The organism is Vibrio sp. 10N.239.311.G01, assembly GCF_041465805.1.
Taxonomy (GTDB): domain Bacteria; phylum Pseudomonadota; class Gammaproteobacteria; order Enterobacterales; family Vibrionaceae; genus Vibrio; species Vibrio crassostreae_C.
The window spans coordinates 1-50,442 of sequence record NZ_JBFSRM010000032.1; the positions used below are offsets into that span (position 1 = coordinate 1).

Here is a 50,442-nt window from a genome sequence, read left to right on the forward strand (position 1 = left end):
GACAGCTCTGAAGGATCCTTCAACCGATCGCTTTGGCTTTAACTGATCGGCATTAATGCCAAGTGCATACCTTTTTTGTTGTCTACCGTTTACGAAAATTGGCTGCTTTCATGTATGAAAAAAGCCAGAGACTGTTGTCTCTGGCTTTGAGTTGTTTCAATATTCTAGCTTAAACAAGCGGCTAATCATGATGTTCGTAAGTTTGCTTTTGTTTCTGCTTTTTCTTCATTTTTAACGTTGAATAAACCGAGAATACAGCTAACACGATAAACGCGAGAGCAATAGGACGCTCATAAAGGAAAGACCAACTGCCATCGTACATCAGCAGTGATTTTCTAAGGTTTGTTTCTGCCATTGGCCCTAAGATGATCGCAAGCAGAATCGGTGAAGAAGGGATATCCAGTTTAGTTAAGATAAAGCCAAGTAGACCGAAACCGATTGCAATACCCACATCAAACATCGAGTTGTTAATTGCGTAAGCGCCGACAATTGAAAGGAAGACAATGATTGGAATCATGATGATCTTCGGTACTTCAATGATTCGACAGAAGAAGCGAATACCCAGTAAACCAATCACTAACATCACAAGGTTAGCGACCAACATTGAGCTGAACACGCCATAAACCACTTCGGGGTTTTGGGCGAATAGCAGTGGGCCTGGTGTGAGTCCTTGTACTATAAGTGCACCAAGAAGAACCGCTGCCACGGCATCTCCAGGAACACCTAGTGTTAATAACGGAACTAGCGAGCCACCCGTTACGCCGTTGTTTCCAGATTCAGCGGCTGCAAGGCCACGAACCGAGCCTTTACCAAACTCTTCTGGGTTCTTAGACGAACGTTTTGCTTCGTTGTAACAAACAAATGCAGATATATCAGCACCAGCACCCGGTACCGAGCCGATAGTTGTTCCCATCAAACCACTTTTTATGGCCGTTGGTAGCATTTCTTTGAGATCACTTTTACTTAATAGTTTGTGGTCAAATTTCGGTGCAACGACTTTCTTTTCAGAGAACAGCTTCTCTAGTTGGTTTAATGCCTCAGATAGAGCGAATAAACCAATTAAGACAGGGATGACATTGATTCCGCTGTAAAGATCCATGATGTCAAAAGTAAATCTTGGCACACTGCTGATTGGGTCGAGTCCAACAGTTGAAACCAATAATCCAATGGTTCCCGCAAGTAACCCTTTAAAAATGTTGTTCGAAGAAACACTCGCAATAATCGTTAAACCAAACAGAGCGAGTGCAAAATATTCTGGCGCATTAAAACGCAGTGCAAAGGTCGCTAATTTAGGCGCAATCGCGATGAGGACGATAGTACTTAACAGCCCGCCAATAAATGATGCAACAGCAGAAATACTTAATGCTCTTGCTGCTTGTCCTCTAACAGCCATAGTGTGACCGTCGAGTACACTTGCTGCAGAAGCCGGTGTTCCTGGGGTTTTAAGTAAAATTGCGGCAATTGAGCCACCGTAAATCCCACCAATGTATACACCAATTAACATCACAAGGGCTGAAGTCGGTTCCATGCCAAAGGTAAATGGAAGGAGAATTGCCACGCCCATTGTCGCTGTAAGTCCGGGTAGTGCGCCTAAAATAACGCCGCCCAGTACGCCAAAAACAAGGACAGGAAGCACTGCAAAGCTAACTGCAGTTGCGAGACCATCGATTAGATATTCAAACATATGACCTCCTAAGACCACGTTGTTTCAGGAAGCGCGATGTAGAACACCTCGCCAAATAGATAGTAAACCGCGAACACAAAGACAACGGCGACAACGTAATAGATTGGCTTCTTCACTTTGAAGTAAACGAGGTAGAACATAAATGCAATCAAACTAGCATAAAGGTAGCCAACTACACTGATGAGTAATGCGTAGCCAATAAGAAAAGCAACGCCGAAAATCGACATCTTGCTTATCATCGCTTCTTGTTGTTCAGAGGCACCTTTTAATTTGTGTTGAACGATGAGAACAATACAGATAGCAATTTGGGCAATCACAATCATCATCGGGAAGAATTTTGCATCGACACTTGCATCTTGGTACATCGGACGATCAAATTGAGTGATCAGCGCGAACGCGATTGCGCTAAGGATAATGATGATAGAAGGGAAAACGACGTTTCGGTTTAAGTAAGAGTGAGAGTTAGACATGGAGTTTACCCCTAAAAAGTAAAGCAAGGGAAAGGTATAAACTAGTAACAGAGGCACAACTGATAAAAGCTGTGCCTCTGAACAAAGGTTATTGAATTAATTGAGTCAATGATTTTGTATCTTCTGCAACAAACTCAGTGAAGGCTTTGTCATCAAGATTGTGAATCGTCATTGCACCTTTCGCCATGAAAGTTTTGAACTCTTCACTTGCCATTGCTTCATCAAATGCAGCCCCCAACTTCTCGATTACTGCATCAGGTGTATCTTTTGGAGCACCAATACCGCGCCATGTACCTGTTACTACATCAATGCCTTGCTCTTTCAAAGTAGGAACATCTGGAATGTACTGAATACGTTCTTCAGACATGACACCTAATGCTTTTAGTTGGCCTGAACGAAGTTGAGCGATAGCTTCACCAGGAGTAACCATAGTGACGTCTGTGTGATGGCCTAGTACAGCAGGAATTGCTTCTGATGCACCGTTGTAAGGGATAGCGTTTAATTTAATGCCTTGATCTTTTTCAAGAGACATTAGGTAGAAGTTTGGCGCAGCGGTTGAAGCGAATTTTACGCTGCCTGGTTTTTCTTTGGCTTCCTTAATCAGGTCGTTAATCGTGTTGTATGGGCTATCTGCTGCAACCAATACGACCGCAGGATCTAAGTTAACTAAACGAATGAGTTTAAAGTCGTCAGCGGTATGACGCATCAAACCCATTTGAGGAAGTGAAGCGATTTCACGTGTTACTACTGTTAATGTGTAACCATCCGCACGCTGCTGAGCACCAAAGCTCATCCCAACTGCGCCTGCGCCACCAGTACGGTTCATGATTGAAATATTTTGCCCAAGAATGTCTTTCGCGCTATTTGCAAGAGTACGACCAACGGCATCGGTGCCGCCGCCCGCGCCAAATGGCACAACTAAGCGAATGTTTTTGCTTGGATAGTCAGCTGCAATTGACGTTGCAGAAACAAGTATACCGGCTGCTAGCATAATGGATTTTAATAGTTTACTCATAATAAGTACCTTCTGTTTCTAATTATTAGCGATATGTTTTTGTAGGGTTTTCTGCTTTTTCTGTTTGGTATTCGTGCATTGCTAACTGTTCAATAGCTACCGCTATCCAGCCACTGATCAGCATGTCATACCATTGTTGTACACCACTGCAGGCAACAACCACGTTTCCGTAAACAAACGAACCATAAAACAGTAAGTCTTCGTCACGTAGTGAAGATGGGTGTTGGGAGTGCAGTGTTAGATTGCTTGTCGATTCTCGCCACGCTTGTTGTGCTTTCTTACGGGCAAGGTGATCAAACTTGATTGTCCAGTTGTCAGGAGCTCCTAACGACTCTTCATATAGAATGGCGTCTTCAAAAGAGGCTTCCCAAGGCTTGAGGTGTGGATTCATAACGACAATATGCAGTTCTTTTCTATTCGTTCTTTCAAACAGCTTGTCGATAGAGGGTTTAACGATATCGATAGCGTCTTGAGTGATATCTTTCATTGATCGCATTCCACATGTCCTTACGTTTGGTAGATGAATATAGAATATTGTATGACAATAATTCTTCAATTAACGATGACTTGGAAGCGGGGAGCGATCACAAGTGAAAGTCTTCTAACTAGACTTCGATCTTGTTTTAACCATATTGTTTCGGAAATAGTGTGATTCTGGTCTTTTTTTGAGCTGGGTGTAAATGGACACAGATCCAGTTTTATTTTGGCTGATTTCCTAGATATAAACTCACCACCATATGCTCGCCGTTCTGTTAATTCATATGGGAGAAAATTTTGGCTTGATAATCGAGCGTCCTATAACACAACGAGTTATATGCGAACATGTCAGCGGCTCACCTGCAAGACGCTAACCACCGTTAAGCTAAACGCGTGTTTCAACTATTATGTGAACCACTTAAACGTCCCGATGAACCATTTATAGGTTCATCAAAACCAGTCAAAAAGGTATACCAAGTGAATGCTTTTTTGTTTTTAGAAAGCGTGTTGCACCATGTGTAGCACGGTTTTGGTTCACTCCCGATTAACTCTTTCTTAAGGCAATTTTTCTTGTATACGCCTAGCGGTCGTTCTCTTTACCATCATAATAAAAATAATATTACGCTCGATATTCGTTTTTAGACACTCTCGACCCCCAAATAATTATGCGTCATCCATGATTTTTCATTTTTGTATATTTTGAATCTACCATCGTTTGAACTGGATATGCCTCTTCTATATTGATTAATTTAAGTAGAATTCTAATGAAATTATCCACTCTCAATAGATAAAAAACGCTGGTTTATTGTGTGATAAATGAGGGTGATTTAGCTCTGATTTGGCTTTTATTATTTTTGAGGATTTTATATTTATATGTGTTTGGTTGTATTTGTTAATAAGTGTGTAAAGTCTCACTTTCTCATAAGTCTTTGATTTTAATGGGTGTGATGTTCTTTGGCCTTGTTTTTTGAGTTTTTACCTCAAACACCAGTAATTGCCTTGATGGATTGGCCATATTCCATCCTATGTCATATATATAATTAACTTAATCAATCAAAATAAGATCGCCATCACTTATTTGGATTATTGTACTACAAATAAAGTTTGAGATTTCCTATAGTCATCGTAACAAAATACAACGGACAAAGGATACACGATGGAACTCAACACGATTATTGTCGGCATTTATTTCCTATTCTTGATTGCGATAGGTTGGATGTTTAGAACATTTACAAGTACCACCAGTGACTACTTCCGCGGGGGCGGTAACATGTTGTGGTGGATGGTTGGTGCAACCGCCTTTATGACCCAGTTTAGTGCATGGACATTCACCGGTGCGGCAGGTAAAGCGTATAACGATGGTTTTGCAGTAGCGGTCATCTTCGTAGCCAACGCATTTGGTTACTTCATGAACTTCGCATATTTTGCTCCAAAGTTCCGTCAACTACGTGTAGTAACGGTAATCGAAGCAATTCGTATGCGTTTCGGTGCGACTAACGAACAAGTGTTCACTTGGTCTTCAATGCCAAACAGTGTTGTTTCTGCCGGTGTATGGTTAAACGCACTAGCAATCATCGCTTCTGGTATCTTCGGTTTCGACATGACAGCAACTATCTGGATTACCGGTTTGGTTGTATTGGCAATGTCTGTAACGGGTGGTTCATGGGCGGTAATTGCATCTGACTTTATGCAGATGGTTATCATCATGGCAGTAACCGTGACATGTGCTGTTGTTGCTGTTGTTCAAGGTGGCGGTGTTGGTGAAATCGTGAATAACTTCCCTGTAGCGGAAGGCGGTTCTTTCCTTTCTGGTAACAACATTAACTACTTAAGCATCTTCAGCATTTGGGCATTCTTCATCTTCGTGAAGCAGTTCTCTATTACTAACAACATGCTTAACTCTTACCGTTACCTAGCGGCTAAAGACTCAAAGAACGCGAAGAAAGCAGCGCTACTAGCGTGTGTGCTAATGCTTTGTGGTGTATTTATCTGGTTCATGCCTTCTTGGTACATTGCAGGTCAAGGTGTCGACCTAGCAGCAGCTTACCCAGAAGCAGGTAAGAAAGCGGGTGACTTTGCCTACCTATACTTCGTACAAGAGTACATGCCAGCAGGTATGGTTGGCCTTCTAGTTGCGGCGATGTTTGCAGCGACAATGTCTTCAATGGATTCTGGTCTAAACCGTAACTCGGGTATCTTTGTTAAGAACTTCTATGAACCAATCGTTCGTAAAGGTACGGCTAGCGAAAAAGAACTAGTAACGGTTTCTAAGATTACTTCTGCCGTGTTTGGTATTGCTATCATCCTTATTGCACAGTTCATCAACTCGCTTAAAGGTTTGAGCCTGTTCGATACCATGATGTATGTAGGCGCACTGATCGGCTTCCCAATGACAATTCCTGCATTCCTTGGCTTCTTTATTAAGAAGACTCCGGACTGGGCTGGTTGGGGTACGCTAGTGGTTGGTGGTTTTGTTTCTTACTACGTGGGTTTCGTTGTTAACGCTGAAATGGTGTCTTCAATCTTCGGTCTAGAAGAGCTAACAAGCCGTGAATGGTCTGATGTTAAGGTTGCTATCGGTCTGATTGCTCACATTACGCTGACAGGTGGTTTCTTCATCCTATCAACTCTGTTCTACAAGCCATTAACTGAGAAGCGTCAAGCAGACGTTGATAAGTTCTTCGGTAACCTGTCTACTCCATTAGTTGCGGAGTCAGCAGAACAGAAAGTACTGGATAACAAACAGCGTGAAATGCTTGGTAAACTGATTGCGGTAGCGGGTGTCGGTATCATGCTAATGGCTCTACTCACTAACCCAATGTGGGGACGTCTAGTCTTCATACTTTGTGGTGTGATTGTTGGTGGTGTTGGTGTGCTATTGGTTAAAGCGGTCGATGACGGCGGCAAGCAAGCGAAAGCAGTAACTGAAAGCTAATACATAGAAAACGATTATAATAGAATGCGACGACTCGAAAGGGCGTCGCATTTTTTTTGCTCTGCGAAACGGAAAAACGGTCAGGTGGAAGATATCTGACCTAAATCACGAAAACTGTACAAAATGGTTCAATCGAACCGAAATAGATTTAATTGTCCTACAATAAGACGTATATTATTGCTAATTCCTTTCAATCAACTTGAAAAATAAGTGAGTTAGAATGAGCGACCAAAAATCTCTTGATGCAATCAGGAAGATGAAGCTGGAGAATGATACTTCAGCAGGTAATCTTGTAGACCTACTCCCTATCGAAGTACAGAAACGTGACTTCGACCTATCATTCCTAGACAACTTGAGCGAAGCACGTCCACGTCTTCTTGTTCAAGCAGATCAGTTAGAAGAATTCAAAGCGAAAGTGAAAGCTGATGAAGCTCACTGCATGTTTGATGATTTCTACAATAACTCGACAGTTAAGTTCCTTGAGACTGCTCCTTTCGAAGAGCCTCAAGCGTACCCAGCTGACACGGTAGGCAAAGCTTCTCTATGGCGTCCTTACTGGCGTCAAATGTACGTTGATTGCCAAATGGCACTAAACGCGACACGTAACCTAGCAATTGCTGGTGTTGTGAAAGAAGACGAAGCGCTAATTGCTAAAGCAAAAGCTTGGACTCTAAAACTGTCTACGTACGATCCAGAAGGCGTGACTTCTCGTGGCTATAACGATGAAGCAGCTTTCCGTGTTATCGCGGCTATGGCTTGGGGTTACGACTGGCTACACGGTTACTTTACAGATGAAGAACGTCAGCAAGTTCAAGATGCTTTGATTGAGCGTCTAGACGAAATCATGCACCACCTGAAAGTGACGGTTGATCTATTGAACAACCCACTGAACAGCCACGGTGTTCGTTCTATCTCTTCTGCTATCATCCCAACGTGTATCGCGCTTTACCACGATCACCCGAAAGCAGGCGAGTACATTGCATACGCTCTAGAATACTACGCAGTACACTACCCACCATGGGGCGGTGTAGACGGCGGTTGGGCTGAAGGTCCGGACTACTGGAACACGCAAACTGCATTCCTAGGCGAAGCATTCGACCTATTGAAAGCATACTGTGGCGTAGACATGTTCAACAAAACATTCTACGAAAACACAGGTGATTTCCCGCTTTACTGCATGCCTGTTCACTCTAAGCGCGCGAGCTTCTGTGACCAGTCTTCAATCGGTGATTTCCCAGGTCTAAAACTGGCTTACAACATCAAGCATTACGCAGGTGTTAACCAGAAGCCTGAGTATGTTTGGTACTACAACCAACTGAAAGGCCGTGATACTGAAGCACACACCAAATTCTACAACTTCGGTTGGTGGGACTTCGGTTACGATGATCTTCGCTTTAACTTCCTTTGGGATGCACCTGAAGAGAAAGCACCATCGAATGACCCACTGTTGAAAGTATTCCCAATCACGGGTTGGGCTGCATTCCACAACAAGATGACTGAGCGTGATAACCATATTCACATGGTATTCAAATGTTCTCCGTTTGGCTCAATCAGCCACTCTCACGGTGACCAAAACGCATTCACGTTGCATGCATTCGGTGAAACGCTAGCGTCAATCACTGGCTATTACGGTGGTTTCGGTGTTGATATGCACACTAAATGGCGTCGTCAAACGTTCTCTAAGAACCTTCCACTATTTGGCGGTAAAGGTCAGTACGGCGAGAACAAGAACACGGGCTACGAAAACCACCAAGATCGCTTCTGTATCGAAGCGGGCGGCAACATCTCTGATTTCGACACTGAATCTGATGTGAAGATGGTTGAGGGTGATGCAACGGCATCTTACAAGTACTTCGTTCCTGAAATTGAATCTTACAAGCGTAAGGTCTGGTTTGTTCAAGGTAAAGTATTCGTAATGCAAGACAAGGCAACGCTTTCTGAAGAGAAAGACATGACTTGGCTAATGCACACAACTTTCGCAAACGACGTGGCAGACAAGTCTTTCACTATCCGTGGCGAAGTTGCGCACCTAGACGTAAACTTCATCAACGAGTCTGCTGATAACATCACGTCAGTTAAGAACGTTGAAGGTTTTGGCGAAGTTGACCCATACGAGTTCAAAGATCTTGAAATCCACCGTCACGTTGAAGTGGAATTCAAGCCATCAAAAGAGCACAACATCCTTACGCTTCTTGTTCCTAATAAGAACGAAGGCGAGCAAGTTGAAGTGTCTCACAAGCTTGAAGGCAACACGCTAATGCTAAATGTTGACGGTGAAACGGTTTCAATCGAACTGTAACTCGCTGAAGCAACAGAAGCTAGATACTAAAAACTCCGAGTGAAAGCTCGGAGTTTTTTTGTTTGGCTAGTTAGTAAGTTGGATAAGTCAGTTAAGTTGTATTAGTTGGCAACCCCATCAGTTTGAAAGAAAACTAAATGGCCAAGAGATCAATCGCTTCTCGATGCAAAGCCAATAGCTCGATGGCTGAACCTGGAAGCTGATACATACAAACGTCAGGCGTGTACTTAGCCACGATGCTCAATGAAAGGTGCAGGAGTCGTATGCGAGACCCGCATTTATCGCTCTGTTAAAAGAATAGGGCGCCAACCCCTTTTTCGTAAAAACTGATATGACTTACTTCTGAGTGAACGGTCTAATCACTGGCTGAGTAGGGGAGTCGTGAACTATACATAGGTAATGGCGTAGCTTGTGCTTACTAATCGTATGACATTTAACGTATGTTATTTCATCAATAGACGGTTTTTAAACTGGCAAATAGTTCCTGTAAGTACAAAGCGTGACCCATATTTTCTCGTAAAGTGAACCCCCGTCACAACTTACGTCTAACCATTAAATCAATGCCCTAAAACTATTGCGTAACGAGAAAGACGTAGTTATTATAATGAGCATATAATCATACAATACTATATTTGGAGTTTGAACATGACTAAACCTGTAATCGGTTTCATTGGCCTAGGTCTTATGGGCGGCAACATGGTTGAAAACCTGCAAAAGCGCGGCTACCACGTAAACGTAATGGATCTAAGCGCTGAAGCTGTTGCTCGCGTTACAGATCGCGGCAACGCAACTGCATTCACTTCTGCTAAAGAACTAGCTGCTGCAAGTGACATCGTTCAGTTTTGTCTTACAACTTCTGCTGTTGTTGAAAAAATCGTTTACGGCGAAGACGGCGTTCTAGCGGGCATCAAAGAAGGCGCAGTATTAGTAGACTTCGGTACTTCTATCCCTGCTTCTACTAAGCAAATCGGCGCAGCTCTTGCTGAAAAAGGCGCGGGCATGATCGACGCACCTCTAGGTCGTACTCCTGCACACGCTAAAGATGGTCTTCTGAACATCATGGCTGCTGGCGACATGGAAACTTTCAACAAAGTTAAACCTGTTCTTGAAGAGCAAGGCGAAAACGTATTCCACCTAGGCGCTCTAGGTTCTGGTCACGTGACTAAGCTTGTAAACAACTTCATGGGTATGACGACTGTTGCGACTATGTCTCAAGCTTTCGCTGTTGCTCAACGCGCTGGTGTTGATGGCCAACAACTGTTTGACATCATGTCTGCAGGTCCATCTAACTCACCATTCATGCAATTCTGTAAGTTCTACGCAGTAGACGGCGAAGAGAAGCTAGGTTTCTCTGTTGCTAACGCTAACAAAGATCTTGGTTACTTCCTTGCTCTTTGTGAAGAGCTAGGTACTGAGTCTCTAATTGCTCAAGGTACTGCAACTAGCCTACAAGCTGCTGTTGACGCAGGAATGGGTAACAACGACGTACCAGTAATCTTCGACTACTTCGCTAAACTAGAGAAGTAATCGACGTACGACCTCGCTAGGGTATTGCCTGTCTTTTTAGGCGGCGATACCTCAGCGAGGTTCGTTTTTATCTGCCATACCCAACCCTTTGTTCCCTCGTTAAACTCTTCTACTTCTACTTCTACTTCTACTTCCTCAGCTACACCTACTCAAAACTCTGTTCAACTTTGTTACTGCCTCAATTCCTATTTTTGTTTCTATATCTATATCTATATCTATTTGTAAATTCAAAGCCTTCTAGCACCAACTCACTCACTTTTCCTCGCAAGCTTAAACCAGTGCACTTAACTGATTGTTGGCGATGGCTTAACACCGCTCGTATATCGGGTCTGAAAAGAAAGTAAAAAAAACCCACACAGCTGGTGACTGTATGGGCATGTTCGGACGAGCCGTCTGGAAAAACAAATGATCAATAGAAAGTGAAAAAACGAATAACGAGATCCCCCGACAGTTTCTACGTTAAACGAGTTCAATGACCTTAAAGCGGCTGCTTCAATTATCACTTTGAACTGAACAAAAGCATCCAGAAAGAACTTAAGTTATGATTCAAATACACCATAACTTAAGGCTTATTGTATTACAAATAAATTTTAAGATTGAATGCCTTTAGTGAATGGTTAGTTGGTAGAAGTGTGAGTTAAGACTCATTTTTGCATACTATTAGGTAGCGTGGGACAGTAAAATCTGGTGATGATAATTATCGACAGAAATATGACTTTTCACTATGAAATTGGACGTTTTACAAATTTATAGTGATTTTATTCAATGAGATGAAAGTCAAAACGCATAAATGATAACTATGTCACAGGGCTATTTTAGCCAGTTTTAATATGTCAAGATTGCTCACAGAAAGTGCAGTAAATTAAACATACAATATTAATTAAATTGATGGTTGTGACGATGGAACGGCATGAACAAGTTTTGCTTCCCGTATCTTCGAATATCTAAAAAATGACCATTTCATTCGGATAAAAATAATAGACATAGGTTGATATGGATTATGAGTTTTATGAATTCAAAATTGTCTCTAGGGTTTAAAGGAAAATTGATTTTAATGGTGGCGATCGTCAGTTCCAGTGCCTTGGCATTTACGAACTGGTTCACGCTTAACTTGGCGACTGATCAAGTAAACCAAACGATTTATAACGAGATTGATCACTCGTTAACGATAGAAATTAATCAAATAGAAAATACCGTTCAGCGCACCATCGATACCGTTAACTCTGTTGCACAAGAGTTCATGAAATCCCCATACCAAGTACCGAATGAAGCGCTGATGCATTTTGCCGCTAAGCTCGGTGGTATTGACAAGATTGTAGTGGGTTTTGATGATGGTCGTTCTTACACTTCTCGTCCTTCAGAGTCTTTCCCAAACGGTGTTGGAATCAAAGAAAAATACAACCCAACGACTCGTCCTTGGTATCAACAAGCGAAATTGAAATCAGGTTTATCTTTTAGTGATCTGTTTTTCACCAAGAGTACTCAAGTACCTATGATTGGTGTGACTTACACCTATCAAGATCGCGTCATCATGGCAGACATTCGATTTGATGATTTGGAAACTCAGCTTAAACAGCTGGAAAGTATCTACGAAGCCAAAGGCATTATTATCGACGAGAAAGGGATGGTGGTCGCTTCAACAGTCGAAAACGTACTTCCGCAAAGCAATATATCTTCTGCAGATACTCAGATGAGACTCAATAGTGCCATTGAACAGCCTGACCAATTCATTGAGGGTGTGATTGATGGCAACCAGAGAATTTTGATGGCCAAGAAAGTGGATATTGGCAGCCAGAAAGAATGGTACATGATATCTAGTATCGATCCTGAACTCGCGCTCAATCAGTTGAATGGCGTGATGTCGAGTGCGCGTATCCTTATCGTGGCATGTGTGCTTGGCTCGGTGATATTGATGATTTTACTGCTGAATCGCTTCTACCGCCCAATCGTGTCACTGAGAAAAATCGTCCACGATCTATCTCAAGGTAACGGAGACCTGACTCAAAGGCTTGTTGAGAAGGGGAATGATGACTTAGGGCATATCGCCAAAGACATCAACTTGTTCATCATTGGTCTGCAAGAGATGGTTAAGGACGTCAAATTTAAGAACTCGGATCTCGATACTAAGGTACTGAGTATTCGTGAAGGTTGTAAAGAAACCAGCGATGTACTGAAAGTTCACACTGATGAAACGGTTCAAGTGGTCTCTGCAATTAACGGCTTATCTGAAGCATCAAACGAAGTCGAGAAGAGTTCTCAGTCGGCGGCAGAAGCAGCAAGAGAGGCCGCTGTGTTCAGTGATGAGACGAAACAAATTAACACCGTGACGGAAACCTATATCAGTGATCTTGAGAAGCAAGTCTGCACCACCTCTGATGATATTCGCTCAATGGCGAATGAAACGCAGAGCATCCAGTCTATCGTGTCTGTGATTGGAGGAATTGCGGAACAAACTAATTTGCTGGCATTGAATGCGTCAATTGAAGCGGCGAGAGCGGGTGAGCATGGCCGAGGTTTCGCGGTGGTTGCTGATGAAGTCCGTGCGTTAGCCAACCGAACTCAAATCAGTACTTCTGAAATTGATGAAGCGCTGTCTGGCTTGCAGTCTAAATCAGATGGTTTGGTTAAATCGATTGAGTTGACCAAAAGTAACTGTGAAATGACGCGTGCCCAAGTGGTTCAAGCGGTAAATATGTTGGCCAAGCTAACGGAACAGATGGAAACGGTAAGTCGTTTTAATAACGATATTTCGGGTTCGTCTGTTGAGCAGAACGCCCTTATTCAGAGCATTGCTAAGAACATGCATAAGATTGAAAGCTTTGTTGAGGAGCTTAATAAGCTAAGCCAAGATCAGTTGATTGAATCAGCAGAAATCAAAACACTTAACGGCAGCGTTAGTGACTTGATGAGCAGCTTTAAGGTTTAACTTTTCTAATATTTATATTTAAAAATCAACATACTAAGTTTAGTTGTTGATCTGAGAGCCACTCAATAGCTTGCGAGTTTAGAGTGGCCTTTCTGCGTTTTTCTTGAGTCTAACTCTACGCAATACTCATTCATCCCACTTCATTTGCCGCATCTCACATTCTGATAAATATATAATTGACATAAAATAGTACAAATATACATTGTCACTCTATTCTTATGGATAAGTGAGATAAATGTGAATAAGCCAATCTTCGTCGTAGTACTCGCTTCGCTTACGTATGGCTGCGGTGGAAGCAGCTCCAGTGACAGCAGTGATCCTTCCGATACCAATAACCCAGGAATGCCCGCTGGTGTTGTTGCTCCCTATGATATTACCAAGTATCAAAACATCCTTTCCAGCTCAGATCTTCAGGTCTCTGATCCTAATGGAGAGGAGGGCAATAAAACCTCTGAAGTCAAAGATGGTAACTTCGATGGTTATGTCAGTGATTATTTTTATGCTGATGAAGAGACGGAAAATCTTATCTTCAAAATGACGAACTACAAGATGCGCTCTGAAGTTCGTGAGGGAGAAAACTTCGATATCAACGAAGCGGGCGTAAGGCGAAGCCTGTATGCCGAGATCAGCTTGCCTGATATTGAGCATGCCATGGCGAGTTCTCCCGCTGATCATGATGAAGTGACGTTGCTGCAGATACACAATAAGGGGACTGATGAGAGTGGTACGGGTTATATCCCTCATCCGCTATTGCGTGTGGTTTGGGAGCAAGAACGAGATGGCCTCACAGGTCACTACTGGGCAGTCATGAAAAACAATGCCATTGATTGTAGCAGCGCTGCTGACTCTTCGGATTGTTATGCCACGTCATACAATCGCTACGATTTAGGTGAGGCGGAATTGGACAGTTTTACCAAATTTGATCTTTCTGTTTATGAGAACACACTGTCGCTCAAAGTGAATGATGAAGTAAAAGTGAATCAAGACATCGCTTACTGGCAGCATTTATTGAGCTACTTCAAAGCGGGTATCTATAACCAATTTGAGAATGGTGAAGCGATTGCTTACTATCAGGCGTTGAGATACACCACGACTCAAATCGATGGATCAAACGATTGGGACATTAATGATTGGAAGCTGACTATTCCACCGAGTAAGAATGATTGGTATGGAAGCGGTGGTGACAGTGCTGCTGAGTTAGAACCAGAACGTTGTGAATCGAGTAAAGATCTTCTTTCAAATGACAGCGATGTGTACGACAGTGATATTGATCTTTCTTACTTCAATACTGATGAAGGAAGAATGCACTTTAGAGCGGATATGGGATACGGCACCTCTACCCAAAACTCTAGCTATATTCGCTCTGAGCTCAGGGAGTTGTATCAAAGCAGTGTTCAACCGGATTGTAGCACCAGCGATGAAGATACAAGTTGGTATTTGGACGACACTAGAACGAACGCTACCAGTCACGAGTTAACCGCAAGCTTGCGAATTGAAGATTACCCGAACATCAACAATCAAGATCCAAAAGTGGTACTTGGACAAATCCATGGTTGGAAGATCAATCAAGCACTGGTGAAACTGTTATGGGAAGGCGAGAGTAAGCCAGTAAGAGTGATACTGAACTCTGATTTTGAGCGCAACAACCAAGACTGTAATCATTGTGACCCGTTCAGTGTCGAGTTAGGGACTTATTCGGCAAGTGAAGAGTGGCGATATACGATTCGTGCCAATCAAGACGGTATCTACTTGGCGACTCATGATTTAGATGGAACCAACACCGTTTCTCATTTAATCCCTTGGGGACAAGATTACACAGATAAAGATGGGGACACGGTTTCTTTAACTCAAGATTGGGCCTCTAACGACATCGCTTTCTACTTCAAAGCGGGTATCTACCCACAATTTAAGCCAGACAGCGAGTACGCCGGTGAGATATTTGATGTGAGTTTTAGCTCTGTGAGAGCGGCCCATTATTAAGCTCGCGCTGCTTTAACACTCGCGCTGGTTTAACAAATAAAAACCGTAATTAAAAGACCACATCAGTTGTTAACAATGTGGTCTTTTTTTGTGCTCAAATGTAATGGGCTAGGTGACTTTAATTTAAATAACGAGATCAACTTCCCGGTGAATAGCCACCAAAAATTATCGTCGCTTAGACGAGATGCTGATCCAAAATTTATCTACTCTCTATTTTATCAATAAGAAATGTGATCCAGTTAATATATGGATAAAGCAGAAAGTGTCCCCAGTCTCATTTATTCAATGAAACGTTTTATTTGTATTATAAGATTACGTAAGATTTTTATGTTCTCGCAAACATCCAAATATAAATCACTTAATAACAGGAGTTCGCGGACTTTGATTTCACTTACAAGCGCTGCCTTTGTAATATAATAATGGGTTTAATATGAAACAAACGATTCTAAAAAGCTTACTTGCCTCTTCTGTCCTACTAGCGGTGGGTTGTACAAGCACAACACCAACGGTTGAGTTTCCGAACAACAAAGAAACGGGTGAAGCTCTACTGATGCCAGTTGCAGCTACTGCAAGCAGCCACGATGGTAACGGCCCAGATTTTCTTCTTGACCAAGATCTTACAACGCGTTGGTCTTCAGCGGGTGACGGCGAGTGGGCAATGCTAGACTACGGCTCTGTACAAGAGTTTGACGCAGTTCAGGCCGCTTTCAGTAAAGGTAATGAGCGTCAGTCTAAATTTGATATTCAAGTAAGTGTCGATGGTGAAACCTGGACAACCGTACTTGAAAACCAACTGAGCTCAGGTAAAGCGATCGGCCTAGAGCGTTTCCAATTCGAGCCAGCAGTACAAGCGCGCTACGTGAGATACGTGGGTCACGGTAACACTAAAAACGGTTGGAACAGCTTGACTGAGTTGGCGGCGGTTAACTGTAATGTTAACGCTTGTCCAACAAGCCATATCATCACGCCAGCAGTGGTTGCCGCTGAGCAAACAATGATCGCTGAAATGAAAGCAGCAGAAAAAGCCGCTAAAGAAGCGCGCAAAGATTTGCGTACCGGTAACTTTGGTGCACCAGCGGTTTACCCTTGTGATACAACCGTAGAGTGCCAAACACGTACTGCGATGCCAGCACCGACTAACCTACCTGAAACACCGCTTGCAGGTAATGCACCAAGCGAAAACTTTGACTTGACTCACTGGTACCTATCTCAACCATTCGATCATGACAAAAATGGCAAGCCAGATGACGTTTCTGAGTGGAACCTTGCAAACGGTTACCAGCACCCAGAGATCTTCTACACTGCTGATGATGGCGGCATGGTATTCAAATCTTACGTAAAAGGTGTGCGTACGTCTGCAAACACTAAGTATGCTCGTACTGAGCTACGTGAAATGATGCGTCGTGGTGACCAGTCGATCAAAACCCAAGGTGTTAACAAGAACAACTGGGTATTCTCAACGGCACCAGAAGCTGACCTAAAAGCGGCGGCTGGCATTGATGGCGTAATGGAAGCAACATTGAAGATTGACCATGCAACCACAACGGGTAACGCGAATGAAGTAGGTCGCTTTATCATTGGTCAAATTCACGACAAAGACGATGAGCCAATTCGTTTGTACTACCGTAAATTGCCAAACCAAGCGACTGGTGCGGTTTACTTTGCACACGAAGGTCAAAACGGTACTAAAGAGAACTTCTACCCACTTGTTGGTGGCATGACAGCAGAAGTGGGTGAGGATGGTATCGCACTTGGTGAGGTATTCAGCTACCGCATCGAAGTGAAAGGCCACGATCTGATCGTAACGCTAATGCGTGAAGGTCATGACGACGTACAACAAGTGGTTGATATGAGTAACAGCGGTTACGATGTTGGCGGCAAGTACATGTACTTCAAAGCAGGTGTTTACAACCAAAACATCAGCGGCGACCTAGACGATTACTCACAAGCGACTTTCTACCAGCTAGATGTATCGCACGATCAATACCAAAAGTAATCTAACCGAATAACACTTAATATTAAAGCTATCGCAATAGCCTCCAGCCTTAGGGTTTGGAGGCTTTTTTGTGCCTGCTGTTGGTTGGGCTTAAGCGTATGATTTAATTGAGTAGGAGAGGGGTAGTTATCAGTTGCACAGAGTTTAAGACATTATCATTAAGCTCATTCAGTATTAACTTTAGTCATTATCAGTCACTATTACCCCCCAAGCGCCGATCACAATTAACCTAGCTCATGATTAATCTCAGTTACCAATAGGCTAGCCTGTCGCGGATTCAAACCCAAATAATGTCGTGATGTTTATCGGAATCACCATAGCTCGAAAACTTTGACCTTGTTCTCAAGGCTTTGCCAATGCACGAACGTATTATGTGCGTGGTTTACTAATAAGCGTTAGCTCGGCTGACTACCCATACTGTTCTTGAAACCGTCACTCTTGGGTTGTTTAGTGAGGCTCCTAGCAACAGCCATAAATAGTGCTCTAACTCTTTCATAATTAGAAGGGTAGGGTTAGCCATTCTATTGGTTCCAATGCTTTATGAAATACTAGGCGGGCTCAAGTCGATGATCAAACGACTCTAACAGCTCAAGGTTATGCGCTTTAGCGTTAGTTACTTGCAGGCCGTAAATGCCCTGATTGTAGTTGTACGGTGACGCTGAATAATAATTTGTAGGATTAGTATAGAACTGAGAGACTTTGTCTATCTATGATCGATACAGGCTTTGAGAGGGCTAGATCAGTAGAAAGACAGAATGACAATTAGCACTAGAGTTATTTTGGTTTTTAATTAGAGTTAATAAAATAGATATTTGGTTTGTTAAATTTAATCGTGTCATAAGCTCTGTGTTTTAAAAATAAAAAAAGCCATAGCAGTTGCTATGGCTTTGAATAAGTCAGGTTCTAAGGTAAGCAAACAGCAAGTCAACTTGTCTGTTTTGATATTCTTAGTCTTAGTTCAAGATATTTTCTTTACCTGCCGCAGTGTTCACTGCAGATGGTTGTGCGTAGATGGCTGTATTTCTTATATCATTACCGTTGTCAGCTGAAAGTAGGGTTTTGTAACCATTGAACGTATTGCTTTCGATAGTGACATTACAACCAAGGTTATCATCACTATTCTTTATGACGGCACTGCTAGAATCACCAACTTTAATTCCGCCCACATCACTACCACCAGAGTTAATAGTGAATGTATTATTTGTGATTTGTGAACCAAATCGCCCGTTGTCACTACTACAGTTAATACGAATTGCATTATTTTGGAAACTGCCACTTAAACCGACAAATTCGCTATTGTCTAATGTAAAGTAACCTCGAGAGAATAACCAACTTGCTTTTTTAGTACCTAGATCATCTTCGGTAATGCCGTTTGCATCGAACTTTAGGTTTTCAAGTGCTACAGGATCTGAATCTTTACCAATTTTACCAATAACGATCGCACCAGTTTCATTATCTGAAGTACCAGCTGACTCCCTACCAAAACACCCGGCCAAATTGTCGTTAGCAAAAGTCATGTTTTTGATACCTGCACCGGGTGCAGTGACATCAATACAAGCATCTCCGGTAATGGTTGCTAAACCAGCACCATCAATTGTGACAGCTTTATTTAGCTCAATAACACCGGTATCAAACGTACCTTCAGATGATAAATCAATAGTCGCGCCATCTTCTGCTGATGCAATCGCAGCGTTCACATCATCGACTGATTTAGGTTTTCCATCATCGGCATTTTCTAATGCAGTTATAACAGATTCATCTGTAATCTCTGTTGCTGAGTAAGCTGTTTCTACGTCATCTTTTTCACAGGTCATATCTAGCTGTTGTTCAGTCACTGTGTAAGTACAGTCCTTACCTTCAAAGGAAACAACACCTTCTTCTTCAGCAGTATATATTGAACTCTCAAAAGTGAAGCCATTAGCTACGTCTCCACTGTAAATGCTTAGAGTACGAGTACCTTCCTCACTATTATCAAAGCGATATGGTGAAGTTCCGCTGAGTGACTGTGCAGCAACAGCACCACCTGTCAGATCCCAATAGACGTTTTCTATAGAGTAAACTTCAACAGGTTCAACAGGTTCAACAGGTTCAACAGGTTCAACAGGGTCTGTTCCGCCTGGATCTGTTGGAATAGGTAAACCATCACTGTTACAACCAAATAATAAACCTGTCGAAAGAGCGACAGCTGTAGCGACTTTAGAAATTTGCATAAAATATTCTCTTTATGATATTAAATCCATATGTAAATCACATAAGAAATAGATAATGAATAGTCGTTAAATATTTATTAGGATGAAGCTAATTCTGATTAGAACATCCTATTATTTAAAATAAAGTAATTAAAATATGCCCAAATAAATTACAAGAGGAGAGGGCTATTTTATATTCTGACTATTTTATTATTAGAATGAGTAAGCAACACCAACGCGGTATTTAGCTTCACGATCTTTAGAAGACGAGCTGATATCAGATGACCAGATTTCTGCAAAAGGTTTCCATGAACCAAACTTGTAGTTTACTTTTAAACCTGCGTCCCACTCCCAATCATCACTATTATATAGAAGTACGTTATCTAGCGATTTTACATAGTTAGCTTCGTAAGAAAGGCCAAGTTTAGGTAGAGATTGAATTTTGTAAGAACCCGTTAGTGTGACTTTTGATTTCTGTGCTGACTCTAAACGCTCACCAGTCTCTGAATCTTTGTCACCAAATTGAGTGTGGTTGCGGAAATCAGCATACTCGTGACGGTAACGAATGGCAGTCGTTAATCCCATATCCGCATTATAACCAACACGGAATTGAGGTTTGTAAGTGACTTTTTTCATCTTCCAGTCACCGCCGTTGTAGTTCGGCTCATCCCAGTCCCAAGCGATCGGCATACCAACTTGTAGATACCAGTTGTTATCGACTTTGTAAGTTGCTGTATTTTCTACTTCCATACCGTAAATATACCAATTGCCGTCATAGAAGCTTCTACTGTTTGCTGATTTAACTTCGCCAGAATCTGCGTCGTAGTAAGAATCGTCAGTATGGAATTTAACTTCAAGGCCCGTTGAGTGCTTCCACTTATCTGACAGTTTAAAGCTTTCACCTAGCTTCACTCGGTGTTGATGGCGAGCGTCTACGTGAGCCGTGTCGCCATTTGTTTTTGTATAATCCGTCGCAGCACGATACTCGTAACGATAATCAAGAGATGCACCAGTAGCTGTGCCCGCTAAAAGAGTACATGCAACAGCTGCAGAAATTTTTGTAACAGAATTCATACCTTTGTCTCACTATTATTTTTTTATTCTGGATACATCCAATGTACCCGTGGCTCACAAACCAATACCTTACATGGTATTAAATTAATGTATGACAAATATGGTATTTATTATTGAGTCAGATTTCTGTGAGATCTATCAAAAAGTTCTGACTAATGGCCCAAATATATAGCTAAATGTTATGAATATCTCAATTTAGGGCTTGTGTATTAAATCAATCATGACGTACTTCTCATATTCACAAACCTTAGAAACTCACTTTTTTGCATGTGTTAAAATAATACAAATATTAAGTGTTTCTATATGTTAATAATGATGATTTTAACCATCGTGGCTTAAACATAGGGAGCATGTTGAGAGGCATAAATATAAACCATAGCCAGATGTTTAATAAAAGTTACAAAATGGCTAAATGTAAATTCTATTTATCGGTTGGCTTATTTAAGTCGAAGAGAAAATATTTAGTACTAATTCGTGTTCAAAAGTGGTTTCTGTACTGATTGTGTACTCGGTATCTGTTAACAATAAAGGATGAGTCATGTTTAAGAAAAACATATTAGCAGTGGCGCTATTAGCGACTGTACCAATGGTTACTTTCGCAAATAACGGTGTTTCTTACCCCGTACCTGCCGATAAATTCGATATGCATAATTGGAAAATAACCATACCTTCAGATATTAATGAAGATGGTCGTGTTGATGAAATAGAAGGGGTAGCCATGATGAGCTACTCACATAGTGATTTCTTCCATCTTGATAAAGACGGCAACCTTGTATTTGAAGTGCAGAACCAAGCGATTACGACGAAAAACTCGAAGAATGCGCGTTCTGAATTACGACAAATGCCAAGAGGCGCAGATTTCTCTATCGATACGGCTGATAAAGGAAACCAGTGGGCACTGTCGAGTCACCCAGCGGCTAGTGAATACAGTGCTGTTGGCGGAACATTAGAAGCGACATTAAAAGTTAATCACGTCTCAGTTAACGCTAAGTTCCCAGAAAAGTACCCAGCTCACTCGGTGGTTGTTGGTCAGATTCACGCTAAAAAACATAATGAGTTAATCAAAGCTGGAACTGGTTACGGGCATGGTAATGAACCACTAAAGATCTTCTATAAGAAGTTTCCTGGCCAAGAAATGGGTTCAGTATTTTGGAACTATGAGCGTAACCTAGAGAAAAAAGATCCTAACCGTGCCGATATCGCTTATCCAGTGTGGGGTAACACTTGGGAAAACCCAGCGGAACCGGGTGAAGCAGGCATTGCTCTTGGTGAAGAGTTTAGCTACAAAGTGGAAGTGAAAGGCACCATGATGTACCTAACGTTTGAAACAGAACGTCACGATACGGTTAAGTATGAAATCGATCTGAGCAAGGGTATTGATGAGCTTGATTCACCAACGGGTTATGCTGAAGATGATTTCTATTACAAAGCGGGCGCATACGGCCAATGTAGCGTGAGCGATTCTCACCCTGTATGGGGGCCAGGTTGTGGCGGTACTGGCGATTTCGCTGTCGATAAAAAGAATGGCGACTATAACAGTGTGACTTTCTCGGCACTAAAGTTGAACGGCAAATAGTACATAAGGCTAGTTAGAAACAGGCCTTAAGGAATGTTTTCGAAGACCACTGAACCGAATGTTGAGTGGTCTTTTTGTTTTCTATGAGATTTAAGATGAGCCGGGTATCAGCGAGAGTACAATGAAGCTTACCAATGAACGGTACAGCTGAAACAATACAACCTTGTCAAAAGACAAGGTTGTAATCAGAAAGCGTAGAAAGATTTTAGGACGGCGACTCGATACCGGACTTAGTCATACATCAACTCTTTAGCTTTGTCGGCATCAAACTCCTTTAGAGACTTTCGAGCTAAGTGACGGAATGGGAAAGCTTTAACGACTTCTTCGAATGGTTGGATAGCAAAGGCCCAAAAGATAGAGCCATCTAAACCAAAGATGATCAATGCACACAATGGAATTGAAATTACCCATTGACCAGTAAAGTTGATTTTGAAGACTGCGGTCGTTTTTCCTAGTGCTCTTAGTACATTCCCATGAACCGTGTTGTAGCCACGAACAATTGGCAAGAATATGTAGAGTGGGGCGATAACGGCCAATGCTTGATAGGTAGATTCATCCAAGTTCGGGTAAATGTCACCAATGACCAGACTTAATCCTGCGAATAAGAGTGCACAAACGAAAGAAATGACGACTGCAATATCGATACTGGTATCGACGTTTTTGACTAGGTCATCCATCTTTTTGGAGCCAATCGCTTGGCTGATAGTAATCGCGGAAGAGTGAGCCCAAGCGGTAATAAATTGAGAGACAGCCCTGATCCAAGGCATCACCAAAGTAATCGCTACGTAAGCGTTGATGTTAAGTTGCGAATACAACAATTGATATATCGTTGCGCCAATCAAAAGCATGGTCACGTTCGCTGCTACAGGGAATATTTCGATAAAGTGACGGCGAACGTTGGTAAAGAATTCAGAGCGCTGAGCGTCTAATTTGAGTGAAATCGCTGAGCTTAAATGCACGCACAAAACCAAATACAGCAAGCGGATCGTTATTGCAATAATGCTGCCTAATGCAGCGCCTTGTACTCCAATCCCTTCAAAATTAGAAAAACCATGAATCAGCACATATGAGAGTACAGCATTGATAGGCAGTTCAATTAAGTAACCTTTGAATGGGACTTTAGTTCTGCCTAGCGCATTAAATAAAGCAATGATCACCTGCGTTAACGCGGTAAAAATAACGATGTATTTCGAGATGTCTAGATAGCGGCTGATTTCTAAGTGAAGGGAAGCGTCATCTGTTAAAGCTTGAATCAAGGGTTGTTCGAAAAAAGTAAGTAGAAGCCAAAATAGTGTTGCTACGCCAAGGTTGATAAATAACCCTGCCCAAAATGCTTTAGATAATGATGCGGCGATGCCAGAGCCCACTGCGCGGCTTAATACTAACTGAGTACCGTTTGCCAGCGCCATTTGAATTCCCAGTACAAAGGCAACGATAGTCGTCGCAATCCCCATTGCAGCTAAAGGGATTTCACCAAGAGGAGAGACAAGCAGTGTGTCGATCATCAACATCGACTGCATCAAGATACCGTTTAAGGCGAGGGGCCAGGCGAGAGAGAAATTTTTCCTTACGTACGATTGTGAAGACACAAACAACACCTTATGTGTATAACCGTAAGCTTTCTCTGAGGTGGCGGAGTAGAGCGTTTAAAGAAGAAAACACTACGGTAGTTGATGGTTAAAAAATGGGTGCTAAAACAAGACTGACTTGTGTCTTTGAAAAACAAGTCAGTTTGGTTAATCTCGGTTATGCGATGGCTAATTCAACCCTAGAGAGCTTTTGGTTCTCATCGTCTAGCAGGACTTGAGAAGCAATTCGAGCTTGCTTGGCATCGCCAGACATTATTGCGTCGTAAATCGCTTTGTGTTCTTCTAAACAGAAGCGACCGCCTTCAGCGGAGTGGTCGATAAACTGCTTGAAGATAGTCGACAGAATGTTCGCGAATGGAATGTAAAATTGATTACCTGTCGATAAGAAAATCGTTTGGTGAAACAGGTGATCGTTGGTCGTCCACTCTTCATAATCGAAGCTATTTGCTGCGATGGTCATTTTCTGGAAAAGAATCGAAAGCTCTTTGCGTTGCTCTACAGTTGCATTGGTTGCAGCGAGCGCACACGCTTCCGGGTCAATCGCTTTTCTTAAGCCTAAAAATTGAGACAAGAAGGGTTTAGTATCTTCTAAATCTTGGATCCAGTACAGCAATTGCGGGTCCAAGAAGTGCCACTGTGTTCTCGGTTTGATACGAGTGCCCACTTTTGGCTTCGACTCGATTAAACCTTTTGCCGAAAGTAGCTTAGTTGATTCTCGAAGGGCAGTTCTGCTCACTCCAAAGATTTCGCACAGCTCCATTTCGCTGGGTAACTTTTGATTTTCTTCTAACTCGCCTGACAAGATCTTGCGAGCAATTTGTCTCGCCACTTGAACATGAATTCGGCGGCTTGAATCTTCCACCAATGTAAATATTGACATTTAAACCACCTGAAATTGAAACTTTGAAAACACTAAAAGCCAGACGAATCTGGTGTTTAGTGTCAGTGTATACGTCGAATTTGGTGTGAGGTTTTCCCTCATCTACTCGGGTCTGTTAACCTTATATAGTGTGGCGAACTTAAATCGCTGAGTGAGCTTATATAAACCAGCTAACTAGGGCGTTATTTGTCCGCCGTTAACATCTAGGATTTGACCTGTGATGTAACCGCTGCAAGCGTGCGATGCAAAGAAAGCGAATGAAGGGGCAACTTCATCAATATGGCCAAAGCGTCCCATTGGAATGTTGTTAGCAATGGTCGCTTTCAAATCGTCGCTCTTGCCATCGTGAAATGCGGTGTCGATAGTGCCCGGTGAAACAATGTTGAAACGGATATTGTCTTTAGCAAATTCTTTTACCCAGTTCCGATGGATATCGTGTAACCAAGCTTTCGATGCGGCATATACACCAGCACCCACACCACCACCTTCACGAGCGGCAATCGAACCCGTGCTAATCACACAAGATGTTTGCCCGGACTCAGCAGCAGAGGCGCGTAAGTGCGGGATAGAGAACTTGGTTGTCATCAGCGCAGAGCGAACATTAAGGTTCATTACGCGCTCATAAAACTCATCATCGATATTTTCTAGATTGGCGCGACCACCAAGGCCACCGGCGTTGTTAATCAACACGTCCATGCCACCAAAATGATCAGTGAACTCTTTGACTAACCTTTCGCACTCTAATGTGTCCATTAGGTTTGCAGGAAAAAAGGCAACATCGCCACCCAGTGCGGTAAGTTCAGATAGAACGTCATCAACTTTTGGGCTAGAAGCACGACTATTGATACCAATTTTTGCACCATACTTTGCGAAAATACGTGCTGTAGCTAAGCCCATACCTGCAGTAGAGCCAGTAATTAGAATGCGTTTGCCTTTTAAATCGTTAAACATCACAGTCGCCTATATTGTAGATCATTCGCGTTAATAAATCATACAATAACACTTGCAGTATTCAAGGATAGTCATCTCAAAACTGATCATCAACGACATAAATAGTGAGAGTAAGAGTCGTTTTGTGAGTTTGCGCATACAAAAAACGGTGTAAATAAGAACCATTTGTATGAATAAATGTTTTTAATTAGTTTGATGAACTAAATACTTATAATATTCATAAAATCTTCGCTAGCCTATATCATTCGTGACCTCACGTTATTCTTATACTTAGTTGGTGCAGATATAAATCAGTGCTATAGTCCGAGTTAAATAATACATATCTAATAAGTAAGTAGACACATGGCTGGCTCTTTCAATTCGATTTCAGGCTCTAAGCGAAGCCTTCATGTGCAAGTTGCACGTGAAATCGCACGTGGTATTTTGTCGGGCAATTTGCCTCAAGGCTCTATCATTCCTGGTGAAATGGCTCTGTGTGAGCAATTTGGAATTAGTAGGACTGCATTAAGAGAAGCGGTTAAGCTTCTTACTTCAAAAGGCCTACTAGAATCTCGACCAAAGATCGGTACTCGCGTTGTTGACCGTGCGTTCTGGAACTTTTTAGACCCGCAATTGATCGAATGGATGGATGGTTTGGCAGATACAGACCAATTCTGTCATCAGTTTTTGGGCTTACGTCGCGCGATTGAACCAGAAGCATGTGCATTGGCTGCTCAGTTCGCGAGCGCTGAACAACGCATTGAACTGTCGGGCATTTTCCAACAGATGGTAGAAATATCAGGTGCTGAAGAGTTTAACCAAGACAGTTGGCTAGATATTGATATGAAATTCCATAGCCTCATCTTCAATGCAACAGGTAATGACTTTTACCTTCCATTTGGCAATATCTTAACGACAATGTTTGTTAACTTTATTTCTCATTCTTCAGAAGAGGGAAGTACGTGTATTAATGAACACCGTCAAATTTATGAAGCAATCATGGCGGGTAACAGTGATAAAGCACGCCAAGCTTCTGCAAGTCATCTATTAGATACTAACCACAGATTGCCAGTAGCAAGCTAGCTTAGTGTTTTGGGTGAGGTTTCAACTCTAAGGTCTTAGCCGTTTCTATCGAGCGTTGCTCTGGATACCTAGTGGAGTCAACCTAAAATTGCTGTTACTACAGACAGTTATCTATTGAAAGCACGTTTAATACGTGCTTTTTTTACATCCAAAATTGATGAAAACTTGACCGATGTCCAATATTTAGTCTTATGTGCGTTGTTTTGCTAAAACCGCTAGTAACCAGCATTGTTAGTTATATAATAATACTAATCAAATTAATGCGAGTGTGATTATATGCCTCAGTCTCTATTGCCAAATATTCTTCAGTTCATCGGTCAGATAGACCCTTTCGATAAGATCCCTAAAGAAGCGCTTCGTGACCTCGCTTTTAATGTTCAGATTACCTATCTAGCCAAAGGGGATGTCGTCGATCTATGCGAGTCAGGAAAAGAAAAGTCGCTCTATATCATTCGAACAGGATCTATGGAGCAAAGAAAATCGGACGGTGTGCTTCGTGCCCGTCTAGGCAGTGAAGATTTGTTTGGCTTTACGTTCTTAGATTCTGAAGTCAACGACGAAAAAGGCTATAGAGCTGTCGCAATCGAAAACACCTTACTTTATGTGATTCCACACTCGGCACTTCAAACGCTTTTCAAAGCCTTTCCAAGTTGCGCAGAACACTTTGCTTCACAGGCGCAGGTTCGCTTGAAGTCGGCACTGGATGTGGTCTGGTCGAATAAAGAGAAAGGCCTGTTCATTCGTAAAGTTGAGGAAGTGGCAAGCGGGCAGGTGGCAATTGTTAAGTCTGAGCAAACCATCCAGTCGGTTGCGGTTGAAATGCTTCATCAACGCTCACCGTGTGCCGTGATCTATGAAGGTGAAACCATTGTTGGTTTGATCACCGACCGAGACATGACTAAGCGAGTGATTGCCCACGGCGTGAGTACTGATAGCCTGATCTCAGAGGTAATGACGCACTCTCCACTTACTGTAAAACCGGATGATCTGGTGCTGCATGCGGCCTCTATCATGATGCAATTTAATATCCGTAACTTGCCCGTTGTGAAAGAGAATAAGGTCGTTGGTCTTCTTACTACGTCTCATTTGGTTCAAAACCACCGTGTTCAAGCGATATTCTTGATCGAGAAAATCAAATACGCGGGCAGCGTGAAAACCATGTCTTCGTTCACCTCAGAGCGACAAGCTATTTTTGAAGCGCTGGTGGAAGGTAAAGTGGCGCCTGAAACCGTCGGCAAGGTAATGACCATGATTATGGACGCCTACACCCGTCGATTGATTCAAATAGCGATTGATAAGTTAGGCCCACCACCGTGTGATTTCTCTTGGATCGTAGCCGGATCGCACGCACGTAATGAAGTGCACATGTTGTCGGACCAAGACAGCGCGATTGTTCTTGCTGACGATGCAACCGACAGTGACCGTATTTACTTCAAACACTTAGCGATGATGGTGACCAACGGCTTAGCAAGCTGTCACTACCCATTATGTCCAGGTAAATTCATGGCTGCGACGCCAAAATGGTGTCAGCCACTCAGTGTATGGAAGCACTACTACAAGAAGTGGGTGGCTAACCCAGAGTACGAACGCTTGCTTAATATCAGTGTGTTCCTAGAAATTCGTACTATCTACGGCAACAGTGAGTTCGAAGGTATTCTGCGCGATGAGCTGCATAGCAATATTCGCGGTAACCGTGAGTTTTTAAGCACGCTAGTGAAAGACGCGGTCAATACCAACCCGCCACTTGGCATCTTCAATAGCTTAGTGCTAGAGAAGTCAGGTGAGAATAAGAAAACGTTGAACGTGAAGAAGTACGCGATCAACTTGATTATCGACTTAGCGCGTATTTATGGCCTTGCTGTGGAGTGCGATTTGTCGGCGACTGACGAACGTTTCGCTGCTGCCAATGAAAAAGGCATGCTGAGCGACGATGCATTCAAGAACATTCTGGGTGCTTACCAGTTCATTCTCTCTTTCCGTTTTGGCCATCAACTTGAAGCGCTGAAGAACGGGGATGTGCCTGACAACAACATCAACCCAGATAGCTTTGGTAGCTTTGAGCGTAAACACTTGAAAGATGCCTTTAGGATCATTGCTGACCTTCAAGAAGCGGCGAAAATTCGTTTTGGAGCGCGCTAATGAGAGCATTGTTAAATTATTTTCATCCGCTTGAGCGAGTCAAGCGCAAGCGAAAGCAATACCTAAATACGGTTAAACTGCCTGAAGCATTACACGATCTTGTTGAACAGCCGTGTCCAGAGATGGCGGATTTGGCTAAAGATAGTGAGTATATTGTGTTAGATCTTGAAACGACGGGCTTAGACAGTGAACAAGATCTGATTTTATCGATGGGGTGGGTTGATGTGGTTAAGGGGCGAATTGATTTGGCATCTGCCAAACACATCTATCTTAACAACGACTCTCAGATCAACGCAGAAACCGCGGTTATTAATCACATTACGCCGCAAATGTTGGAAGAGGGCGCGTCAATTCATGATGCCATGCTGACCTTTTTTGAAGCCGCAAAAGGTAAAATCATTGTTGCGCACGCTTGTGTTGTAGAAGAGAAGTTCATTAGTCAATATCTACTTCGATGTTACGGATTGAGAACGGTGCCTTTGCTTTGGTTAGATACATTGTGTATTGAAAAATCTATGGAGAAAGCGATCAGTAATCATGAAGAGGTAGATTTAACTTTGGCAGGCACACGTGACAGGTATGGTCTTCCTGAGTATAACAGCCACAATGCGTTAGCTGATGCAGTTTCAACAGCGGAGCTATTTTTGGCTCAACAGAAACGAGTGGTTCCGAATGATGAAGTGACACTATCATTTTTATATAGGATCAGTCACTAGGGAAGCCATTTGTTCCCTTATTTGAATCATTGTTGACTGAACTGATTTGAAAGCATAAAAGCCAGCGATTATGCTGGCTTTTGTTTGGGTCTTAGAAAATTAGGCAGTTATCATCTTAGACTTTTCATATAGGGAACAGCTTAGAAGCTGTAAGTAATACCTACACGGCTACGTAGTTGACGGCTTGAGTCACACACCGTATCACTTGTACATTGAACGTTGCCAAATTCTACGTATGGGCGCCAACTCCAATCTGCTTCTTTGTAGCCGATCTTCATGTTGTAGTCCCACTCGTACTCGCCGTTGTTACCCATTTTCCATTCGTCATTAAAGAAATCTTCTTTGTAGTTTGCTTCAAAGCCAAACTGCCAAGCGTTCCAGTTGTAATCGATATTACCCGTAATTTTACCGGCATTTAATGAGTCGTGTTGCTTACCATCAAGGCCTGTTGAAGTTTTACCTGATGCATAATTGCGGAACTCATGGCGGTAACGAAGTTTCGTTGTTACACCTGAATCAAATTTGTATTGAACACGTACTTGCGGTTTGTAAGTTACCGCTTCATCACCGAAAGTAATCGGCATTGAAGTTGTTACACGCCAGTTGTTATCGAATTTGAAGTGGTAGCCGTATTCAAATTCGTTATCACCACGTTGAAGTTCGCTTAGGTTACCCTTGTGCTTCATTTCTACGCCGTAGTAATGATTACCTGTGCTACCACCAATTTTCACTCGACCAGCCCATTCTTCCGAATCGTGCTTGTACTCTTCACGAAAATCTAGTGATGCCGCAGACACGCTGCCTGCAAAAAGAGTTGCTAATACTGCAAGCGTTACTTTATTCGTTTTTATCATTTTATTGTTTCCACTGTATCTAAATAAAAAATGGTTAATAAAGGACCAACGTTGAGCCCTTTGTTGTATTGGGATTAAAGTTTTGGGTAAAGTCGTTCTACGTCGCGCTGAGCCCATATTTCCGCTAAGTTCTTTTTCATTGTGAACTTGCTAAAGTCTGTCTAAGTTGCCAGTTTCACCATTCAGGGTTTTCCCTAGCAACGCCGGCTTTTAGGTAAAGCGGAGTTATACGCTCAATGCGATGACGTTTGTTTTCGTGTGTAGGGTTACTCTTTCTTTTGAATTAAAATACTACAAATATGCTAGCGATTAGAATGGTGAGGTTCTGTGAATTAGATCGTGTTGTCATGATAAAACCACTATTTACAAAGGGTTACAAAGTTAGGGTTTGAATTAAGCCTTTGTTTTTTAATGGTTATTTTTCAGGTTATGTTGATTTTCTGAGTTTTGTCTATCAATAAATGTGCGCTACAGCAAAAAATTGAATCTTTAGTTGTCATTTTTATTTGTAATACATTATTATTTACTAACTTTATGTGGCAACTCATATCGTCAGTACGTTAAACAGGTGCACATGCATCTGTATGGTTTTAGGTAGTGATTCTGTCGGTTAGTTTTAAGTGACTACCGACGTGAATGGATGAACTTATGGTTCATAGCTGCATTGGGATGATGGTTTTAAGGCTAAGGCTTTGTTTAAAAGCGAAGATAGTCTAAAAGTTAACATACCTAAAAGTACGATGTATTTGCCGTGAGGGGATAAAAAGCCTCAATCAAAAAAGGTTTGAAGTGTAGTAGGCAAGGCAGTTACACAGCCTGCTATAGAGATCGGAGTTAGAACGATTGGATATAGTCGCTCTAAACTGATGAAAAAGAAGAAATCGTTGAAGTGCTTGTAAGAGCATTTTGATTATTGCTCCCAACTATTCTAATTATAACTTCTGCTTTCCTTTAGAAAGGTAGGAGATGGTAGTGAAGATCTACCTTTGCGCTCATGTTGATACAGGCAACATGAGCGTTTTTTTATTTGAAATTTGAGTAGAGAGTCGTGTGCGGCTCAATAAGCGTGTAAACCGCGGCTTAAGAATAGGCTTTTAGGTTGATGACAACACGCTCAAGTGAGTCTGTTACAGCATCAAAGCCACGAACATTCACGCTTAATCACATGAATGTTCGTTTCCCTTCTCTTCTCTTCTCTTCTCTTGTCTCTTAGTTGCAGACGTGTAGCTGCAAACTTTAACAGCAGGCGTTTAGTTATATCAAAGAGCTCCGTGAGAGCTGTTCTTGAGGCTTAGCTTTCTGTAGGCATCCACACCTGTTTAGAGGTGACTTTGTGATCTTTAAAGGTCAGTTCTTCAACTTTGTCACCGTTAGTATTCCAGCGAGTAAGTTTTCCGTTCGCGACTTCACCTTCATCAAACTTCGCTTGGCTGGCCTTATTACCGTTCGGGTAGTAGTCCGTTACCAATCCATCTTTTTGTCCGTCGCTGTATTCAGCTGTCAGGCTTTGTTCCCCATTGGGATACCAGCGAGAGGCGGTGCCTGATAGTTCATTGTCTTTATAATTGAGTTCTGCTTTTTTCTGTCCGTTTGGATACCAGGTTTCAGCTTTGCCTTGCAGTTCACCTTTTACGTAATTCACTTTAGAAGCGACTTGGCCATTCGGATACCAGTTAGTTTCTAGCCCAAGTTCTAAGCCATCGGCAAACTGAGCTTGGGTCGCGACTTGGCCGTTATCGAACTTCTCTTCAAATTGACCAGTGAAAGGTTTTGAATGGTTTACTTGGTAAGCCACGCCTTTACGCATCTGTAAGTAGTCAACAGCATCTTCACGCGGTGTTGCTGCATAGCTCATAGAAGATACCGTACTAAGAGCAATTAAGATTGGAACGTATTTCTTCATAATGACACCTTTTTATTGGACGGGGAAAGTGTAACGGGTGTGTTAAAAGCATTTCACTTCCGTGTATCCCTGTCAGTATCTAATAGTGGTTTTCAAGTTTTCATTATTGGCTGCCTAATATAGGGAACTTTTAAAAGCAAATTATCGATCTTATTTGTACTACAAATATATTGGTTTAATTCATTTTTATAAATTATATCTAACGATATTTTTGCTGCTCTTCTTTAAGCTTTGATCGTCAAGAATAATAGTTTTTAACGATGAATCTTCGATTTTTAGAGACTTTGTTCATGTTTTTCGGGGTTTTGGTCGAAATTTAGTGCGGATAACTGCACTGACTTGAGGAATTGCGCTCCTAGGTGGTGCAACTTTGAACTCGATCACTTGTATGATTAATTGAGTGTCAGACTGTAAGATCATTGTCACGCATTTGGATTATTGTAGTACAAATATACTTGCCATTTATTTATAGTAACCTCAACAAAAAAACATAAATAAAAGGTCTAACGATGGAACTCAATACCCTGATAGTTGGCATCTACTTCCTATTCTTAATTGCGATAGGGTGGATGTTTCGAACGTTTACAAGTACGACAAGTGATTACTTCCGTGGGGGAGGTAATATGCTGTGGTGGATGGTAGGTGCAACCGCATTTATGACTCAGTTCAGTGCTTGGACATTTACTGGTGCAGCAGGTAAAGCCTTTACCGATGGCTTTGCCGTAGCGATTATCTTCATCGCGAACGCATTCGGTTACCTAATGAACTACCTTTACTTCGCTCCGAAGTTCCGTCAACTGCGTGTTGTGACGGTAATTGAAGCGATTCGTATGCGTTTTGGTAAGGTGAATGAGCAAGTATTTACTTGGTCTGGTATGCCAAACAGCGTTATCTCTGCAGGTATTTGGTTGAATGGTCTAGCAATCATCGCATCGGGTATCTTCGGCTTTGATATGACAACGACGATTGTCCTAACGGGTCTGGTTGTACTAGTAATGTCAGTAACAGGCGGCTCTTGGGCGGTAATCGCATCTGACTTTATGCAGATGGTTATCATCATGGCGGTAACGGTGACGTGTGCTGTGGTTGCGATTTACCACGGTGGCGGCGTTACGCAGATCGTTAACGACTTCCCAACAGATTCATTCATTACGGGTGATAACCTGAACTACATGAGCATCTTCAGCATCTGGGCTGTGTTCATCTTCTTAAAGCAGTTCAGCATTACCAACAACATGCTTAACTCTTACCGTTACCTTGCTGCAAAAGATTCAAATAACGCACGTAAAGCAGCTCTACTTGCTTGTGTACTAATGACGCTTGGTCCAATCATCTGGTTCATGCCTTCTTGGTTCATGGCAGGTCAAGGTGTTGATTTAGCAGCAGCTTACCCAGAAGCTGGCAGCAAAGCCGCTGACTTCGCTTACCTTTACTTCGTTCAAGAATACATGCCTGCAGGTATGGTTGGCCTTCTGATTGCCGCTATGTTCGCAGCAACAATGTCTTCAATGGACTCAGGTCTAAACCGTAACTCAGGTATCTTCGTTAAGAACTTCTACGAGCCGATTCTTCGTCCTAAAGCGACAGAGAAAGAGCTAATGGTTGTTTCTAAACTAACGTCTACCTTCTTCGGTATCGCGATCATCTTGGTTGCTCTGTTCATCAACTCTCTTAAAGGTCTGAGCCTTTTCGACACCATGATGTACGTGGGCGCATTGATCGGCTTCCCAATGACAATTCCAGCATTCTGTGGCTTCTTCATCCGTAAAACACCGGATTGGGCAGGTTGGGGCACGCTAGTTGTAGGTGGTGTGGTTTCTTACTTCGTTGGTTTCGTTATCACTGCGGACATGATTCAAAACTGGTTCGGTCTAAATGAACTAACTGGCCGTGAGTGGGCTGACCTGAAAGTGGCTATCGGCCTTATCGGTCACATCATATTTACTGCTGGCTTCTTTGTTCTTTCAACACTGTTCTACAAGCCTCTTGCTGAGCACCGTGAGAAAGACGTAGACAAGTTCTTCAACAACCTAGCGACGCCACTAGTTGCTGAAAGTAATGAACAGAAGAAACTGGATAACAAGCAACGTCGTATGTTGGGTTCACTTATCGCGGTAGCGGGTGTGGGCGTAATGACTATGTTCGTACTGCCAAACCCAATGTGGGGACGCATGGTATTCGTTCTGTGTGGCTTGATTGTGTTCTCTGTTGGTCTGTTACTTGTTAAAGCAGTCGATGACAAAGTCGAGCAACAAGACGAAGTGACTCCAGCCGAAGGCTAATTTAATACGCATCCTAAATAACATCACGTCCACCTGAACGGGTGGTCGTCATTTTTATAATCCAAACTTTAATGTGAGATGTACGATGAACAAAAAACTATTATCGGTAAGCATTATTAGCGCGTTCACACTCGCTTTTGCAACAGGCTGTACAACACAAGAAAAAACAGCACCCGTAGTCAGTGTCGCTGAACAAGCTACGCCTGCTGTTAGCGAAATTGACCGTAGTTACCTATTGAGCAGTGACCGCTTAACAGAGGTAGATGGCGACACTTTAGCCGTTGCTTCGGAAGAGCAAGTGGCTGCGCTTAAAGCACAATTTGAAAACCTAAAAGATGGCGACGAACTGGTGATCCCTGCCGGTAAATACGCGAACTTAGGTCAAGTGACGATCACGGCGAATGACATCACTATCAAGGCCGAGCAAGCAGGTTCTGCGTGGATCACTGGTTTGATTCAGTTTGAACTGAAAGGCGATGACATCACGCTTGATGGCTTGGTATTTACTGAGGGCGGTCCTAACGAACGCTTTGGCGCAGTTCGTATGATGGGTAATGGCAATACGCTTCAAAACTCAACATTCTACTACTTCAACCACGATTACACGTACGAGCCAGACGAGCGTCGTTCTGAGTATCCAAAGTACCTTTGGGTTTCTCTATGGGGTAAAGACGGCAAAGTCATCAACAACCGTTTCGAAGGTAAGCAAAAACGCGGCACTTTGATTGGTGTACAAAAAGATGACACAGCTGACAACCACCTGATCGCAAATAACATCTTCATGGATCAAAAGCCTAACCAGTTCAACGAATTCGACATCAAAGAAGCGATTCGTTACAACGGCAACAGCTGGGAAGCGATCCGTATTGGTGATTCTAAATCTTCACAGTGGGATTCAAGTTCTAAGTTCGTGAACAACCTAATGATCGATATGGATGGTGAGCGTGAGCTTATCTCGATTAAGTCGGGCGACAACACGATCTCAGGCAACACGATCTTCCAAAGTGCAGCTCTTATTTCACTGCGCCACGGTAAAGGCAACACAGTTGAGAACAACATGATTCTGGGTAACGAGAAACGCCTAACGGGCGGCATTCGTATCTACGATGAAGATCATGTGATTCGCAATAACTACATTGCCAACACTCGTGGTCGTGATGGTGTGATTGAAGGCAACGCTGACCTACGTGGCGGCATTGTTATTAACACGGGCATCATCGACGTAGCGAATGGTGAGCAGCTAGATCAATCGGTGAAAGGCAAAGAGCTTAATAAGCAGTGGACACCGAAAAACATCACGATCGAGAATAACTCTCTAGTTGATACTGAGTGGGGCATTGTTTACGGCAACCAAAGTCACCGTGTAAGCTTGTTCAACAACGCAGAAGTGGAAGGCATTTATGCGGGTGTTGATGTGGCGTTTAAACACAATGTGGTTGATAACTCGCAGTCACCTGAATTTGTAAGTGTCCGTGCAACGCAAGACTTCCCATTAGTTGGCGCAACCTACACAGACGAAACTTACGTAGGTCAAGTAACGGATTCTGAACTGATCGAAGGCTACTCGGTTGAGCTACCAAAAGTCGTTGTAGAAAATGGCATTAACGCTTACCAAGGTGAAGGAGCAGACGTGTCTAAACTTGCGGTTGTGACAGCTGAAACAGCGGGTCCAGACTACGTGCTTGAGAATACGACTAAGTAATTTATTAGTTAATGGCTAATGGCTAAAGGCTAAAGGTTAATGGCTTGAGCTACCAAATCAATTCACGATAGCTGTCCTGACCATAACACTTAAAAAGCCTCAACAGATAATGTCTGTTGAGGCTTTATCGATCTTAGGTCGTGATCATCTCAATCTTACGTCGAGACTACTGTGATTTATACTTATGCAGTAGATCCCAAGGGATATGACATAAGTGGTGATCTTCAGGGAAGTGACTTAAGTGATGCTGGTGGATGTCGTCGCTGGCAACATAATTGGTCAACGGCAACACCTCAACAGCGATACGGTCGGCATCATCTCTTGAAGAAATATAGTGCTTAGCTTCGGTTAAGTGTTCTGCATTAGTGCTGTATACACCTGTGCGGTATTTCTCTCCGACATCGACACCTTGTTTATTCAAGCTGTAAGGGTCGATAATCTCAAACAAGTGTTCCATCAAAATCGTGACTGACGTGATGTTTGGATCAAATTCAATTTGTACGCACTCCGCGTAGCCATTGTAATCGCTTTGTGTGCCGTCGCTTTGTGTCGTTTTGTTCTCTGTTGGCTGGGCGCTTCCATTAGCACGGCCTGCTTCTGTGCTGATAACACCAGGAACGTACTTAATAAATTCTTGTACACCCCACAAGCAGCCGCCAGCTAAATAAATTTGTTCCATACTTCTCTTTGAGCTCTCTGTGTTTGTTGATGTTCGTTAGGTACCCGAATCAATACGATGATACCCGTACGTATAAAAAAGCGTCTATAAAAATGAGCGCGCAAATAAAAACAAGCGTTTAGGCATTGTAAACCTGTGCGACTGAACAAACATAAGTTTAATATGATTTGTGATTATATAAGTCAGTATTGCTTTGTCATCAACTCGAATCTCAACATCAAGTGAGCGTTACTCTAAACATGTTTGATCAAATAAAAGACTTCATTAATCCGAGCAAGAACCCAGACTTGACTCAGGCTCATGAATATCAGCGCAAGCATCTTCCTACATTGTGGCTGTTGGGCAAAACGGGGGCGGGCAAGTCATCGTTTATTCAAGCGGTCACGGGCGACTCTTCTGTAGAAGTGGGCAATGGTTTTGCGCCTTGTACCATGACGGCGATGTCGTATGAGTTTCCGCAAGACAAACCCGTGATGAGGTTTCTTGATACCAGAGGACTCAGCGAAGCGAATTACGATGCGAAAGAGGATTTGGAAGAGATTGGTCAGGCAGGTAATGCGTTAGTCGTTGTAATGAAAGCCGACGAACCTGAACAATCCGCTGTGCTTACGGCTCTAAAACAGATTAAGAAACAGAAGAAGATTAAACACTTGTTGCTGGTTCATACGGCGGTGTTGTCTTCCAGTGAACCAGATCGAGCAAGGCAAATTCAGTTCAACACCAACCAAGTAGAGAAGGCTTGGGGTAAAGAGTTTGAATCGGTAGCCGTCGATTTTGAAACTGATGACGGCTCTACTTATAACAGCAGTCCCATCTATAACTATGACACCCTGATAGAACAGTTGACGACAATACTCCCTGTGATAGGGATGATGGTGATAGACAAAGAACACTCGACTCAAGAAGAAGCGAATTTTGATCAAGTCGAAAACGAAGTGCTTTGGTATGCAGGAAGCGCTGCCGCGAGTGACCTGATTCCAGGTGTTGGTTTGGTGTCTGTGCCTGCGATTCAAGCGAAAATGCTTCATAGCTTGGCCAATCAATATGGGGTCGAATGGAATAAGAGAGTCTTTAGTGAATTGATAGGAACTCTGGGAAGCAGCTTCGCTTTGCAATACGGAATGAAACTGGGCACTCGACAGTTGATAAAGCTGATTCCAGTTTATGGTCAAACTGTGGGCGCGGTTGCTGCAGCGGCAATGAGTTTCGGCACTTCTTATGGTTTAGGTCGCGCGGCGTGTTTTTACTTCTATCATAAGAACAAAGGTGAAGAAGTCTCTGAACAAGAGATGCAGAAGATCTACAAAGAATCCCTGAAAAAAGGAAAGGCGGCGTCGGGCTATGAAGAAAATTAGAAACCTATTTCGATTACTGGCGGTGCTATCGAGTGGCCGCTGGGGCATTACCCTGATTTCGGCTATCTTCCCAAGCATTATCATGATGGGTTTTGGTCTCTTCTTGGCGATTAAATATGGTTACCTACTGGAAATGTCCATTGCGATTGCGGTGAGTACTTTACTATTCTCTGTTCCTCTATACATTTCTAGTCGCTCTTCGCACAAATCGACCTATAGCGATTCTTCTTTGAATAAAGAGAGCGACGATGAACCTCAAGTAGAATCATTGCTTAAGAAGACTGACATCGACGATGCGCTTGTTAAAGCTTCTATTGATTGGTCTCAAAAAGAGCTGTCGATCTGGAATGAATCGAAACTTCACGTGCGGCAACAATTAATGATCGACATAGAGTGGGGCAATCTAGACCAAACCGGTTTAGAAGTTCTTGAGTTTGTCGCCACGAAGTTTGACAAGAAATCACTCGACTTCTCTATTCCAGAAGGACTGAAGCTGTTCGAAGAGGTGAGCCGACGCTATAAGTTGGTGGTGCGAGAACATATACCAGGTATTGAATATCTCAAGGTTTCCTATATCAAAGCGGGCTACGAAGCCTATGACAAATATGGCGAGCTAGGACATAAGATCATTAAAGCTGCCATTTGGGGTAATCATCTTAAAAACCTGTATTTGAACCCCCTGAAAGTCATTTCGGATTTAGGCCGTGAACAGGCGACTTCTTCAATGACAAGAGGTGTGGTTGAGGACATGCAATATGCTGCCAAGCAAGCCTTGTTAGATGAGGTGGCCGCTGTGGCGATTGATCTCTATAGTGGACGTTTTAGCATTGAAGATGAAGCACTAAGAGCGTCGGATGTTTCTGAAATAGATGAACAGCGCTTTGCACCAGAATTAGAGCCAGTAAGAATTGTTCTAGTAGGGCAAACAAGCTCTGGGAAATCCTCACTGATTAATGCGCTTAAGCAAGAGTTGGTAGCTGAAGTGGATGTACTGCCATCAACCGACACTTCAACCGTATACAACGCGTTTGTCGATGACAATGATGTTCGCGTTGTTGATCTTCAGGGGCTTGATGGCAATCCTAAAACCGAAGCCTTAATGCTGAAAGAGATGACCCAAGCGGATGTGGTGCTATGGGTGCTTAAAGCCAATCAGTCTGCACGTGATTTGGATAAGCAATTGAAAGATAGATTTGATGCTTTCTATGACGATCCTAAGAACATCTCACGCAAGAAACCGATTGTGGTGTCGGTTGTGAATCAGGTAGACAGATTAAAGCCTGTAGACGATTGGCAGCCACCGTATGACTTAGAGAATCCAACATCGACCAAAGCGAAGATCATTGCTCAAGCGCTCGAATACAATCATATATTGCTGCAAACCGATATCGTGTTACCGCTGGCGATTGCGCCAGAAAAGGTACAGTTTGGTTTAGATACTTTAAGGCAGACGTTGATAGAGCGTATCGCTGACGCAAATAACGTTCAGAGAAACCGCCAACGTTTAGAAGCCATGAAAAGAGGCTCGTCGGTTAAAGGCCAACTGAATAAAGCAGTCAAAGTGGGTAAGAAGGTGGCACCCAGCGCATTGAAAGCGGCGACACCAAAACTGGCTGAAATGGCCATCAAGCAAGCCGTGAAGAAGAAGTAAGTCATTCACTGCGAATACGGTTCTGGTGAGGTTTGAGCCTCATCAGAATTTATCTTTTCTAGATCGGCGAGTTTTGGATCTTGGCTTTATTAGATGATGGCTTTTTTAGAAAACAGCTATCTTCGCCCCTTATTAGAGAGGTGTTGATTTCAAAAGAGATTTGATATTATTAAGGTTCTCGCTGAACTAGTTTAATAGTATATAAACAGCTGTGATTCACATTTTATATAACACGCTATCGTATTTAATCATCATTCTAAATATTGTTCACATTTATACTTTTTTAATCTGTATTTATAAAACAATTGCACTATATTTAAACTTCGGATCATCTTGATTTCAACGTAGGGATATATTGTGAACATGTATCTGAAATGGCAATCAACAACTTGGCTAACCTTGTTAGCTTGGTATACCTTAGATCACCAACTCTCGTTCCACCTTTCTTCAGAGTAGTACCCTCTAGGCGTCACGCGCCAGCAAAGCAGCGAGCTTTGTTTACCTATCAGCAGCTTTGATAACCTTTGAACGTATGAATGTCGCACTTATTATTCCGTGTAGGGTATTCGTTTTTTGTCGTTCTCGCTAATTATCTTAGCCTCTGTTTAGGTTTGATTAATAAGTCATTATTTAATTTTTTATTTTCACTGTTAATTTTCTGTGTATCTTTATACGGAACTATTAATTTAATAGTGAGGACTCGTGACATCTAAAGAAAATACATTTCGACCTGATCGGAATGTATTGAAAGGTATTATTATGGAAAACTTCAAACATCTACCAGAACCGTTTCGTATTCGTGTTGTAGAGCCAGTAAAAAGAACAACTCGCGCCTATCGTGAACAAGCCATTGTCGACGCGGGCATGAACCCATTTTTGCTCGACAGTGATGATGTGTTTATCGACTTACTGACAGACAGCGGAACAGGATCTATCACTCAGCGTATGCAAGCCGCGATGTTAATGGGTGATGAAGCTTACAGTGGTAGCCGCAGTTACTACGCATTGTCGAATGCGGTTAAGGATATCTTCGGTTACGAGTTGACGATTCCAACACACCAAGGACGCGGTGCAGAGCAGATCTACATTCCGGTTCTTATTAAGAAGCGTGAAATGGAGAAAGGGCTCGATCGCAGCAAAATGGTCGCCTTGTCGAACTACTTCTTCGATACAACACAAGGCCACACCCAAGTGAATTGCTGTGTGGCGAAGAACGTTTATACCAAAGAAGCGTTCGATACCTCAGTGAACGCGGATTTCAAAGGCAACTTCGATGTGGTGAAGCTGGAAGAAGCGATCTTAGAAGCGGGCGCAGCCAATGTTCCCTACATTGTGAGCACCATTACTTGTAACTCTGCTGGTGGACAGCCAGTGTCTATCGCCAATCTAAAAGCCGTGTATGAAATCGCTCAGAAGTACGATATTCCTGTGATCATGGACTCGGCACGCTACGCAGAAAATGCCTACTTCATTCAACAACGTGAAGCGGGTTATCAGGATTGGACAATCGAACAGATCACGCGTGAGTCTTACAAATACGCGGATGGTTTAGCTATGTCTGCCAAGAAAGATGCCATGGTACAAATGGGCGGCTTGTTGTGCTTTAAAGACGACGCTTTCATGGATGTGTACACAGAGTGTCGAACCTTGTGTGTGGTGCAAGAGGGCTTCCCAACCTATGGTGGCTTAGAAGGTGGCGCGATGGAGCGTCTTGCGGTTGGCCTTTATGACGGCATGCGCCAAGATTGGTTAGAGTACCGTATTGGCCAGGTTCAATACCTTGTTGATGGCTTAGAAGCGATGGGCATCGTGTGCCAGCAAGCAGGCGGTCATGCTGCGTTTGTCGATGCGGGTAAATTGCTGCCTCATATCCCGGCTGGTCAGTTTCCCGCACATGCTTTGGCGTGCGAACTCTATAAAGTCGCGGGTATCAGAGCGGTTGAGATTGGGTCTTTGCTGCAAGGACGCGACCCAGCAACAGGTGAACAACACCCATGTCCTGCTGAGTTGTTGCGCCTTACCATTCCTCGCGCGACCTACACACAAACACACATGGACTTCATTATCGAAGCATTCGAAAAAGTGAAAGAGAATGCAGGACAAGTGAAAGGGCTCGATTTTACCTACGAGCCGCCGGTGTTAAGACACTTCACTGCGCGCTTGAAAGAGGTAGAGACCAGCGAGAAACAAACAGAAAAAAAGAACGAACAAACGCTCGAAGAAGCATTTTAAAATAAAAACATAAGCGAATAGTCACTAGAACCCTAATCAAAGGCTCCCTCGGGAGCCTTTTCTTTTTTTGGATGGTAGGGGAGTTAGGCAGTTAAGCCTTTAAGTAGTTAACCCGTTAAAAGCTGAACTACGCTTGTTTGTTTTTCAGGGTAGACTTCAACATTTGGAATAACCACTGATTCAAAGGTGCGTCTTTTTGCGAGCGGCGGCAGCTCATCACATAGCTCACATCTATGGTTCATGTTCGATTGTTAAAGTTACCTCAACAAAGAAACACTGATACCAAACGAACAAATAATTAAAAATAATATGAGGTGATGTATGAAAAAGTTAATCGCACTAGGCTTAATGGCTCTTTCAATGAACACGGCTTTTGCTGCCGACGGTACGTATACAGGCACTATCGACATGACAAGAAGCGAAGGTAATCAAGTAAAGGCTGAGCGTGTTGAATCTGACTTAACACTGGAAGGAAGAAATGAAGCGTCTAACGGCGGAATCCAATTCCAAAAGAACGTAGATCAAGACCAAACGATCCAGCTTACAGGTCGTCGTGATTAACGTTAAAGATGTGCTTACCATTGTCATGAGAAATGCTGCGCCCTCGGGTGCAGCATTTTTCGTTATTGGGTTGTGGAGTATTTTATAAACTCTAGCGATCTAGCCTTGGCATGTTGTGTAACGTGTGGCATTTTGTTGTTCTCTAATTTAGATCGCTATTGGGTGTTGGTTAAGCATTACAAACCAGTAAGCGAACGACTCGAAAGGACAAAGAATGACTCAAAAAGAAACGGGAATGATTCGTCATATTCTACTGATTAAGTTTAAAGAAAACGCTGAAGCTTCAGAGGTTCAAAAACTAAAGATGCTGTTTGAAGCGATGCCAAACAAGGTTGAAGGGGTCACTTCAGTCGAATGGGGATTAAATGACAGCCCTGAAAACAAGAATCAAGGTTATACCCACTCGGTGTTAATGACGTTCGCCGATGAAGAAGGCCGCCAGAATTACCTTCCGCACCCTGAGCATGATGTGCTGAAAGATGTGTTTCGTCCGCTTTTAGAAGACATCATTGTGTTTGATTACTCCCTGTAATTAGGTTCTGAGTAGGTCTCTTGTGTTTGACTTACCTTCGATAATGAAGAGTTAGGGCTTATGTGATTAAGCCCTAACTGAATAAGAAACGATTTACTCTGTCGGCGAAATCGTGACTGGTGCAAACGATGCGACAGCATTTCCGCCTGCGCCCCAGCGGTAGCGAGGCCAGAAGATAACTGTCTGATTGGGGTAGTACGTCTGTTTGTCGTAGTCCAGATAAGGCATCTCAACGAGGTCTATCTGTGGTTCTAAACGACCTTTATGTCATCTACTGTTTACGCTCATTTTTATTCCGTTAACCTGCCAATAGGCAGTAAAGTTAACGCAAAGCGTGAATAAGAATGGCATTACTTTTAAATAATGCCGTTGTGCCACGGTTAAGCTCTAGTCAATTTGATAGCCACTTCTGATTCCAGTTCACTTAATGGTCGAGGTTTACTGAAGTAATAACCTTGCAGCAGATCTATCCCCAGTCCGTTTAGGCGTTGGTTATGATCAGCAGTTTCCACCCCTTCAGCTACAACACGATAGCCCAAGCTTTTACCCATCATGATCATAGTGTTGACGAAGTCTAAGTTGGTCTGCCCTTGAGTTATGTCAGAGATAAATGAACGGTCGATCTTTACTTCACTTAGTGGAAGTTGCTTTAGTAAAGATAGAGAAGAGAATCCCGTGCCAAAATCGTCAAGAGAGATAGAAATTCCTACATCGTGTAGTTCTTTAAGTGAGTTTATGCATAACTCGTAATCGACAATTGCTGCTGACTCGGTTATCTCAATACAGAATAACGTCAAAGGAAGCTGGTATTGGCGAATAGTTCGAATGATTTCTTGAGCGAAGTGAGGCTGTATCAGCTGTTTTGCACTGATATTAATGGAAATATGGCTCATGGTTTGTAGCCATTCAGATCCTTCAACATCCTTACAAACTCGATGAATGATACATTCACCAAGCTTGCTGATTAGGCCAGCTGATTCAGCAACCTCGATAAACTGGTCAGGAGGGACATCCCCCAATGTTGGAGATTCCCATCTTGCTAGTGCTTCAACAGCAGTAATCTTTTCATCTTGCCCACAATATTGAGGTTGGTAGTGCACCTTTATTTCTTGTTGAGCGATGGCACGACTGAGTTGGTGCTCTATTTCGATTATGTTTTCCGTCTCTTTTGCCATTGACCTTTGAAAGTTGAGATAGCTTTGTCCTCCCAGCTTTTTAGCTTGATACATGGCAATGTCGGCCTGCTTAATTAATTCTTCGGCACTTACGCCATCATAAGGATACATAGCGATGCCTAGGCTTCCTTGGCTGATAATCTCAATATCATCAACGATCAATGGGTTTTGAACGGCATTTAAAATCTGCGTGGCGAGTGCGTTGATGTCTGCTTCGGAACTGACATTACACAAAAACAAGAATTCGTCACCTCCCAAACGTGCGACAAGGTGTTCACTTGATAGCACGTTCTGAATATGTTTGGTCACGTGACAAAGAAGTGCATCACCGACGTGATGACCAAAAGAGTCGTTGATAATCTTAAAACGGTTAAGATCCATCAACATGACCGCGCGTTTTTGGTTAGGTCGATTCACAATGTGTTGCGCGATGCTTTCCATTATTTTCCGGCGATTAGCGATGCCAGTAAGCGCATCATAATACGCCATGTGTTGAATCTTTTCCGCATCTTCTCGCTCTTGAGTTACATCCGTCATTGAGCCAATGAAGCGCACAGCCTGCCCTTCTGCATTATGAACCGCTGAGCCATTGGCATGAACCCAGATATATCCGCGATGTTGCGTCTTCATCCTGAATTCACATTTGAACGGTACTTCTTCGTTTAAGTGGTTATGAATGGCGGACTCGAGAAGTTCTAAGTCTTCTGAGTGTATATATTGGAACAGATGGTCACATCCTAACTTACGATCAGAAAAGGTATCTTGACAGCCAATCATTTTGGTTAACCGACTGTTCCAGACAAGAGTATTGGTTAGTAAGTCCCAATCCCAGATACCATCGTTTGAGCTGTTAGATACTACTTTGAGCTGTTGCAACAACTGTTGGGAGTTCTTCTGACGATTGTTACTTGTATTGATAAGCTCGTCGCGCTCGATGAACAGTGCGAGCATATCTAAATAATTGTTGAATACCGATTGTGTACCGATATCTTGGTGATCTTGCAATGAATCAACAACAGCGACGAGCTTCCAGTGATCTTCTTGCCCTGAGTTGATAGGAAGAATGGAAGCAACGAAATGATCATAGCGTTCGAAAAATGGGAAATTGCGAATATCGTCTTGAATATCTGTTTGTTGCGGTAGGGTAGTTGGCTGAGTCATGCCTTTTTCTACCCATTTCCTAATAGTGTATTGCTCCGAATTACACTCAGCGAGACAGGCCCAGTCAAGATTGTTTCCGTAAAGGCTTTGAGCATCTCTAATTGAGTCAAAACCTCCTTGTGCTTGTGAATAGAAATTTTCGAATATCTCAGCGGGAGAACGCCCTTGCACATTTAAGAGGATTTGGCGAGTTGAGTTGATATCTTCTTTATGTTCGAGATCTGGGTTTGTGTTACCGCAAGACTGATGAACGATGAGCTTTTGCGGGACACTATTATTGGCATTATTAAAAGGCTTCCCAGAAATACGTTCCAACACGCGGTGAAATACTTGCGTCGCTAGAAGCTCAAGCTGTTGGTCTACTGTTGTTAACTTGGGATTGAATTGTTGACCGACGAAAATATTATCAATGCCTACGATGGCGACATCGTCAGGTACCGAGATATTGCTGTGAGACAGTTGCTCCATCATACCTACAGCATTGTGGTCAGTTGCGCAGATAACCGCAGTGCATTTGGATTTACGCTGTATAAATTCTATTGCGGCTTCTCGTCCCCCAGATAGAGAACAATTCGACACGCGGAAGAAATGGCGTTGGTTGAATGAGCCTTTATGATCAATCACCGTACGTTGATACGCTTTGAAGCGAGACCTGATATCATTAACAGTGAGATCGCCACAAAAGCCGATTTCTTCGTGTCCTTGACTTTGTAACCATTCATAGAGCTTAGTGACACCATCGCTTTGCACACTATAATACTGCTCAACGGGCAGCGGCGCATAGCTTGCTCCAATAGAAATGACTGGAATGTTTGCGTTTATAGCTTCTTCGATCAACTTTACTGTCGCTGCATGGAGAACGACCACAAGGGCATCGAGATGATTAAAATATATAGGAAGTTTAAAATCTCTTCGCTCACCCGAGCGGATGAAGATCAGATTGACTTTATGGTTTTTCGCAAGCCTTCTAAGGGTTGCATTTAGCTCGCCCATGTAGAAGCCACTGAGCATAGGCAGCACAATGCCAACGGTAGGACGTTTTTTAAATGTAACAATAGTCATGTTATTAGCCGGTCGAAAGTTGTGTTGTGTAGAACTGTTTTCGGGGGAGAATAGGTATCTTTTTATTATTTCTTCCATGCTCTACTAAGCGAGCTTGAAAATAAACTTACGGCAAAAGGAAATGCAAAACCACGCACAATCCGAGTAAGTCTAACTCATATATTTGAGAGGTTACTCAGAAGCGGTCCTCAATTTATGGACATGACTTAAGCGACTGATCTGTTCTGACAGTACCTAGAATAACCGGAACGGATTATGACTAGAAACGCAGAAACCACTCTCCTGAATTTAATTGCAACAATAAATGACATACAAACGTAGAGGTAGCGCACAAAATCGAAAAAGGGGATATCGCGATTACGTAATCATTGATCTAGCCGATAGTGAGATAGTGATAAGAGGTCGATAATTCGTTGTCGGATCTAAATTAGAACTTTAAATCTAATTTCTAAGTAGTTGTTATCTCAGGAAGAGTTTTTGTGCTATGCGCCCCTATATTAAATACATTATCCCTATTTTAATTCCTTTCATTATCCTCGTAATGCCGCTATCAGCGTTTCCATTTGAAGGCCTTACGATTATTCAACAACGCGTTATCGCGATCTTTTTATTAGCGGCATTGTGCTGGGTGTTCGAGCCCATCCCGATCTACGCGACGTCTGTTGTTATTATCGTTCTGCAATTATTGATGTTGTCGGATAAAGGGCTGATCTTTTTAAGGTTTGAGCATGGGGAGGAACATTTTGGTGAGCTGTTAAAATACAGCGATATCATGGCGACATTCGCTAGTCCAATCATCATGTTGTTTTTAGGCGGTTTTTTCTTAGCGATGGCCGCCACTAAATATCGATTAGACGTAAACTTAGCTCGCGTGTTGTTGAAGCCATTTGGACAAGACCCAAAGTTTGTGATGCTCGGCTTAATGTTGATCACCGGTATCTTTTCGATGTTTATGTCTAACACGGCAACAACGGCAATGATGCTCTCTATTTTAACGCCGGTACTGGCTGTGTTTGGTCCGAAAGACCCCGGTCGTGTAGCGTTTGCGCTTTGTATCCCGGTTGCCGCTAACATCGGTGGCATTGGTACTCCGATCGGTACCCCTCCGAACGCTATCGCACTTAAATATTTAGTTGGCGATAACCTCATTACGTTCGGTGAATGGATGGCATTTGGTGTGCCGTTTGTTGTGATTATGATGGCGTTAGCGTGGTTTTTAATAGGCTTTATGTACAAAGCTGACCAAAAGAAAATCGAGCTAAGCATCAAAGGTAAATTCCTTAAAACGCCTAAAGCCATTGCGGTGTACGTCACTTTTGCGCTGACCATCATTCTTTGGTTAATGGGTTCAAGCCATGGCATGAACTCTTACACCGTCGCTCTGATTCCTGTCGCTGTGTTCTCACTCACAGGGATCATCAATAAAGAAGACCTGAAGAAAATTTCTTGGGACGTATTGTGGCTTGTATCAGGTGGTATTGCGCTTGGTTTAGCGCTCGATAAAACTGGCTTAGCAAAGCTCGTGGTACACAGTATTCCGTTTGATAGCTACTCACCCTATGTGGTGTTGTTTGGAGCGGCGTTCTTGTGTTTGGTAATGGCAAACTTTATGTCTCATACCGCAACGGCTAACTTGTTAATGCCAATTATGGCGGCATTAGGTTCGTCTATGGCTTCACTCACGCCACTAGGCGGTGAGCTAACGTTAATTTTGGTTGTGACTTTTGCCGCTTCATTAGGTATGTCGCTGCCAATCAGTACGCCACCGAATGCGTTGGCTCATGCCACTGGTCATGTGCAAAGTAATCAAATGGCCAGAATCGGTATTATTTTGGGTGTGGTTGGTGTGCTACTGAGTTTTGTTATGGTGTGGGTGCTACATTCAATTGGTCACATAGGATAACGATACGTGTATCAACAAAAGCTAGAAGCACTGATCGAGCGCTATTTTAACCAAACAGAACGTCGGGTGACGTGCTGTGCCGGTAACACCATTATTGAACAATCAGCGTTAAACACTCGTTTATATTATGTGTTTAGTGGAGAACTGGAAGGGTTTTATACCGATGCGAATACACCGCAAGTGCGAGTATTTAGCGCGGGTAGTGGGGCTTTTATAGGCGTTCATAGCTTCTTTTCAGGTAATTGGACAGCATCTTCAACGGTTGTTGCTAAAACCGATGTTGAGTTAGCGTGGATCGATAAAGACACGCCTGCAGAAGATGAACGTAAATTTGGTCCTCTTACCGCACAGTTCACACCTGTAATTGTCAATGAGTTGTCGCGTCGTCAACGCCGCGCAACACAAGAAGCGATAGCGAAACAAAAAGCGCTAGAGAAGTTACATACTGCTGAGCAAATGACGACCTTGGGTCAATTGGCTGCAGGGATTGCTCATGAGCTTAACAACGCTATTGGTGTCGTAAATAGTAAATCTGGTCGACTTGAAACGGTCATCATGGATCTGCTTGAAGAAGTGCATCCAGAAGCCAGTCAATTTTTCGATTTTGGGTTAATGCATGGTCAGAAAACGTCGTCGTCAGAAGCACGAACACGTGGGCGACAATTTGAAAGAAAATATGGTTTAGACAAAAACATTGCTCGCTCTCTTGCAAAGGCGATTCCAATTGATGCTTTATCTGCAACAGACGTTATTTCAAAGCATTGGCTGAAAAAACCAGAAGAAGCGATTCGTTTTTGGCAGATGGGCTGTGATTTACATGATTTGCGTTTGGCATCTAGACACACCGTCGGCATCGTAAAATCGGTTAAACAACTTGGCAGAGTTGATATCGACACCGAAGAAGCGGTTGATATTAACGACTCCATTAACCATGCCTTATCGTTGCTACAAAGTGAGTTACGTAGAGTGTCTGTGCGATTGAGCCCTGCGGATTTACCGTCTTTTAAAGGCTCGAAAACAGAGCTCGTTCAGATTTGGGTCAACATTGTAAAGAATGCTTGTGATGCAATGTCGAATTCAGACGATGCCGCAATAGAGATTCAAACCAGATTAAGTAAGAAAAGGATATTAGTTACGATCGCGAATAACGGCCCTGAGATAGACGAGGCGACTCGCAGAAAGGTATTTCAGCCCAACTTCACCACTAAAAAAGGTGGTTTATCGTTTGGATTGGGCTTGGGTTTATCAGTAGTTAAGCGGATTGTGGCAGGTTATGGCGGAAGTATTATTGTGAAAAGTGATGCTTCTAAAACGGTATTTAGAATCAAGTTACCAATAGAGGGTGAACATGGAGAAGCTTAATTTAATCTGTGTCGATGACCAGAGAGAAGTACTGAGCGCAGTGATACAAGATTTAGAGCCGCTGGCGAGTTGGCTGAATATTGAAGATTGTGAATCAGCGCAAGAAGTGCTTGATCTCATTGATGAACTTGACGCAGAAGGCGAACACATTACCGTCATCGTGTCTGATCATGTGATGCCAGGGAAAACGGGTGTGGAGTTACTCACTGAAGTGTTCCATGACAGTCGCTTTCCGAATACCAAGAAAATTCTTCTTACGGGGCAGGCCACTCATACTGATACCATCAATGCGATTAATGCAGCAGGCATCGACCGTTACTTTGAAAAGCCTTGGCAAGCAAGCACATTGGTTGAGTGCATTCGTACTCTTGTCACTGAGTACATATTTGATCAAGGGCTTGATTACACGGACTATCAGAATGAGCTCGACCAGCAGGTTGTGTTCAGACGCTTGCGTTAGCCTCTTATGTTAGCGACTTACATTATTCACTAGGGCGTGTTGATCTTTCGTGAGTGTTTTTTGAACAGCATGGTAAAGAGTTA

33 protein-coding genes and 2 pseudogenes are annotated in these 50,442 nt (G+C 42.8%); 20 read left to right on the forward strand and 15 right to left on the reverse strand.

What is annotated here, in order from left to right:
- Positions 1 to 181 precede the first annotated feature (181 nt).
- The 4 genes from AB6D06_RS19820 to AB6D06_RS19835 all read right to left on the reverse strand — a co-directional run bounded on the left by AB6D06_RS19820 (position 182) and on the right by AB6D06_RS19835 (position 3,665).
- A complete protein-coding gene (locus AB6D06_RS19820; RefSeq protein WP_010438351.1) occupies positions 182 to 1,684 on the reverse strand; it encodes a tripartite tricarboxylate transporter permease in 1,503 nt (500 codons plus the stop codon).
- An 8-nt stretch (positions 1,685 to 1,692) separates the two neighbouring features.
- Entirely contained in the window at positions 1,693 to 2,154 is a 462-nt protein-coding gene (locus AB6D06_RS19825; protein WP_372111528.1) for a tripartite tricarboxylate transporter TctB family protein, read from the reverse strand.
- An 88-nt stretch (positions 2,155 to 2,242) separates the two neighbouring features.
- Entirely contained in the window at positions 2,243 to 3,169 is a 927-nt protein-coding gene (locus AB6D06_RS19830; RefSeq protein ID WP_010438355.1) for a tripartite tricarboxylate transporter substrate binding protein, read from the reverse strand.
- Between the two features lie 25 nt (positions 3,170 to 3,194).
- Entirely contained in the window at positions 3,195 to 3,665 is a 471-nt protein-coding gene (locus AB6D06_RS19835) for a hypothetical protein (protein ID WP_016785024.1), read from the reverse strand.
- A 1,137-nt stretch (positions 3,666 to 4,802) separates the two neighbouring features.
- On the opposite strand from AB6D06_RS19835, the gene AB6D06_RS19840 reads away from it, so the two are divergent.
- The 6 genes from AB6D06_RS19840 (at position 4,803) to AB6D06_RS19865 (ending at position 17,309) form a co-directional block, all read left to right on the forward strand.
- Positions 4,803 to 6,581, forward strand: a complete 1,779-nt coding sequence (locus AB6D06_RS19840) for a sodium:solute symporter family transporter (protein ID WP_017061477.1) — start codon at positions 4,803 to 4,805, stop codon at positions 6,579 to 6,581.
- A gap of 220 nt (positions 6,582 to 6,801) precedes the next feature.
- Entirely contained in the window at positions 6,802 to 8,880 is a 2,079-nt protein-coding gene (locus AB6D06_RS19845) for a DUF4962 domain-containing protein (protein WP_017061476.1), read from the forward strand.
- A 645-nt stretch (positions 8,881 to 9,525) separates the two neighbouring features.
- Positions 9,526 to 10,407, forward strand: a complete 882-nt coding sequence (locus AB6D06_RS19850; RefSeq protein WP_048607064.1) for an NAD(P)-dependent oxidoreductase — start codon at positions 9,526 to 9,528, stop codon at positions 10,405 to 10,407.
- A 1,054-nt stretch (positions 10,408 to 11,461) separates the two neighbouring features.
- The gene (locus AB6D06_RS19855) at positions 11,462 to 13,333 is read left to right on the forward strand and encodes a methyl-accepting chemotaxis protein (RefSeq protein WP_372111557.1); all 1,872 of its coding nucleotides are present in this window, start codon (positions 11,462 to 11,464) and stop codon (positions 13,331 to 13,333) included.
- A gap of 237 nt (positions 13,334 to 13,570) precedes the next feature.
- Positions 13,571 to 15,313: a polysaccharide lyase family 7 protein gene (locus tag AB6D06_RS19860; protein WP_372098155.1), complete on the forward strand. Its 1,743-nt coding sequence runs from the start codon at positions 13,571 to 13,573 to the stop codon at positions 15,311 to 15,313.
- A gap of 430 nt (positions 15,314 to 15,743) precedes the next feature.
- Positions 15,744 to 17,309, forward strand: a complete 1,566-nt coding sequence (locus tag AB6D06_RS19865) for a polysaccharide lyase family 7 protein (RefSeq protein ID WP_102428436.1) — start codon at positions 15,744 to 15,746, stop codon at positions 17,307 to 17,309.
- Positions 17,310 to 18,262: 953 nt separating this feature from the next.
- Here AB6D06_RS19865 and AB6D06_RS19870 read toward each other — a convergent pair.
- Together AB6D06_RS19870 and AB6D06_RS19875 are read right to left on the reverse strand one after the other, a co-directional pair.
- Complete coding sequence (locus AB6D06_RS19870) at positions 18,263 to 19,519, reverse strand: hypothetical protein (RefSeq protein WP_372111533.1); 1,257 nt, start codon at positions 19,517 to 19,519, stop codon at positions 18,263 to 18,265.
- 192 nt (positions 19,520 to 19,711) lie between these two features.
- Complete coding sequence (locus AB6D06_RS19875) at positions 19,712 to 20,572, reverse strand: oligogalacturonate-specific porin KdgM family protein (protein ID WP_017063621.1); 861 nt, start codon at positions 20,570 to 20,572, stop codon at positions 19,712 to 19,714.
- A gap of 538 nt (positions 20,573 to 21,110) precedes the next feature.
- Here AB6D06_RS19875 and AB6D06_RS19880 point away from each other — a divergent pair.
- On the forward strand, positions 21,111 to 22,148 hold the full coding sequence (locus tag AB6D06_RS19880) for a polysaccharide lyase family 7 protein (RefSeq protein WP_102428438.1): 1,038 nt from the start codon (positions 21,111 to 21,113) through the stop codon (positions 22,146 to 22,148).
- A 230-nt stretch (positions 22,149 to 22,378) separates the two neighbouring features.
- On the opposite strand, the gene AB6D06_RS19885 is transcribed toward AB6D06_RS19880, so the two are convergent.
- From AB6D06_RS19885 to AB6D06_RS19895, 3 genes are all read right to left on the reverse strand, one after another.
- Positions 22,379 to 23,746, reverse strand: a complete 1,368-nt coding sequence (locus AB6D06_RS19885) for an MATE family efflux transporter (RefSeq protein WP_081322222.1) — start codon at positions 23,744 to 23,746, stop codon at positions 22,379 to 22,381.
- 148 nt (positions 23,747 to 23,894) lie between these two features.
- Positions 23,895 to 24,617: a FadR/GntR family transcriptional regulator gene (locus AB6D06_RS19890; RefSeq protein ID WP_017063624.1), complete on the reverse strand. Its 723-nt coding sequence runs from the start codon at positions 24,615 to 24,617 to the stop codon at positions 23,895 to 23,897.
- A gap of 174 nt (positions 24,618 to 24,791) precedes the next feature.
- Positions 24,792 to 25,568, reverse strand: a complete 777-nt coding sequence (locus AB6D06_RS19895; RefSeq protein ID WP_372111537.1) for an SDR family NAD(P)-dependent oxidoreductase — start codon at positions 25,566 to 25,568, stop codon at positions 24,792 to 24,794.
- A gap of 342 nt (positions 25,569 to 25,910) precedes the next feature.
- Here AB6D06_RS19895 and AB6D06_RS19900 point away from each other — a divergent pair, with 342 nt between their 5' ends.
- The 3 genes from AB6D06_RS19900 (at position 25,911) to AB6D06_RS19910 (ending at position 29,485) form a co-directional block, all read left to right on the forward strand.
- The gene (locus tag AB6D06_RS19900; protein ID WP_010438385.1) at positions 25,911 to 26,630 is read left to right on the forward strand and encodes a FadR/GntR family transcriptional regulator; all 720 of its coding nucleotides are present in this window, start codon (positions 25,911 to 25,913) and stop codon (positions 26,628 to 26,630) included.
- A gap of 276 nt (positions 26,631 to 26,906) precedes the next feature.
- Entirely contained in the window at positions 26,907 to 28,769 is a 1,863-nt protein-coding gene (locus AB6D06_RS19905) for a DUF294 nucleotidyltransferase-like domain-containing protein (RefSeq protein WP_017061466.1), read from the forward strand.
- Entirely contained in the window at positions 28,769 to 29,485 is a 717-nt protein-coding gene (locus AB6D06_RS19910; RefSeq protein WP_010438390.1) for a 3'-5' exonuclease, read from the forward strand. Before AB6D06_RS19905 ends, AB6D06_RS19910 begins: the two co-directional genes overlap by 1 nt.
- Before the next feature lie 140 nt (positions 29,486 to 29,625).
- On the opposite strand, the gene AB6D06_RS19915 is transcribed toward AB6D06_RS19910, so the two are convergent.
- Together AB6D06_RS19915 and AB6D06_RS19920 are read right to left on the reverse strand one after the other, a co-directional pair.
- The gene (locus tag AB6D06_RS19915; RefSeq protein WP_010438391.1) at positions 29,626 to 30,339 is read right to left on the reverse strand and encodes an oligogalacturonate-specific porin KdgM family protein; all 714 of its coding nucleotides are present in this window, start codon (positions 30,337 to 30,339) and stop codon (positions 29,626 to 29,628) included.
- Positions 30,340 to 31,630: 1,291 nt separating this feature from the next.
- Complete coding sequence (locus AB6D06_RS19920) at positions 31,631 to 32,242, reverse strand: toxin-antitoxin system YwqK family antitoxin (protein ID WP_017061462.1); 612 nt, start codon at positions 32,240 to 32,242, stop codon at positions 31,631 to 31,633.
- A 509-nt stretch (positions 32,243 to 32,751) separates the two neighbouring features.
- Between AB6D06_RS19920 and AB6D06_RS19925 the strand changes: the two genes are divergently transcribed.
- Positions 32,752 to 34,524: a sodium:solute symporter family transporter gene (locus AB6D06_RS19925; RefSeq protein ID WP_017061461.1), complete on the forward strand. Its 1,773-nt coding sequence runs from the start codon at positions 32,752 to 32,754 to the stop codon at positions 34,522 to 34,524.
- 85 nt (positions 34,525 to 34,609) lie between these two features.
- Entirely contained in the window at positions 34,610 to 36,226 is a 1,617-nt protein-coding gene (locus AB6D06_RS19930) for a polysaccharide lyase 6 family protein (RefSeq protein WP_372111543.1), read from the forward strand.
- Positions 36,227 to 36,392: 166 nt separating this feature from the next.
- Here AB6D06_RS19930 and AB6D06_RS19935 read toward each other — a convergent pair whose 3' ends face one another.
- Positions 36,393 to 36,905, reverse strand: coding sequence for a peptide-methionine (S)-S-oxide reductase (locus AB6D06_RS19935; RefSeq protein WP_017063632.1), 513 nt, complete (start codon positions 36,903 to 36,905; stop codon positions 36,393 to 36,395).
- Between the two features lie 239 nt (positions 36,906 to 37,144).
- On the opposite strand from AB6D06_RS19935, the gene AB6D06_RS19940 reads away from it, so the two are divergent.
- The 3 genes from AB6D06_RS19940 (at position 37,145) to tnaA (ending at position 42,143) form a co-directional block, all read left to right on the forward strand.
- Complete coding sequence (locus tag AB6D06_RS19940) at positions 37,145 to 38,260, forward strand: YcjF family protein (RefSeq protein WP_372111546.1); 1,116 nt, start codon at positions 37,145 to 37,147, stop codon at positions 38,258 to 38,260.
- On the forward strand, positions 38,247 to 39,911 hold the full coding sequence (locus AB6D06_RS19945; RefSeq protein ID WP_372111549.1) for a GTPase family protein: 1,665 nt from the start codon (positions 38,247 to 38,249) through the stop codon (positions 39,909 to 39,911). Before AB6D06_RS19940 ends, AB6D06_RS19945 begins: the two co-directional genes overlap by 14 nt.
- A 759-nt stretch (positions 39,912 to 40,670) precedes the next feature.
- Positions 40,671 to 42,143 (forward strand): tryptophanase, encoded by a 1,473-nt coding sequence (gene tnaA / locus AB6D06_RS19950; RefSeq protein ID WP_102394496.1) that lies wholly within the window; start codon positions 40,671 to 40,673, stop codon positions 42,141 to 42,143.
- A 127-nt stretch (positions 42,144 to 42,270) separates the two neighbouring features.
- Here the strand turns inward: tnaA and AB6D06_RS19955 are convergent.
- A pseudogene (locus tag AB6D06_RS19955) lies at positions 42,271 to 42,381 on the reverse strand (LysR family transcriptional regulator); the annotation flags it as partial.
- An 83-nt stretch (positions 42,382 to 42,464) separates the two neighbouring features.
- Between AB6D06_RS19955 and AB6D06_RS19960 the strand changes: the two are divergent.
- Positions 42,465 to 42,704, forward strand: coding sequence for a hypothetical protein (locus tag AB6D06_RS19960; RefSeq protein ID WP_017081013.1), 240 nt, complete (start codon positions 42,465 to 42,467; stop codon positions 42,702 to 42,704).
- A 214-nt stretch (positions 42,705 to 42,918) separates the two neighbouring features.
- Positions 42,919 to 43,236, forward strand: coding sequence for a Dabb family protein (locus AB6D06_RS19965; RefSeq protein WP_102575852.1), 318 nt, complete (start codon positions 42,919 to 42,921; stop codon positions 43,234 to 43,236).
- Between the two features lie 147 nt (positions 43,237 to 43,383).
- Here AB6D06_RS19965 and AB6D06_RS19970 read toward each other — a convergent pair.
- Together AB6D06_RS19970 and AB6D06_RS19975 are read right to left on the reverse strand one after the other, a co-directional pair.
- A pseudogene (locus AB6D06_RS19970) lies at positions 43,384 to 43,494 on the reverse strand (DUF3103 family protein); the annotation flags it as partial.
- A gap of 122 nt (positions 43,495 to 43,616) precedes the next feature.
- Positions 43,617 to 46,634 carry an EAL domain-containing protein gene (locus tag AB6D06_RS19975; protein ID WP_372111553.1) on the reverse strand — a complete coding sequence of 1,006 codons (3,018 nt, stop codon included), beginning with the start codon at positions 46,632 to 46,634 and terminating at the stop codon, positions 43,617 to 43,619.
- Positions 46,635 to 47,118: 484 nt separating this feature from the next.
- Here AB6D06_RS19975 and AB6D06_RS19980 point away from each other — a divergent pair, with 484 nt between their 5' ends.
- Genes AB6D06_RS19980 through AB6D06_RS19990 form a run of 3 tightly spaced genes read left to right on the forward strand, consistent with a single transcriptional unit; the run spans position 47,119 to position 50,359 of the window.
- Positions 47,119 to 48,537 (forward strand): DASS family sodium-coupled anion symporter, encoded by a 1,419-nt coding sequence (locus tag AB6D06_RS19980; protein WP_102332139.1) that lies wholly within the window; start codon positions 47,119 to 47,121, stop codon positions 48,535 to 48,537.
- A 6-nt stretch (positions 48,538 to 48,543) separates the two neighbouring features.
- Positions 48,544 to 49,899 carry an ATP-binding protein gene (locus tag AB6D06_RS19985; protein ID WP_017069973.1) on the forward strand — a complete coding sequence of 452 codons (1,356 nt, stop codon included), beginning with the start codon at positions 48,544 to 48,546 and terminating at the stop codon, positions 49,897 to 49,899.
- The gene (locus tag AB6D06_RS19990) at positions 49,886 to 50,359 is read left to right on the forward strand and encodes a response regulator (protein ID WP_017063648.1); all 474 of its coding nucleotides are present in this window, start codon (positions 49,886 to 49,888) and stop codon (positions 50,357 to 50,359) included. The genes AB6D06_RS19985 and AB6D06_RS19990 overlap by 14 nt, the downstream gene beginning before the upstream one ends.
- The last annotated feature ends 83 nt before the right edge of the window (positions 50,360 to 50,442 follow it).

Bases quoted from the DNA above. Each gene is read 5' to 3' on its own strand.
- AB6D06_RS19820 (WP_010438351.1), bottom strand. From the start codon at position 1,684: ATGTTTGAATATCTAATCGATGGTCTCGCAACTGCAGTTAGCTTTGCA.
- AB6D06_RS19825 (WP_372111528.1), bottom strand. From the start codon at position 2,154: ATGTCTAACTCTCACTCTTACTTAAACCGAAACGTCGTTTTCCCTTCT.
- AB6D06_RS19830 (WP_010438355.1), bottom strand. From the start codon at position 3,169: ATGAGTAAACTATTAAAATCCATTATGCTAGCAGCCGGTATACTTGTT.
- AB6D06_RS19835 (WP_016785024.1), bottom strand. From the start codon at position 3,665: ATGCGATCAATGAAAGATATCACTCAAGACGCTATCGATATCGTTAAA.
- AB6D06_RS19840 (WP_017061477.1), top strand. From the start codon at position 4,803: ATGGAACTCAACACGATTATTGTCGGCATTTATTTCCTATTCTTGATT.
- AB6D06_RS19845 (WP_017061476.1), top strand. From the start codon at position 6,802: ATGAGCGACCAAAAATCTCTTGATGCAATCAGGAAGATGAAGCTGGAG.
- AB6D06_RS19850 (WP_048607064.1), top strand. From the start codon at position 9,526: ATGACTAAACCTGTAATCGGTTTCATTGGCCTAGGTCTTATGGGCGGC.
- AB6D06_RS19855 (WP_372111557.1), top strand. From the start codon at position 11,462: ATGGTGGCGATCGTCAGTTCCAGTGCCTTGGCATTTACGAACTGGTTC.
- AB6D06_RS19865 (WP_102428436.1), top strand. From the start codon at position 15,744: ATGAAACAAACGATTCTAAAAAGCTTACTTGCCTCTTCTGTCCTACTA.
- AB6D06_RS19870 (WP_372111533.1), bottom strand. From the start codon at position 19,519: ATGCAAATTTCTAAAGTCGCTACAGCTGTCGCTCTTTCGACAGGTTTA.
- AB6D06_RS19875 (WP_017063621.1), bottom strand. From the start codon at position 20,572: ATGAATTCTGTTACAAAAATTTCTGCAGCTGTTGCATGTACTCTTTTA.
- AB6D06_RS19880 (WP_102428438.1), top strand. From the start codon at position 21,111: ATGTTTAAGAAAAACATATTAGCAGTGGCGCTATTAGCGACTGTACCA.
- AB6D06_RS19890 (WP_017063624.1), bottom strand. From the start codon at position 24,617: ATGTCAATATTTACATTGGTGGAAGATTCAAGCCGCCGAATTCATGTT.
- AB6D06_RS19895 (WP_372111537.1), bottom strand. From the start codon at position 25,568: ATGTTTAACGATTTAAAAGGCAAACGCATTCTAATTACTGGCTCTACT.
- AB6D06_RS19900 (WP_010438385.1), top strand. From the start codon at position 25,911: ATGGCTGGCTCTTTCAATTCGATTTCAGGCTCTAAGCGAAGCCTTCAT.
- AB6D06_RS19905 (WP_017061466.1), top strand. From the start codon at position 26,907: ATGCCTCAGTCTCTATTGCCAAATATTCTTCAGTTCATCGGTCAGATA.
- AB6D06_RS19910 (WP_010438390.1), top strand. From the start codon at position 28,769: ATGAGAGCATTGTTAAATTATTTTCATCCGCTTGAGCGAGTCAAGCGC.
- AB6D06_RS19915 (WP_010438391.1), bottom strand. From the start codon at position 30,339: ATGATAAAAACGAATAAAGTAACGCTTGCAGTATTAGCAACTCTTTTT.
- AB6D06_RS19920 (WP_017061462.1), bottom strand. From the start codon at position 32,242: ATGAAGAAATACGTTCCAATCTTAATTGCTCTTAGTACGGTATCTTCT.
- AB6D06_RS19925 (WP_017061461.1), top strand. From the start codon at position 32,752: ATGGAACTCAATACCCTGATAGTTGGCATCTACTTCCTATTCTTAATT.
- AB6D06_RS19930 (WP_372111543.1), top strand. From the start codon at position 34,610: ATGAACAAAAAACTATTATCGGTAAGCATTATTAGCGCGTTCACACTC.
- AB6D06_RS19935 (WP_017063632.1), bottom strand. From the start codon at position 36,905: ATGGAACAAATTTATTTAGCTGGCGGCTGCTTGTGGGGTGTACAAGAA.
- AB6D06_RS19940 (WP_372111546.1), top strand. From the start codon at position 37,145: ATGTTTGATCAAATAAAAGACTTCATTAATCCGAGCAAGAACCCAGAC.
- AB6D06_RS19945 (WP_372111549.1), top strand. From the start codon at position 38,247: ATGAAGAAAATTAGAAACCTATTTCGATTACTGGCGGTGCTATCGAGT.
- tnaA (WP_102394496.1), top strand. From the start codon at position 40,671: ATGGAAAACTTCAAACATCTACCAGAACCGTTTCGTATTCGTGTTGTA.
- AB6D06_RS19960 (WP_017081013.1), top strand. From the start codon at position 42,465: ATGAAAAAGTTAATCGCACTAGGCTTAATGGCTCTTTCAATGAACACG.
- AB6D06_RS19965 (WP_102575852.1), top strand. From the start codon at position 42,919: ATGACTCAAAAAGAAACGGGAATGATTCGTCATATTCTACTGATTAAG.
- AB6D06_RS19975 (WP_372111553.1), bottom strand. From the start codon at position 46,634: ATGACTATTGTTACATTTAAAAAACGTCCTACCGTTGGCATTGTGCTG.
- AB6D06_RS19980 (WP_102332139.1), top strand. From the start codon at position 47,119: ATGCGCCCCTATATTAAATACATTATCCCTATTTTAATTCCTTTCATT.
- AB6D06_RS19990 (WP_017063648.1), top strand. From the start codon at position 49,886: ATGGAGAAGCTTAATTTAATCTGTGTCGATGACCAGAGAGAAGTACTG.